General features: G+C 41.6%; 53 protein-coding genes (2 of these 53 only partly in view). 19 read left to right on the forward strand and 34 right to left on the reverse strand.

What is annotated here, in order from left to right; all coding sequences use genetic code 11:
* The 6 genes from P3L40_RS19870 to P3L40_RS19895 all read left to right on the forward strand — a co-directional run.
* On the forward strand, nt 1-743 hold the 3' portion of the coding sequence (locus P3L40_RS19870; protein ID WP_096864459.1) for a fimbrial protein. It extends 100 nt beyond the left edge of the window; 743 of the gene's 843 nt are visible here — the last part of the coding sequence; its start codon lies beyond the left edge, outside the window; the stop codon is at nt 741-743.
* A gap of 14 nt (nt 744-757) precedes the next feature.
* Nucleotides 758-1,030, forward strand: coding sequence for a helix-turn-helix domain-containing protein (locus P3L40_RS19875; RefSeq protein ID WP_004259284.1), 273 nt, complete (start codon nt 758-760; stop codon nt 1,028-1,030).
* A gap of 376 nt (nt 1,031-1,406) precedes the next feature.
* Nucleotides 1,407-2,375 carry a siderophore ABC transporter substrate-binding protein gene (locus P3L40_RS19880; RefSeq protein WP_094961600.1) on the forward strand — a complete coding sequence of 323 codons (969 nt, stop codon included), beginning with the start codon at nt 1,407-1,409 and terminating at the stop codon, nt 2,373-2,375.
* A 3-nt stretch (nt 2,376-2,378) separates the two neighbouring features.
* Complete coding sequence (locus P3L40_RS19885; RefSeq protein WP_004259272.1) at nt 2,379-3,341, forward strand: ABC transporter permease; 963 nt, start codon at nt 2,379-2,381, stop codon at nt 3,339-3,341.
* Nucleotides 3,328-4,311, forward strand: a complete 984-nt coding sequence (locus P3L40_RS19890) for an iron chelate uptake ABC transporter family permease subunit (protein ID WP_004259269.1) — start codon at nt 3,328-3,330, stop codon at nt 4,309-4,311. Before P3L40_RS19885 ends, P3L40_RS19890 begins: the two co-directional genes overlap by 14 nt.
* Before the next feature lies 1 nt (nt 4,312).
* Nucleotides 4,313-5,071: an ABC transporter ATP-binding protein gene (locus P3L40_RS19895; RefSeq protein ID WP_004259268.1), complete on the forward strand. Its 759-nt coding sequence runs from the start codon at nt 4,313-4,315 to the stop codon at nt 5,069-5,071.
* 350 nt (nt 5,072-5,421) lie between these two features.
* On the opposite strand, the gene P3L40_RS19900 is transcribed toward P3L40_RS19895, so the two are convergent.
* The 4 genes from P3L40_RS19900 to P3L40_RS19915 form a co-directional block, all read right to left on the reverse strand.
* A complete protein-coding gene (locus P3L40_RS19900; protein ID WP_172767447.1) occupies nt 5,422-6,888 on the reverse strand; it encodes a hypothetical protein in 1,467 nt (488 codons plus the stop codon).
* Between the two features lie 211 nt (nt 6,889-7,099).
* Nucleotides 7,100-7,600: a RidA family protein gene (locus P3L40_RS19905; RefSeq protein WP_004259262.1), complete on the reverse strand. Its 501-nt coding sequence runs from the start codon at nt 7,598-7,600 to the stop codon at nt 7,100-7,102.
* Between the two features lie 123 nt (nt 7,601-7,723).
* Entirely contained in the window at nt 7,724-9,142 is a 1,419-nt protein-coding gene (locus tag P3L40_RS19910) for an NAD(P)/FAD-dependent oxidoreductase (protein ID WP_004259261.1), read from the reverse strand.
* Between the two features lie 918 nt (nt 9,143-10,060).
* Entirely contained in the window at nt 10,061-10,723 is a 663-nt protein-coding gene (locus tag P3L40_RS19915; protein ID WP_094961597.1) for a DUF1028 domain-containing protein, read from the reverse strand.
* A 163-nt stretch (nt 10,724-10,886) separates the two neighbouring features.
* On the opposite strand from P3L40_RS19915, the gene P3L40_RS19920 reads away from it, so the two are divergent.
* Genes P3L40_RS19920 through P3L40_RS19945 form a run of 6 tightly spaced genes read left to right on the forward strand, consistent with a single transcriptional unit; the run spans nt 10,887 to nt 17,926 of the window.
* A complete protein-coding gene (locus P3L40_RS19920) occupies nt 10,887-12,446 on the forward strand; it encodes an ABC transporter substrate-binding protein (RefSeq protein ID WP_136134282.1) in 1,560 nt (519 codons plus the stop codon).
* A 51-nt stretch (nt 12,447-12,497) separates the two neighbouring features.
* Nucleotides 12,498-13,445 (forward strand): ABC transporter permease, encoded by a 948-nt coding sequence (locus P3L40_RS19925; protein WP_004259249.1) that lies wholly within the window; start codon nt 12,498-12,500, stop codon nt 13,443-13,445.
* A complete protein-coding gene (locus P3L40_RS19930) occupies nt 13,442-15,256 on the forward strand; it encodes a dipeptide/oligopeptide/nickel ABC transporter permease/ATP-binding protein (RefSeq protein WP_004259247.1) in 1,815 nt (604 codons plus the stop codon). Before P3L40_RS19925 ends, P3L40_RS19930 begins: the two co-directional genes overlap by 4 nt.
* Nucleotides 15,256-16,059 (forward strand): ABC transporter ATP-binding protein, encoded by an 804-nt coding sequence (locus tag P3L40_RS19935; RefSeq protein WP_004259244.1) that lies wholly within the window; start codon nt 15,256-15,258, stop codon nt 16,057-16,059. The genes P3L40_RS19930 and P3L40_RS19935 overlap by 1 nt, the downstream gene beginning before the upstream one ends.
* A gap of 30 nt (nt 16,060-16,089) precedes the next feature.
* Nucleotides 16,090-16,860: a FadR/GntR family transcriptional regulator gene (locus P3L40_RS19940; RefSeq protein ID WP_004259240.1), complete on the forward strand. Its 771-nt coding sequence runs from the start codon at nt 16,090-16,092 to the stop codon at nt 16,858-16,860.
* A gap of 4 nt (nt 16,861-16,864) precedes the next feature.
* The gene (locus P3L40_RS19945) at nt 16,865-17,926 is read left to right on the forward strand and encodes an osmoprotectant NAGGN system M42 family peptidase (protein WP_036958059.1); all 1,062 of its coding nucleotides are present in this window, start codon (nt 16,865-16,867) and stop codon (nt 17,924-17,926) included.
* 69 nt (nt 17,927-17,995) lie between these two features.
* Here the strand turns inward: P3L40_RS19945 and dsdA are convergent, their stop codons facing one another.
* Together dsdA and dsdX are read right to left on the reverse strand one after the other, a co-directional pair.
* Nucleotides 17,996-19,330, reverse strand: coding sequence for a D-serine ammonia-lyase (gene dsdA / locus P3L40_RS19950; protein WP_210853065.1), 1,335 nt, complete (start codon nt 19,328-19,330; stop codon nt 17,996-17,998).
* Nucleotides 19,331-19,342: 12 nt separating this feature from the next.
* Complete coding sequence (gene dsdX, locus P3L40_RS19955) at nt 19,343-20,680, reverse strand: D-serine transporter DsdX (RefSeq protein ID WP_272693280.1); 1,338 nt, start codon at nt 20,678-20,680, stop codon at nt 19,343-19,345.
* A gap of 217 nt (nt 20,681-20,897) precedes the next feature.
* On the opposite strand from dsdX, the gene dsdC reads away from it, so the two are divergent.
* From dsdC to P3L40_RS19970, 3 genes are all read left to right on the forward strand, one after another.
* The gene (gene dsdC / locus P3L40_RS19960; protein WP_004259232.1) at nt 20,898-21,869 is read left to right on the forward strand and encodes a DNA-binding transcriptional regulator DsdC; all 972 of its coding nucleotides are present in this window, start codon (nt 20,898-20,900) and stop codon (nt 21,867-21,869) included.
* A gap of 43 nt (nt 21,870-21,912) precedes the next feature.
* Entirely contained in the window at nt 21,913-22,953 is a 1,041-nt protein-coding gene (locus tag P3L40_RS19965) for a LacI family DNA-binding transcriptional regulator (RefSeq protein ID WP_136134287.1), read from the forward strand.
* 124 nt (nt 22,954-23,077) lie between these two features.
* Nucleotides 23,078-23,545, forward strand: coding sequence for a hypothetical protein (locus P3L40_RS19970; protein WP_096864471.1), 468 nt, complete (start codon nt 23,078-23,080; stop codon nt 23,543-23,545).
* A 43-nt stretch (nt 23,546-23,588) separates the two neighbouring features.
* On the opposite strand, the gene P3L40_RS19975 is transcribed toward P3L40_RS19970, so the two are convergent.
* The 4 genes from P3L40_RS19975 to P3L40_RS19990 are packed head-to-tail and all read right to left on the reverse strand — an operon-like array spanning nt 23,589 to nt 27,619.
* Complete coding sequence (locus tag P3L40_RS19975) at nt 23,589-24,563, reverse strand: NAD(P)-dependent oxidoreductase (protein WP_096864472.1); 975 nt, start codon at nt 24,561-24,563, stop codon at nt 23,589-23,591.
* 10 nt (nt 24,564-24,573) lie between these two features.
* Nucleotides 24,574-25,854 (reverse strand): MFS transporter, encoded by a 1,281-nt coding sequence (locus P3L40_RS19980; RefSeq protein ID WP_004259221.1) that lies wholly within the window; start codon nt 25,852-25,854, stop codon nt 24,574-24,576.
* Nucleotides 25,855-25,867: 13 nt separating this feature from the next.
* Nucleotides 25,868-26,848: a sugar kinase gene (locus tag P3L40_RS19985; protein WP_094961587.1), complete on the reverse strand. Its 981-nt coding sequence runs from the start codon at nt 26,846-26,848 to the stop codon at nt 25,868-25,870.
* Nucleotides 26,849-26,869: 21 nt separating this feature from the next.
* Nucleotides 26,870-27,619 carry a sugar phosphate isomerase/epimerase family protein gene (locus P3L40_RS19990; RefSeq protein WP_094961586.1) on the reverse strand — a complete coding sequence of 250 codons (750 nt, stop codon included), beginning with the start codon at nt 27,617-27,619 and terminating at the stop codon, nt 26,870-26,872.
* A 483-nt stretch (nt 27,620-28,102) separates the two neighbouring features.
* Between P3L40_RS19990 and P3L40_RS19995 the strand changes: the two genes are divergently transcribed.
* Nucleotides 28,103-29,449, forward strand: coding sequence for a phosphoethanolamine transferase (locus tag P3L40_RS19995; RefSeq protein ID WP_161595390.1), 1,347 nt, complete (start codon nt 28,103-28,105; stop codon nt 29,447-29,449).
* Between the two features lie 60 nt (nt 29,450-29,509).
* On the opposite strand, the gene P3L40_RS20000 is transcribed toward P3L40_RS19995, so the two are convergent.
* The 7 genes from P3L40_RS20000 to P3L40_RS20030 all read right to left on the reverse strand — a co-directional run bounded on the left by P3L40_RS20000 (nt 29,510) and on the right by P3L40_RS20030 (nt 37,598).
* Nucleotides 29,510-30,982, reverse strand: coding sequence for an FGGY-family carbohydrate kinase (locus P3L40_RS20000; RefSeq protein ID WP_210853067.1), 1,473 nt, complete (start codon nt 30,980-30,982; stop codon nt 29,510-29,512).
* Nucleotides 30,983-30,993: 11 nt separating this feature from the next.
* A complete protein-coding gene (locus tag P3L40_RS20005) occupies nt 30,994-31,857 on the reverse strand; it encodes an L-ribulose-5-phosphate 3-epimerase (protein WP_096864476.1) in 864 nt (287 codons plus the stop codon).
* Between the two features lie 18 nt (nt 31,858-31,875).
* Nucleotides 31,876-32,910, reverse strand: coding sequence for an ABC transporter permease (locus tag P3L40_RS20010; protein ID WP_210853070.1), 1,035 nt, complete (start codon nt 32,908-32,910; stop codon nt 31,876-31,878).
* Between the two features lie 13 nt (nt 32,911-32,923).
* Nucleotides 32,924-33,913: an ABC transporter permease gene (locus tag P3L40_RS20015; protein ID WP_004259203.1), complete on the reverse strand. Its 990-nt coding sequence runs from the start codon at nt 33,911-33,913 to the stop codon at nt 32,924-32,926.
* On the reverse strand, nt 33,906-35,423 hold the full coding sequence (locus P3L40_RS20020) for a sugar ABC transporter ATP-binding protein (RefSeq protein ID WP_210853072.1): 1,518 nt from the start codon (nt 35,421-35,423) through the stop codon (nt 33,906-33,908). The genes P3L40_RS20015 and P3L40_RS20020 overlap by 8 nt, the downstream gene beginning before the upstream one ends.
* A gap of 157 nt (nt 35,424-35,580) precedes the next feature.
* Nucleotides 35,581-36,573 carry a substrate-binding domain-containing protein gene (locus tag P3L40_RS20025; protein WP_036958239.1) on the reverse strand — a complete coding sequence of 331 codons (993 nt, stop codon included), beginning with the start codon at nt 36,571-36,573 and terminating at the stop codon, nt 35,581-35,583.
* Nucleotides 36,574-36,785: 212 nt separating this feature from the next.
* Nucleotides 36,786-37,598: a DeoR/GlpR family DNA-binding transcription regulator gene (locus P3L40_RS20030; RefSeq protein WP_096864479.1), complete on the reverse strand. Its 813-nt coding sequence runs from the start codon at nt 37,596-37,598 to the stop codon at nt 36,786-36,788.
* Between the two features lie 455 nt (nt 37,599-38,053).
* Between P3L40_RS20030 and araD the strand changes: the two genes are divergently transcribed.
* A complete protein-coding gene (gene araD, locus P3L40_RS20035) occupies nt 38,054-38,752 on the forward strand; it encodes an L-ribulose-5-phosphate 4-epimerase (RefSeq protein WP_004259191.1) in 699 nt (232 codons plus the stop codon).
* 198 nt (nt 38,753-38,950) lie between these two features.
* On the opposite strand, the gene P3L40_RS20040 is transcribed toward araD, so the two are convergent.
* The 7 genes from P3L40_RS20040 to P3L40_RS20070 form a co-directional block, all read right to left on the reverse strand.
* The gene (locus tag P3L40_RS20040; protein ID WP_136134293.1) at nt 38,951-39,994 is read right to left on the reverse strand and encodes a tyrosine-protein phosphatase; all 1,044 of its coding nucleotides are present in this window, start codon (nt 39,992-39,994) and stop codon (nt 38,951-38,953) included.
* A gap of 13 nt (nt 39,995-40,007) precedes the next feature.
* Entirely contained in the window at nt 40,008-40,838 is an 831-nt protein-coding gene (locus P3L40_RS20045; protein ID WP_004259186.1) for a PTS system mannose/fructose/sorbose family transporter subunit IID, read from the reverse strand.
* On the reverse strand, nt 40,835-41,626 hold the full coding sequence (locus P3L40_RS20050) for a PTS mannose/fructose/sorbose/N-acetylgalactosamine transporter subunit IIC (protein WP_047756133.1): 792 nt from the start codon (nt 41,624-41,626) through the stop codon (nt 40,835-40,837). The genes P3L40_RS20045 and P3L40_RS20050 overlap by 4 nt, the downstream gene beginning before the upstream one ends.
* Nucleotides 41,627-41,672: 46 nt before the next feature.
* Nucleotides 41,673-42,146 (reverse strand): PTS system mannose/fructose/N-acetylgalactosamine-transporter subunit IIB, encoded by a 474-nt coding sequence (locus P3L40_RS20055; RefSeq protein WP_004259181.1) that lies wholly within the window; start codon nt 42,144-42,146, stop codon nt 41,673-41,675.
* Between the two features lie 9 nt (nt 42,147-42,155).
* Nucleotides 42,156-42,587 carry a PTS sugar transporter subunit IIA gene (locus P3L40_RS20060; protein WP_096864482.1) on the reverse strand — a complete coding sequence of 144 codons (432 nt, stop codon included), beginning with the start codon at nt 42,585-42,587 and terminating at the stop codon, nt 42,156-42,158.
* 185 nt (nt 42,588-42,772) lie between these two features.
* Nucleotides 42,773-43,624 (reverse strand): MurR/RpiR family transcriptional regulator, encoded by an 852-nt coding sequence (locus tag P3L40_RS20065; RefSeq protein WP_136134294.1) that lies wholly within the window; start codon nt 43,622-43,624, stop codon nt 42,773-42,775.
* 224 nt (nt 43,625-43,848) lie between these two features.
* Nucleotides 43,849-45,342 carry a UxaA family hydrolase gene (locus P3L40_RS20070; protein WP_136134295.1) on the reverse strand — a complete coding sequence of 498 codons (1,494 nt, stop codon included), beginning with the start codon at nt 45,340-45,342 and terminating at the stop codon, nt 43,849-43,851.
* Between the two features lie 240 nt (nt 45,343-45,582).
* Here P3L40_RS20070 and exuR point away from each other — a divergent pair, with 240 nt between their 5' ends.
* Nucleotides 45,583-46,344 carry a transcriptional regulator ExuR gene (gene exuR / locus P3L40_RS20075; RefSeq protein WP_136134296.1) on the forward strand — a complete coding sequence of 254 codons (762 nt, stop codon included), beginning with the start codon at nt 45,583-45,585 and terminating at the stop codon, nt 46,342-46,344.
* Here the strand turns inward: exuR and P3L40_RS20080 are convergent, their stop codons facing one another.
* The 3 genes from P3L40_RS20080 to P3L40_RS20090 form a co-directional block, all read right to left on the reverse strand.
* Nucleotides 46,345-47,079: a Crp/Fnr family transcriptional regulator gene (locus tag P3L40_RS20080; protein WP_099975398.1), complete on the reverse strand. Its 735-nt coding sequence runs from the start codon at nt 47,077-47,079 to the stop codon at nt 46,345-46,347.
* 164 nt (nt 47,080-47,243) lie between these two features.
* Complete coding sequence (locus tag P3L40_RS20085) at nt 47,244-48,554, reverse strand: MFS transporter (protein WP_004259164.1); 1,311 nt, start codon at nt 48,552-48,554, stop codon at nt 47,244-47,246.
* Nucleotides 48,555-48,803: 249 nt separating this feature from the next.
* Nucleotides 48,804-49,916: a mandelate racemase/muconate lactonizing enzyme family protein gene (locus P3L40_RS20090; protein ID WP_004259162.1), complete on the reverse strand. Its 1,113-nt coding sequence runs from the start codon at nt 49,914-49,916 to the stop codon at nt 48,804-48,806.
* Between the two features lie 293 nt (nt 49,917-50,209).
* Here P3L40_RS20090 and P3L40_RS20095 point away from each other — a divergent pair, with 293 nt between their 5' ends.
* A complete protein-coding gene (locus tag P3L40_RS20095; protein ID WP_004259157.1) occupies nt 50,210-51,529 on the forward strand; it encodes a polysaccharide deacetylase family protein in 1,320 nt (439 codons plus the stop codon).
* A 34-nt stretch (nt 51,530-51,563) separates the two neighbouring features.
* On the opposite strand, the gene P3L40_RS20100 is transcribed toward P3L40_RS20095, so the two are convergent.
* The 7 genes in view from P3L40_RS20100 to P3L40_RS20130 are tightly spaced (each overlapping or abutting the next) and all read right to left on the reverse strand, a layout consistent with a single transcriptional unit that may run on beyond the window.
* On the reverse strand, nt 51,564-52,667 hold the full coding sequence (locus P3L40_RS20100) for a fatty acid desaturase family protein (RefSeq protein ID WP_110591162.1): 1,104 nt from the start codon (nt 52,665-52,667) through the stop codon (nt 51,564-51,566).
* Entirely contained in the window at nt 52,657-53,781 is a 1,125-nt protein-coding gene (locus P3L40_RS20105; protein WP_112307534.1) for a sterol desaturase family protein, read from the reverse strand. Before P3L40_RS20105 ends, P3L40_RS20100 begins: the two co-directional genes overlap by 11 nt.
* Nucleotides 53,774-54,388, reverse strand: coding sequence for a phosphatase PAP2 family protein (locus tag P3L40_RS20110; RefSeq protein WP_094961571.1), 615 nt, complete (start codon nt 54,386-54,388; stop codon nt 53,774-53,776). The genes P3L40_RS20105 and P3L40_RS20110 overlap by 8 nt, the downstream gene beginning before the upstream one ends.
* Nucleotides 54,385-55,665, reverse strand: coding sequence for a F390 synthetase-related protein (locus P3L40_RS20115; RefSeq protein ID WP_240704968.1), 1,281 nt, complete (start codon nt 55,663-55,665; stop codon nt 54,385-54,387). The genes P3L40_RS20110 and P3L40_RS20115 overlap by 4 nt, the downstream gene beginning before the upstream one ends.
* Nucleotides 55,659-56,462, reverse strand: coding sequence for an MBL fold metallo-hydrolase (locus tag P3L40_RS20120; RefSeq protein ID WP_094961569.1), 804 nt, complete (start codon nt 56,460-56,462; stop codon nt 55,659-55,661). Before P3L40_RS20120 ends, P3L40_RS20115 begins: the two co-directional genes overlap by 7 nt.
* Nucleotides 56,456-57,463, reverse strand: coding sequence for an NAD-dependent epimerase/dehydratase family protein (locus P3L40_RS20125; RefSeq protein WP_136134301.1), 1,008 nt, complete (start codon nt 57,461-57,463; stop codon nt 56,456-56,458). The genes P3L40_RS20120 and P3L40_RS20125 overlap by 7 nt, the downstream gene beginning before the upstream one ends.
* A protein-coding gene (locus P3L40_RS20130) for a 3-oxoacyl-[acyl-carrier-protein] synthase III C-terminal domain-containing protein (protein WP_112307530.1) crosses the window boundary here: on the reverse strand, nt 57,460-57,671 show its 3' portion. 787 nt of this gene lie beyond the right edge of the window; only the last 212 of its 999 coding nucleotides appear in the window; its start codon lies beyond the right edge, outside the window; its stop codon occupies nt 57,460-57,462. The genes P3L40_RS20125 and P3L40_RS20130 overlap by 4 nt, the downstream gene beginning before the upstream one ends.

Below are 57,671 nucleotides of genomic sequence, written 5' to 3' on the forward strand. Positions count from 1 at the left end.
ACCCAAATAATGGGGATGCAAACTATAAGTACGTCATTGCTCGCTGGGACCCTGAATTGCCAACTACGCGTAATCCTTGCTTTAGGTGGTCGAAATGCTATCTCACCATAAGCCATAAGCATACAGCTGCTGGAACACCAGGGGCGGCAACCGTCGAGTTGGCCGAAATTTCTAAGTATGAATACATGCGTGACGTTCAGAATATACCCGGTGTTTTGGCAAAGGCGACAGCTCCAGCAACACAGTGGGCTGTTCATACTGGGGTTAGGCTACAGAATAATCAGGAATGTGTGGGGCTGTTTTACCAAGATCGTACTGGGGTTACGAGTAACGGTGGGTTAATTCCCGGCTCATTATGTGGTATTGCGCCTCCACCGATTGGGGCTTGTAAGATTAACAATACGATCCCTGATATTAACTTTGGTTCGATTAGTGAAGCTGAACTTGCTGGTCAATCAAAACAAGTAAACATTAGTGTGACCTGTAACTTAGCGATGGATGTGCTAGTGATTGCCACAGGTGTTAACGTGACAAATGGCCGTGTTAATTTACGACCAGATAACAGTTTATACGCGAATTTGTATCTAGGTGGAAACGATACGCCAGGAGAAGCTGGTTACAGAATTCATGTGCCTGCTGGTGGAACAAATTCGGTAACCATGAAAGCTGTATTAGGTACTAATGGCCGAGTTCAAGCCGGTCAGTTTGAAGGTGCCGCAGCCCTTATTTTAACTGTGCCTTAATAAATGGTGAAAATATGTATTCAGAAAATGGCAGTGAAAAAATCCATTATATGGTAGGTCAGAGGATCTTAGAAAAGCGTAGAGAACTGGGGTATACAGGGTTTCAGTTAGCTCAGTTATTAGGTGTTAGTCAACAACAGATTTCACGCTATGAAAGAGGCAAAATCAAGATTGATTTGTTTCACTTGTTTAAACTTGCATTTTTGATGGGAACACCAATTGATTGGTTCCTTGAAGATATCAGCTCTCAGCTCAGTGAAAATGGGCGACTGGATGATACGCAATAATAAGTCTTTAAATGGTTGTTAATGATAAATAGGTTGAGATGACGATTTTATGTCGCCTAACTGTAATAAAAGTCGCTAAGCAAACACGTACAGTAGAAAACTCAACCTATTTATTTTTGAATTAAGTGTCGTAACAAACTGCCAACCCTTTCTTTTATAGAGTTCTCCTCGTTTTTTTATCTCGCTCTTGCCTTTTAACACTTTAAAATTCATAGATTCAACAAATTAAATTGATGTTTTTGTGCGTTGCAACAACTTTTTAGTGAATGCAAATGCAAACTAATATCATTTGCGCTTATTTGCGTGTAATATACGCTACATTGTGGATCACCAAATTTTATCATCAGTACTTTTATCGATGGACGGAGGAAATTAGATGTTTGCAAAATCATTAGTTTCGGGTATTGCGTTGTTATCTGCGTTAGTGTTAGCTGGTTGTGATAACGCAAAAGACACGACAGAAACAGCTCAAGTCGCAGAAAAACAAACTATCACAATAGAACATGCCCAAGGCAAAACTGAAATTCCTCGTCATCCGCAAAAAGTCATGGTGATGAACATGGAAACATTGGACATCATGGATGCACTCGGGGCTCCAGTTGCCGGTGTTCCACAAACCAACGTTCACTTCCCTGAATTCTTAACTAAATACAGTGGTTCTGAATACATCAATGGCGGGACATTATTTGAACCTGCTTATGAAGCCTTAAGTAATGCTAAGCCTGACCTGATTTTAGGTGGTAGCCGTGCTCGTGATGCCTATGACAAACTCAGCGGTGTTGCACCAACTATTTCATTAGATATTGATAACAAAAACTTTATTGGTAGCTTAACTGAACGTACTAATGAACTTGGCGCGCTATTCGGTAAAGAAGAACAAGCCAAAAAACTGATTTCTGACTTCAATACTAAAATTGAAGGTATCAAAGCTAAAGCGCCGACTGCGGGTAAAGCGATGGTAATCTTAGTTAGTGGCGGTAAAATTTCTGCGTATGGACCAGGTTCTCGTTTCGGTTTTATCTTTGATGTATTAGGTTTTGAACCTGCTTATGTATTTGAAGAAAACACGGGTCGCCACGGTAATATCGTTAATGCAGAATTACTGGTGAAATTAAACCCAGACTGGTTATTTGTTATCGACCGTGACAGCGCAATTGGCAAAACGGATGCACAGCCTGCTGCGGAAGTATTAGATAACGCATTAGTTAGAAAAACCGCTGCATGGGAAAAAGGCCAAATTACTTACCTTGACCCAACAGCAGTATATATTGCCGGTGGGATCCAAACTTATTCTCAGTTAATGGACGATATCAATACAGCATTAGAGAAGAGCCAAGCAAAATAACCGATGAAAACGCTTTATCTTTTTTGTGGAATTGTCGCGTTATTGGTTTTAGCGGTATTAAGCTTGTTTATTGGAGCGGGTGACGTGTCACCCGTTTCGCTTTTCACCGACCCAGAGATGCAAGACATCTTTTTTATTAGCCGAATTCCCCGAACCGTCTCCTTGATTTTAGCTGGTAGCGCCATGAGTGTTGCTGGGCTAATCATGCAATTATTAACACAAAACCGTTTTGTTGAACCTTCCCTCGCAGGAACAACCCAGTCAGCCAGTTTAGGCTTATTGGTCGTCATGGTGCTTTTCCCAGCAGCAAGTATTATGACTAAAATGGTGGTGGCCAGCGGTTTTGCACTTCTTGGCACCATGTTGTTTATGGTGCTATTACGTCGTGTGATTTTAAAATCTGCCCTGATAGTTCCACTGGTGGGGATTATGTTAGGGGCAGTTATTAGCGCATTGACCATTTTTACCGCTTATTACTTCGACTTACTACAATCTCTTGGTGCATGGATGAGCGGTGACTTTTCTAGCATCATTCAAGGCCGATATGAACTTTTGTGGTTAGTGGGAATATTAACATTAATTGCTTGCTGGATTGCCGATAGCTTTACGGTGGCTGGTATGGGACGTGAGTTTTCAATTAATGTTGGCCTAAATTATCGCAAAGTGATGACCATTGGTTTATCGATTATCGCTTTAATCAGTGGCGTCGTGGTCGTGGTGGTCGGGGCATTACCTTTCCTAGGCTTAATTATTCCAAATCTCGTGAGCTTAGTGATGGGCGATAACATACGTAAAACCATCCCATGGATTTGTATTGCTGGTGGTGGCTTAGTTTTACTGTGTGACATTATTGGGCGCTTAATTCGCTATCCATTTGAAATCCCAGCAAGTGTGATTTTAGGTGTCGTTGGCGCGGTGATTTTTTTATATTTATTGTTGAAGCAACAACGTTATGCAAAAAGTTAATTCATCAATAGCGTTACCTAAAAAAGGGGTAACGCCGTTGCAAAGAATATGGATACTACTGGCACTATCGCTGCTATCCATTGTGCTTTATATGACGGTCAATTTGGGTAGCAATCTTGCTTATATTTTGCCGCATCGAGGCTATATTGTTCTCACCATGATTGTGGTAGCTTTCTCGGCTGGGGTTTCAACAGTTCTCTTTCAAACGATTGCTAATAATAAGATATTAACCCCATCTATCATGGGATTAGAAGCATTGTTTGTATTATTACAAACCATTTTTATCTTCTATAGTGAGAGTTTTCCATCCTCTTGGTTATTGAATATTGGTAAGTTTCTATTAGAGTCCACACTACTTGTACTGTTCTCTGTTCTGCTCTACCGCTGGTTATTTGTGTCAGTTAAAATGAATATCAACCTAGTATTGATGGTGGGTATCATTCTTGGCACATTATTTCGCAGCGTAGCGACATTGCTGCAGCGTTTAATGGACCCTAATGAATTTTCCATTTTACAAAGCCGGATGTTTGCCACCTTCACAAAGGGAACACCTGAGCTAATTCTATTCACATTAATGATCACGGCAGTCGTCGGTGTCCTATTGTGGCGCATGCGTTATTGTTTTGATGTTATCGCGTTAGGGCAAGCCAATGCGGTGAATCTAGGGATTAATTATCGCCAGCAAGTCACTGTCATTTTGTTGCTTATTTCAATATTAGTTGCAGTTTCTACAGCATTAGTTGGGCCTTTAACATTCTTAGGTTTGATGGTCGCGAATTTAGCTTATTTAGTGGCTGGCAGTAGCCAGCACCGCTATTTGCTACCCGTTTCCTTTCTACTTGGTGTCATTGCGTTGATTGGTGGGCAGTTGATTCTAGAATATGGCTTAAATATGGCTGGGACATTATCAGTTGTTATCGAATTTGTCGGCGGTATTTTCTTTATTTATATGGTGTTAAGAAGGTTTTAGTATGATTGAAATTAGTCAGATATCGAAAAGTTATCAGGATACTAAAGTCTTAGATAACGTAACAACAACAATTAAAAATAGCGGTATTACCTCAATCATCGGGCCTAATGGTGCAGGTAAATCAACACTGTTGTCGATAATTGGGCGCTTGTTACAGCCTGATCACGGTGGTTACGTCAAAGTGAATGATTTAGACGTATCGACAACACCGAGTGATAAATTAGCGAAATGTTTGTCAGTTTTACGCCAAGAAAATCAATTTGCCAGCCGTTTAACAGTCGAGGAATTGGTTGGTTTTGGGCGTTACCCATACACTAAAGGCCGTTTAACCATTGACGATAAAAAGAAAATTGATGAGTCACTCTCTTTTCTAAATTTGTCAGATTTACGTCACCGTTATTTAGATGAATTATCGGGTGGCCAACGCCAACGGGCTTATGTCGCAATGGTTTTATGTCAAGATACAGAATATGTTTTACTTGATGAGCCATTGAATAACCTGGATATGAAACATGCGGTGATCATGATGAAACTGCTGCGTAAAGCGGCAGATGAGCTAGGCAAAACCATTATCTTAGTAATCCACGATATAAATTTCGCTTCCGTTTATTCGGACTATATTGTCGCTCTGAGAAACGGTCGCCTGTCTTATCACGGTAAGCCAGAAGAGATCATGAAATCTGACATTATTGAGGATATTTTTGATACTCCGGTTGATATTAAACGGGTGGATGATCAGTATATTGCTCTCTACTACTAAATTTTCGTCATCCTTCGAGCTGTAGCGGTGTTGGCTACGCTCAGCTACTCGGGTCACATACTTTTGTATGCTCCCCGAGATATCTTCTCTTGCCGCCTTGCTACAGTTCGAATGATTTAGAAAATTAAATGGTTATCATCCTTCGAGCTGTAGCGGTGTTGGCTACGTTCAGCTACTCCGGGTCACATACTTTTGTATGCTCCCCGAGATATCTTCTCTTGCCGCCTTGCTACAGTTCGAATGATTTAGAAAATTAAATGGTTATCATAGTTTGAGCTGTAGCGGTGTTGGCTACAACCTAAATGAATGGGAATATTACCGAATAGAAGACCGTTAGTGGCAGAATGAATTCATTGCGGTGAAATTTCAATGTCTTCATCGGTTGTCAGTAAATCTAGTGATTGCAACACTTCTAAGCGTTTTATCCCATCGGCATTAACCACTAAACGCGCCAGCTCATTGTAGGTTTTTTTGTTAATTGTGACACGGCGGCAAAGGTAAATGTGATACACCTTTTCACCAATGATTGCAGGTTCATCATCATTTACAGTGAGTTCTTCATAGCTAATATCGATATATTTTAGAAAATCTGAAATATTAAAGCGTGTGATATCAGCAATTGATGATTGGTTTTTTTCAAACACCGAATGGCGGTTATGTAGCAATACATCTTTGCGGTAATACAGGATATCTTCCATACGTTGGACATTAACTAAATTAACCCAATGGGATTTTTGTCGCATTTCACGGATATCAGGGGAGAGCATGTTTTCACTGATGAAGCGAAAAGACTCTTTGCATAGCCCGACAGGGGCCTTAACACCTTCACGATAAATACGTAGCTGTCTATCCGGGATCCACTTTTGGAAAACGCGATAGAGTTGCTCACGACCGATTTCTTTCAGCCTATCTTTGAAAATATAGCCAATAACCATAGCTAAAAATAAATTTGCACTCAACGCGCCATATTTTCCTTGCCAAAGAAAGGCGATTAACGTGGCAAAAATCATTGAGATTGCTGCAGCGATACCATAAATGGAGTGCAATAATAATGGCAACCCACGTTTATGGCGGATCTCTAAGTAAAGGTAGCGATTGATGTATTTTTTCAATAAATTGCGACGATATGTCACTAATTCGGCATCAGTTTCATCACTGGGAAAACAATCAGGGTATTGTTTCTTTAGGTAACGCATTTCTTGATACCAAAAATGACGGATTTCTTCACGTAACGGTATTTGCTTCTCAGCTAATAAATCACGCAAATAATTCATGGTGTAGTAGGTCATAAATTCGTCGCAATAAGAAAATGCATTTGAGCGAATGCTTTCTTCAATTTTTCCCGCCAGTGGCGCTAACGCCCGATAAACCCCGAGGCATTTCGCCATGTTCGCCATAAACTCGGTTAAGTATTCATCTGTTTGTCGTTGGGCGTTTTGGCTTATCATTTTGACATTAATTCGTACCGTGCGCTTAAAGGTTAAAGCATAGCGTTTTAACTTGTTCTCATACTCGTCCAATGAGGGTGGGTTTAATGGGTCACATTGTTCTAACCAGCGTTTTAAGTCATCTAATTCGCCATTTTCTTCTGGTAAAGCTGAAAGCTTAACCGTGGATGGGCTTAAGCGGATATAGTTTTTGAGGCTACGTTGAAGGCTTGATGGCGTGTATAGATCAGGGTTGACTTGCAATGATGATGGAAGAAAGAAAAAACTTTCGACCTGATAGCGGATCTCTTTTGATTTACGAGGCAATAGAACTTTTTGTTTGATTTCAAACTGTTTTTTACCGTGGATCTTGAGAGACTCTTTAATCATATATTGCCTTATTTGATGCGATGACTCATTTTTACCCTAATGATTGCAGCATAGCACGTTTATTTATTGAAGAACTTTAAGCAATAGCATACAGGAAGCAATAATGACAGTCTGTGAGGGAATGTTGAAAGATGTGGCAATCAAGAAGTGTTATTATAACGAGGCACATTACTATGCCTCATTATCGTTTAGCTATTCGTTATTGAATAACTTATTTTTTTGCAGCAGGGCGTACCGCTGTCACTTCTATTTCTACTCTCCAAGCTGGGTTAGCCAGTTTGGCGACTTGGAAGGTAGAACGAGCTGGCAGATTAGTAATTTTCTCAGACTCATAGAACTTATTGTAACCGGCCATGAAGCCAGCGAAGTCCATAGTACCTTGAGTTTCTTCACCACCAACTAAGAATACTTGCATTTTAACAACGTCATTCATTGTCAAACCCATACCTTCGAGGTTAGCTTGGATTTGTTTTAATACGTTGATTGTTTGTGCTTCGGTATTACCATAAGACTCTAAAACGCCTTCTTTAGCGTCTGCAGAGATTTTAGAAGGAACTTTTCCGCTTAGGAAAATGAGGTTGCCCGCATTGATTTCTACTGATTCAGAGATAGGGAATCCTTTCACTGGAACGCGTTTAACATCATCAGCTGCATTCGCACTTGCTACACCTAAAATCAAAGGCAGAGAAAGCAATAAAGTTTTATAGCGCATGTAAACTCCTTAACATTATCAAAGTAAATAGGATCTATTAATTTTATCAAAAATTAAACTTTCATTTAACTTTAAACTATTCGCTAATAGATCCACAGTAAAAATCGTTATTTTCCCCGTTTTTTAGTTAAAACGAGAAAGTTTATACGGCGTAGGGTCGATAAATGGTGTTTCACCCATTAACAATTCTGCCGTTAATCGACCAGATGCAGGGCTTTCTGTCATGCCCCAGCCTGTAGCGGTGTTGATGACCAGACCTGGATACTGCTCGATGGTTGAAATAATTGGAATTTCATCATCCGTTGGTGCAACAGTACCACCCCAACGCTCAACCACTTTAGACTCTTTAAATACTGGGAACTCTTTTCTCAGTCTTTCTAGAACGCCATCTAAGTGTTCATTGTTTGGTGTATTTGTTGCCGTACGGAACTCTTCGAATGGTGTCTTCTCGTCTAAATTCCAAGATGTTGCCATCATGAAGGAGTTGAATAAGTCTTTACCAAGAGAGAATTCTAATGGTAATTCACCGCCACCTAATACATGTAGGAATCTTGGGCCTAACAGGAAGCTGTCTTTAACGATAGAGCTGGTAAAGATACGTGGTGCAACAGCATAAGTCCCATCAGCTTGTTCACGGAAGTGAATACCGTTAGGTAAGTGTACGTTACCTTTTGGTGCACCTGGTACGCCAGTAATACGCTGTTGTGACAGATAAACGTTTAGTGTTGGAACGTCAATACCTAAGTTACCCATGAACAGACGCGACCAAATACCCCCCGTCAGAACAACACGAGACGTTTTGATTGCACCTTTTTCAGTGACAACATCAGAAATTTTGCCACCTGCAGTTTCAATACCACGTACTGCACAATTAGTGTAGATGCGAATACCGATTGATTTAGCGTAGTTTGCCATCGTTGGCGTAACAACTTCTGGGTCAAGGCTACCAGAGTCTTCTTCAAAACCACCAATTTTCCATGGGGTTTGCGCATCAACCAGACGATTAGCCAGTTCAGTACCTTCAATCATACGGGTACGTAAAGGCGTATCGAAACCTGGGTTTTCAGATGCAGACTTAATCCACGCTCTTGAAATTTCTAAATCTTCTTCGCTTGAAGGCACTTCAACGCGGCCTTGAACACGGTAGCTGGTATCAGCACCGATTTTTTCGTTCATACCGAGCCATTGAATTTTCCCATAGTGGTGTAAAGGGAAAATAGCTGGAGAGGTTTTGTAGCTGATGATTTGGCTATATGCACGGCCTGATTGCTCACCGCCCACAACACCTTTTTCACAGATAACAACATTAAGACCTTTCTCTGCAAGGTTAATTGCGGTCATGATCCCTTGAAGGCCAGCACCGATGATGACTGCATCCGCAGACTCTGGTAATTTGCCTTCTGTACCAGCAACAGCGGGTACGCGTGATTTAGTCGATTCAAAACGACCTTCACGATTGATCATAGGAACAACCGCAGCACCTCCTGCTAGAACACCAGCAGCACCAACCCCTAATAATAGCTTTCTTCTCGAGATTTTCATCTATAACCTCAATAACAATCTTGTTTTTTATATAGTAAATAATTTCAAATTGAGATAATGATCTTATCATATATTTTGTAATTGTTAAGTGGCGGTAGCATTTGTTAATAAAGGTCATTGAAATGAAATGCGACGTAAATTGATCTACTCGGTGCTGTAAAGGCTTTGTAGGTGATTACTTTATTTTAGAGATATAAGAATTAATATTTTTTTAATGTTAATGTCATTAAAAGTGTACAGGTGTAAATATGAAAATTTAGCTTAAAGGCAATAATTGATGAGGGGGTCAAAGAGGGAGATTAATATTTCACCATAGATGAAAATTCTGAATATCCCTTAAGTTCTAAAATTGGGAAATTAATATATAAATGAGTTTTAAATGTACTTTTTGAGCTATTTTTGTTCATTTGATTATTAATCATCCATTTGTTAAGGCTTGCAGTATTTAAACGTATTTAATATTGATTGGTTAGGTTGCATAAATATTGTCCACTAGGTTAGCTGGGGAGTTGGTATATAACAAGTTGATAATAAATGTTATTTTGTTTCTGTGGTGAAGTGTCTAAACAAAAATAAATAACCTAGTCTTTATTAAGGTTAATTATCGTAATCATTTATGAGATAGAATTAGATAAATTTAAAGCAATAGATGTTTTTCATTATTTTTAATGTTGTTAAAAATAACCACTTATTTTCTGATGGCAACGAATAGTAAAAAGTAATAGGACGTATGACAAGAGTGAATAATTAAGATTAAGTAATGAATGATAAATTGAATAATAAGCTAAACTGGCTTTAATGATAAAAAATACAGAGTTATTCATGCAGTTAATAATATTTTCATAAATAGTTACTTTTACTTCAGGTACACATCATTCAGTTATTTTACTTTATTAGTCGATATGCACCATGATAGCTTCACTTATTAGCGATATATTCATTTCCTGTGGGGATTTGCGCGAAAAAATTAGCATAATCCTCGGAGCGAACCTGTTGAAGGATGGTTTCAAGCGCTGATAGCGGTGCTTCTGACCAATCGCAGCGAATATCAATGTCTGCGTATTGCCGGTCATTCCATACTTTTAATGCAGCGGAGCGGATGCCTCGATAATCACCACCTTCATCGGCACCAGCTTGCATGGCAATGAGTAATCGATCAGCCAGATCTTGGTCAGCATTTTTATAATAGCTTTGATAAATAGCGCTTAGAACCTGTTCACCTACTAACATATTTCCAGCAATGGCTAAGTTGGGTTCCGATAGACTTCCACACCAAGGTAAGCAATATTGACCTGTCCAATCAGCTGTATCACCATAGTTATCCATAATAATTAATTGTCGCCGTTCACAGTCAATATCTTCCTTAACCAGATGATCTAAGCTTTTATTCGCATTATGGCCTTGCTGCAAATATTCAATACCTGTTAAGCCAGCAATGGGGTTGGTCATTGCTTGAGTTGCGATTGCCCCCGTTTGGCTTTTGCCATGTAAGACCAATGCACCAACCGCAGGGCCACCCGTTGCCGTCGCTGCACCTATTTTTCCTGTCAATGGGCAGCGCGCCACAATTGAAAATGTCATTTTACACCTCATAAATTAGACCTTGATCAAATTTATCATTATAAATTCTTGCTTGAAATATAATTCATCATCATAAATAAAGAAAAAGATAAAATTATTAACAAAATTGACACAAATCACACTTCACAATCATATAGCAATGTCAGCACTCAGGGGGAAGCAAATGAAAATGCGTTTATGTAGGTGGATAGCCAGTTTTTGGCTTTTATGCTTTATTTCGCTACCGACATTGGCGGTGAACCATCCTGATGTCTTATTATTAGGGCAAGTTGCTGAGCCGCAGTCATTAGACCCACAAGTGGCAACCGCTGCGAATGATTCCCGAATTTTGGTTAACTTGTACGAAGGGTTAGTTCGCAATGCGGACGGTACATTAACGCTTGAACCTGCTTTAGCCCAATCATGGTCTGTTAGTGATGATGGCCTGACATATACTTTCCATTTACGCGAGAATATAAAATTTCACGATGGTAGCCCATTCAATGCGGATGCAGTTAAATTCACATTTGAGCGAATGTTGGATAACCAGCACCCGTACTACCATACAGGGCCATTCCCATTATCATTTTTCTTTTCTGCAATAGACAAGATAGAAACTCCAGATGATAAAACGGTGGTGTTTGCCTTAAAAGAACCGTTTGCCCCGTTTTTATCGAACTTAGCGACACCTGCAGGGCTGATTGTTTCACCCACAGCAGTAAAGAAATATGACAAAGACTTTAGCCGGCACCCCAGCGGAACAGGTCCCTTCAAGTTTGATGAGTGGACCGCAAACCAAAGGGTGGTCGTATCCGCTAATGAAGACTATTGGGATGGTAAACCCAGTTTAAAACATGTTGTTTTTCGGCCTATCACTGACGCCAATACTCGGGTAGCCGAAATGTTATCGGGGGGAATTGATGCCATGGTGGAAGTCCCTGCTGATAACGTCCCATTATTTGTTAATGACAACCGCTTTTATGTTTATGAAGCCGTAGGGCCTCATGTTTGGTATGCCATGCTCAATGCGTCTCAGCCACCGTTTGATGATGTGCGTGTGAGGCAAGCCGTTAACTATGCGGTAAATAAAGACAATATTGTGAAATACATTCTTCAGGACTCTGCGGGAGTAGCACAAGGGCCCATCCCATCGGCATTTGATTGGGCATTTGATGCAGAAACCAAGGCTTATCCTTATGACCCTGAAAAAGCACGCCAATTAATAGCAGAAGCAGGGGCTCAAGGGCAAAAAGTTATTTTTTATGTCACGGAAGGGGGCTCAGGGATGCTAGACCCGATCCCCATGGCGACAGCCATTCAAGCAGACCTGAAAGCGGTTGGGCTATCTGTCGAAATTCAAACCTTTGAATGGAATACTTACTTATCAAAGGTCAATGCAGGTCTAAAACAAGCGCATATGGCCGAAATGGCGTGGATGACGAATGACCCAGATACTTTACCCTTTTTAACCTTACATAGCGCTTCTTGGCCGGATAAAGGCGGGTTCAATTCTGGTTATTACAGTAACAAGCAGCTCGATAGGTTATTAGACAAAGCTCGAGTCACCAATAATCTCGAGGAGCGCGCCCAGTTATATCGGCAAGTACAAAAAATTGTTCATCAAGATGCCCCTTGGTTATTTGTGGCGAATTGGAAGCAAAATGCGGTCGCTAATGAGCATGTTAAACATTTCAAATTGCAGCCTAACTTTAACTTATTACTTAAAGACGTTCGTAAAGATTGATTAATGTGAATTAAATATTCAATTAATCTTTTGATTTTATGGGGAAAAACTATGTGGTTATACTGTTTGAAACGCATTTTAGCGACCATACCCATACTGATTGGTTTGACGTTAATTGTCTTTTTTATCATGGCAATGATCCCTGGAGACCCTGCTCAAGCGCTGCTTGGCCCTTGGGCGACTCCTGAAAATGTGGCTAGAGTAAAAACAGAGCTTGGGTTGGATAAGCCGTTATATCAGCAATATTTTATTTGGATGCATAATTTAATTTCGGGTGACTTTGGCCGTTCATTTGTTCTTAACCGGCCTGTCGTTGATGAAGTTTTAGAGCGATTTTCTGCCACATTAATTTTGGGCGGAAGTGCGTTGTTACTGAGTTCAGTTTTAGGGTTACTGGCCGGAGTCCTTTCCGCCATTCGCCAATTCAGTTGGAGTGACCGATTTATTACACTTGCTGTTTTATTGGGTATCTCAATGCCATCTTTTTGGATCGGCTTATTGATGATTATGCTTTTTTCTGTTCAATTACAATGGTTTCCGGCATCAGGAATGTACGATATTTGGCAAGGCGGTGGCCTGAGCGATTTATTGCATCACCTTGTTTTACCCGCAGTGACGCTTTCATTAGTCGCGACAGGGGTGATAGCGCGTTTGACGCGCACAGCAATGTTAGAGGTACTGCGACTTGATTTTATTCGTACCGCAAGAGCAAAAGGCTTGAGTGAGCGCAAAGTGATTTTTCGCCATGCATTTCGCATGGCACTGGTTTCCGTTATCCCAGTCATTGGTATCCAAGCGGGCTTTGTTTTTGGTGGTGCGGTGTACATTGAAACCGTTTTTCAGTGGCCGGGGCTAGGCGCCATGTTAGTGAAGGCTGTGGCAACCCGTGACTTGTTTTTAGTTCAAGGGGGCGTATTGATTGCAGCAGCGTCCTATGTCTTTATCAATTTACTTGCGGATGTTGCGCAAGCCATGTTAGACCCGAGGTTGAAATCATGAGCCAGTCAGTGACCCCTGTTATTCAGCATCGTCATCGCCAATCGATTGGCTCATTATTACTGGCGAACCGTTTAGCAACTTTGGGCTTATTTACGTTATCTATCATTATGCTCTTGGCATTTTTAGCGCCTTGGCTACCTCTTGCTAATCCTGATGAAACAGATTTAGTTAATCGGCTACTTCCCGCTTTTTCATCTGGCCATTTATTAGGTACTGACCATTTAGGGCGAGATATTTTGTCTCGATTGCTGTGGGGAACGCGAGTATCCCTATTGGTCGGTATTTCCGCAACACTAATTGCGGCAATATTCGGCACCCTGATTGGCTTGGTAGCTGGGTATGTTGGCCATCGTACCGATACATTATTGATGCGTTGTATTGATATGCTAATGGCATTTCCATACATTTTATTGGCATTAGCGATTGTAGCGGTACTGGGGCCTGGGTTACTCAATGCGTTGTATGCTATCGCATTAGTGAATATTCCCTTTTTTGCTAGGAATATTCGTGGGTTAACGGTGGGGTTACGTGATAGAGACTTTATTCAAGCTGCAAGGTTGTCAGGTAAAAACCACCTACAAGTCCTATTAACGGAAGTGTTACCGAATGTCTTGCCAATCATTGTGGTTACCATGTCAACGACCATTGGCTGGATGATCTTAGAGACGGCAGGCTTGTCATTTTTAGGGCTAGGTACTCAACCACCGAATGCAGATTTAGGTTCAATGCTAGGGCAAGGGCGCGCACAAATGTTTGTTGCTCCTCATGTGGCATTGGTACCTGGTATTATGATCTTTCTTATTGTGATTAGTTTTAACCTGTTAGGGGATGGCGTGCGTGACATTCTTGATCCCCGGTTAAAATCAGGAGCTTTACAGCGCTCACAACCGATGACACAGACTGACAGAGTTAATATTCCTGCGAAAACGGGAGGTGAACAAGCGGTATTAGAAGTCAAAGACTTGTCGGTCGCTTTTCGCCAAGGAAATCAATTACGCCCAACGGTAAAAGGGATCAGTTTTACCGTTGGTGCGGGGGAATGTTTAGGGCTAATTGGAGAAAGCGGTTCGGGTAAGAGTGTTACGGCTTTATCTGTAATGGGGTTGCTTGCATCGCCTCCTGCGTTGGTTACCGCTGGTGGTATTTATGTAGAACATGAAGAAATGTTGTCATTACCGTTATCTGTTATGCAGCGCCGTCGCGGTGCGAAGGTATCCTATATTTTCCAAGACCCGCTGACGACACTCCATCCGCAATTTACCATAGGTGTGCAATTGCGTGAGGCCATTACTGCTCACCAATCGTTGTCATTCTATGAGGCGAAAAATAAAGCCATTGAATTATTGGATAGCGTTGGGATCCCAGATGCGCAGGAGCGTTTTGATGCCTACCCCCATGAGCTTTCGGGCGGGCAGCGCCAGCGGGTAGGGATAGCGATGGCATTGGCTAATGATCCTGTGTTGATTATTGCCGACGAGCCGACCACCGCATTAGATGTTACGGTGCAGGCGCGTATTTTAGAGTTACTCAACCAACTACGCCGTGAACGCGGTGTTGCACTCTTATTTATTACCCATGATTTCGCGGTTATTAACCAAATTTGCGACCGTGTTGCCGTCATGCAGCAAGGTGAGATAGTTGAAACAGGGGAGACACAAACGGTATTACGCCAGCCTCAGCATCCTTACACACAACGCCTGATCGCCAGTGTCCCTAAATTAGGGGAAGGGCGTGGATTTTTAAAACAAGTCCAACAACTTTATGGTCATCAGCCCAATGGTGATGATTTAACATCGGCTCAGGAGGTTTAATGAAAAAAGTGATTGAGGTTAATCAGTTGGTGAAAACCTTCGGGCAGCCAAGAGGCCTATTTCACCCTCAAGGGCGCCAAGTTCACGCACTAAAAAATATTTCATTATCGCTCTATGAAGGTGAAACCCTTGCTGTTGTAGGGGAGAGTGGCTCAGGAAAAAGTACCTTAGCGCGTATTTTAGTTGGGTTGGAGCGTGAAACCTCGGGGGAAATTACGGTATTAGGGCAAACTCGTGCCGAATGGCTGCAACAAGGTTCACGTGCATTTGGGCAAGCCATTCAGTACGTTTTTCAAGACCCGGTTGCTTCTTTAAACCCCCGTAAAACGATAGGCGAGACATTAACGGTTCCATTGAAATACTTAAAGCACATGAACACATCACAAAGAGCGAAGCGTTTGGCGGAATTACTCGAAGCTGTCAATATGCCAATCGACGCTTTAGCTTGCTATCCTCATGAGTTTTCAGGAGGGCAGGCACAGCGGTTAGCGATTGCGAGAGCATTAGCTGCTGATGCACGAATATTGGTACTTGATGAACCCGTTAGTGCGCTGGATGTTTCGGTACAAGCGCAAGTTTTATTGTTATTAGAACAACTTAAACAACAGTTTTCATTATCGTATTTATTTATTAGCCATGATTTGGCGGTAGTGGAGTCGATTGCAGATAGAGTTGCCGTACTCTATTTAGGGGATTTGCTAGAATGTCGAGATACCCGCAGCTTATTTGCCGCACCGGAGCATGAATATACGCGAAATTTATTGGCAAGTGCCCCACGAATTCGTGTTGATTCAGTCGATTAGAAACTTATTTAAACCAGTTGAGAAGCTAATATGAGCACCAATAAGCCAATGACGATAGAATCAGTGCGTATTAAACGTACTGATGAAATCGTCAATGCGATAAAAGAAACCATTATGGCCAATAACCTCATACCCGGTGACCGTTTGCCACAAGAAAAAGAGTTAATTGAACATTATAACGCTAGCAAAAGCACTGTGAGAGAAGCATTAAAGTCATTGGAAGTTCAAGGGTTAATTAAAACAAAAACTGGGCCTGGTGGTGGCGCGTTTATTGATTCAATGACTGAAGCGCGAGCGATGAGTTTGTTATCGAACTATTTATTTACGCGGGATATATCAATCAAGGATATTTATACGTTACGTAAATTATTAGAACCGGTGGTAGCAGTCAGTGCCATTGATAATATCGATAACGCAGGAATTCAAAAGCTGTACGATACCATCGCCATTTATGACCATGAGCCCGTAGATGAAAATGAACGCTGGCAGCAACGAATGGCAGAACTGGATTTTCATGCGGTGGTCGCTAGCTATTCCGATAACGTTTTATTAGTGTTTATCTGCCATTTTTTACAACGCTTACTCAAAGACTTAGCCGTTTGTCAGGACATTTATTTAAAACCTGAGCCTGTCGACAGGCGTCAAGGCATCGAATACCAATATCAATTAATCGAGGCTTTACGCCGTAAAGATGCCGCTAAAGTTCAATCGGTAATGGAAGCACATATGGCTTATGCAGAACAAGCCATGTTAGCGCTACAAGCCACATTACAAGAACGTTTCTTAAGTGAAGATAGATAATATAATGATAGATAAAGTATATCTGACCTCTGTATTAAAAACATTATTATGCACACCTAGCCCTGTTGGGATGACTGAACAAGCCGTTGCGCAAACTCACCAATGGTTGTCGGAGTTGGGGTTTACACCAAAATACACACGCCGCGGGGTGCTCTATATCACACTCGGTTCTGAAGAACCTAAACGTGCATTGGCCGCACACCTTGATACATTAGGGGCGATGGTGACACAACTCAAACCGAATGGGCGTTTGGCACTGCGTAATACAGGCACATGGGCAGCCCGTTTTGCGGAAGGTGCAAGGGTGACAGTATTTAGTGATGATCACCAATATCGTGGGACAATTTTGCCATTAAAAGCCTCAGGGCACCGTTTTAATACTGAGGTAGATACCCAAGTAGCCGATTGGGATAATTTAGAAATTCGCCTTGATGCCCCCTGTTATAACTTTGCTGATTTGCAATCCCATGGCTTAAACGTCGGTGATATTGTTGCAGTGGATGCTCAACCCGAATTCATTGATAACGGTTTTATTGTATCGCGTCATTTGGATGATAAAGCCGGATGTGCAGTGATGTTAGCCGCATTAAAATCACTGGTGGATGACGGTATTGTGCCAGCGGTATCTTGCCAAATGATGTTCACGATTTCAGAAGAGGTCGGTATCGGAGGCACCCACGGTTTTGGTCCGCAAGTTCAAGAGTTATTGGCGATTGATAACTCCGTTTCTGCGCCAGACCAAACCACAAGGGATGACGCCCTCACCTTAGCTTTTCGCGACAGAACCGGCCCGTTTGATTTAGCAATTACGCGGCATTTATTACAATTATGCCAGCAGTATGACATTCCTCACGTCCGCGATACGTTTAAACATTATCGTTCGGATAGTGCTGCAGCAATTGATGCAGGATGGGATATTCGTGCGGCTTTAGCATGTTTCGCACTAGATAGCTCCCACGGTTGGGAAAGGACTCATTTGGACTCATTAGTCGCGCTCGCGACTTTAGTGAGACGCTATATTGAAAGTGATTTAGTCCCATTACCGGGGCAATCATTGCAAAACTAATAATTTGCGGCTGATGGTAAAAAGCCCTCATATCATTTAACGTGAGGAGGGCTTTGAACATGTTAATTGTTAACTTAGATTGGCTTGTGATAAATATTTTTGCATCTCATCTGCGGGTACCATACCGCCACCTGTTGCCCATACCAGATGTGTTGCGTTGGCCAGTTGCTTAGGCGTGAGTGATTTGGATTGCAAATAATCTGTGTTTTGCGTTACATGCACACAGCCAGTCATACCCGCCAAGGCCGAAGGCTCTAATTTAATAGATTCGGTCTGGTTGAGTAAGCCTAACAGGTTATACATTTCGCTATCATCGATAGTGTAATAACCATCAATCAACCGCTCCATCGCGCGCCCCACAAAACCGGATGCGCGGCCAACGGCAAGGCCATCAGCGGCAGTGATATTATCGATACCAATCTCTTGAACTGACACGCCATCATGTAACCCGGTATGTACTCCTAACAACATACAAGGTGAATGGGTTGGTTCTGTAAATAAGCAATGGGCGGCATCCCCAAAGGCGAGTTTTAACCCGAAAGCAACGCCACCGGGGCCACCACCAACACCACAAGGTAAATAGACAAATAGCGGGTGGTCGTTATCCACTGTAATCCCTTGCTCTACAAATTGTTTTTTTAGGCGAAGGCCTGCGACGGCATAGCCAAGAAATAGGGTTGTGGAGTTTTCATCATCAATAAAAAAGCAGTTTGGGTCTTTTTCTGCTTCTTTACGGCCTTGTTCAACGGCGATGCTGTAATCTTGCTCATATTCCACAACATTCACACCATGTGAACACAATTTGTCTTTTTTCCATTGTCTGGCATCTGCGGACATATGCACGCTGACGCTAAAGCCAAGTTTAGCGCTCATAATACCGATGGACATGCCAAGGTTACCGGTTGAGCCCACCGCGATGCGGTATTGGCTAAAGAATTGACGAAATTGTTCTGAGAATAAAATTTCGTAATTATCATCTGTTGATAATAAACCAGCTTCTAAAGCCAATTTTTCTGCATGGGTTAAAACCTCATAGATGCCACCGCGGGCTTTGATTGACCCTGAAATTGGCAGGTGGCTATCTTTTTTCAGTAACATTTTCCCTGTTATTGGCGTTTGATACCGTTTTTCCAGCGCGGCCTGCATGTTGGGAATATCGATAACTTCAGATTCAATAATCCCTTGTGTCGCTTGAGTTTCTGGAAACGCTTTCATCAAATAAGGCGCAAAGCGGTTTAAGCGCGCTTCTGCATCTTGAACATCTTCAATGGTTAGCCCGACATAAGGCAAACCCGCTTGCGTCGTCGTGACCTTTGGGTTGAACCACGCAATTTGCTTTAAATCGATTAAGTCCTGAACTAAAGGGTAGTCAGCAATTAACTTATCAACATTTATCTGAGTCATAATTACTCTCTTTTAAATCACAAATGAAAGTGCAAAAGTCCCGGCCAGCGCGACGAAAGACGCAATCAACGTGGCGACACTATAAAAACGGAATGTTTCGGCTAAAGTCGCATTACAGTACTGTTTGACTAACCAGAACAATGAATCAGTGACGATAGTGCAGCCAATTGCGCCTGAGCCAATGGCTAATGTCATAATTTCTGGGCTAATGTGTGGGTACATTGGCATTAGCGGAGCAACAATCGCCGTTGCGCCCATCATCGCAACGGTGGCAGAACCGACAGCGGCATGAAGAATAATGGCGACTAGCCAAGCCAGTAAAATTGGGTGCATATCAATACCAGATAACACCATCGCTAAGGAATCGCTCAGTCCACTGCCTTTTAAGATACCGTTAAATGCCCCGCCTGCGCCGATAATCAATAAAATATTAGCGATTGAGCTAAAACTCTCTTCGGTTTTGCTGAGTAATACGCTCATACCCATGTTACGTCTTATCCCTAACATGTAATAAGCGACAAAAGCAGCAATAAACATAGCGGTTATTGGGTTACCAATAAACTGTAAGAGGGTAAATAACTGGCTATCTTTGCTCATGTTCAAGTCAGCGGCAGTCTTGATTAACATGAGGGCAATTGGCAATAACACCGTGAACAGTGTCGCACCTAAAGAAGGTAAGTCTTTTTCTTCACGTACCTCAAGATCTGAGAACGCTTCTGGCACAGTTTTAAACGGTAAGCGGTCACCTAAGAATTTGAGGAACAGTGGCCCGCCGACTAATGATGCGACTAGGCCTACGGCTAACCCTGCAACAATCACCGTACCAATATCAGCACCTAATTCATTTGTGACAAATAGAGCAGCAGGGTGTGGCGGTACGATGCAATGGACGGCCATCAGCGCAGTACACAATGGGATCGCTAACTTTAATAATGAAGTATTGGTTCTTTTGGCAATGGAAAATGCGAGTGGGATCAGTAACACCACACCGACCTCAACAAACAGGGTGATACCGCAGATTAACCCAATGAGTACCATGGTGACATCGGGAGTCAACCAACGGCTTTTTTGTAATGTCACCCCAATTAGCTCTGCTGCCCCGGAGATTTCCATCATTTTTCCAAGAATAGTTCCTAGCCCGATAATGGCAGCTAAGAAACCAAGTGTACCCCCAATGCCATTTTCGATAGCGTTGACCATCTCCAATGGATTCATTTGCATGGAGATACCGACAAAGAAGCTGGCGAGTAAAAGTGCTAAAAAGGGATGAAACTTAAATTTAATAATTGAAACGATGATTAGTAAAATACTGATAACTAAAGTACCAATCATCCACATTGTAGAGTCCATATCCTACCTCTGATCATCTTGTTATTGTTTTTCTATTGGATAATAAATATTCAGTGGTGACAAACGATGAAACACGAGCTTTAGATGAATCAAATTAACTCAAAGGTGTGATATTAGTCATATAAAACGGAGAATAGCGTCTTTGGGTCATCTAAATTCATCTTAAAAAGGGTATTGTAGAAATCATTGAGTATCGTTGTTTTTATTGGAGGCGTTGATGTCAGAAAATTTCAATCAATTTGAGCAATCTGGATTTATTCAATGGAATAAACGGCTATCAAGTTATCAGCTATCGCGCCTACATACCTTTGAAGCAGCAGCACGGCATAGCTCTTTTGCATTAGCGGCACAGGAGCTGGCATTAACACCCAGTGCAGTTAGCCACCGAATTAATACGTTAGAAGGGGAGTTAGGTTTTAAATTATTTGAGCGTTTTCATCGGCGTATTGAGCTGACGATTGATGGTGAGCGAATTTATTGGGCACTACGCAAAAATTTGGATGATATTAACCAAGAAATTATTGATATCAAGAACCAAGAAATCTCGGGTGAACTTACGGTGTATTCACGGCCATCCATCGCCCAGTGCTGGTTAATTCCCAAAATTGCGGATTTTGCTAACCAATATCCCTCAATTCAGTTAAATCTATTAACGGGCAACGATGACGTTAACTTCCGTGGCTATGGCATTGATATTGCTATTTATTATGATGATATTACTCGGCCCAATTTATATTGTGAAGATTTAATGTCAGAGTCAATTGTTCCGGTCTGTAGTCCGCAATATGCTAAACAACATGATTTGCTTAATAATATTCATCAATTGAAAAATTGTACTTTGCTACATGATAGACAAGCTTGGAGCAGTAACTCTGATTATGATGAATGGAAGGCGTGGAGTGAACATTACCAATTAACCTTGTTTCCTCATCGCCGAAACCTATGCTTTGATCGCTCTGATTTAGCGATTGTTGCCGCAATGAACCATGCTGGTGTGGCGATGGGACGTAAACAATTGGTTGAAAAACGCTTAAAGCGCCAAGAACTGGTAATGCCATTTGGTGATATTTCGCTGAAGTGTCAACAGCGCCACTATTTTGCGATGCTAAATGATAAACGAAACCCAAAGGCGGATATTTTTATTCAATGGTTAAAACAGCAAGTTAACGCAATACCACAAGTAAAATGATGCTTATTCGAGTAAGATAACCTCTTGGTGATATTTCTAGAGAATGGAAAAACCTGAAGCTATGGCCCCGAAAACGCAAAAAGTTGCCACGATCAAAGATGTCGCTGCCAAAGCTCAGGCAGGGAAAACCAGTATCTCACGTTATTTGAATGGTGAATTTCATTTGCTTTCTGATAATTTACGTCAACGCATTGAAAGCGCCATTCGTGAATTAAACTATCGCCCAAACCAAATGGCGCGCAGCTTGAAACATGGGCGGACAGGCTTGATTGGTTTGATTATTGCCGATATCGGTAACCCATTCTCTGTTGAAGTATTAAAAGGGGTAGAAGCCGAGTCAATCAAACAAGGTTTCATGACCGTGGTTTGCAATGCAGATAACAGCATTGAGCGTGAATGCCAATTTATTCAATTGCTAAAAGGTTACCGCGTTGATGGACTTATCATAAATTCAGCGGGTGTTAACGAACAATTCATTGAAGTGCTGAAAGAAACCACCCTACCTTTCGTCTTGTTAGATAGAAAAATCGACAATTTTCCCAGTGACATGGTGGGGTTAGATAACCCCGCTTCTGCACAAATGGCCTTTAATCATCTGATTGAACAAGGGTTTGAAGCGATTTGCTTCGTGACTGAGCCCATTGTGTATAACAGCGCACGCCAAGAGCGCTTACAGACCTTTCAAGCGTTATCGCGGAGCCATCAACATATCCAAAGCGAATTTCATCAAGTGACCTTGCCTGACCCTGCAAAATTAGAGGCCATTGTTGCCGATTTTTGTACTGCACATCGTGGTATGCGCAAAGTGATTGTTGCCGCTAATGGCGTACTGACTTTGCAGCTGGCGTATGTCATGAATAAACAAGGGCTACGTTGGGGAACGGATATTGGCTTTTTGAGTTTCGATAACCTCGAATGGGCGGCATTGGCTGGGCAAGGGGTAACCTCAGTGTCTCAACCGACAGCGGAAATGGGGCACAAGGCGGTGGAGTGTTTGCTCGAAAAACTGGAAAATCCAGATAAACCCCCGATGCAATACTTATTTAATGGGGAATTGCTGATCCGAAAATCGACGACATTGTAGTCTTTGGGGCTAAGTTATTCGGTTCTTAAAATTTCGTTACTATTTCTCAATTTGGCTTAAGGTTTGTTGCATGTATACTGATATGCAGATTATGTTATAACCATTTTGAGGGCATAGGGAACATATGAGAAAGATAGGGATATTATTGCTAGCTAGCATTGTTCTAGCGGGGTGTAGCACCAGAAGCGGTATCAAAGAATATACCTGCCAAGTTGACCAAAGCTATAATCACATCACATTAGAGCGAAATGGCAAATTTATCTTTCCAACGGGTGCAAGTAAGGTACAAGTCTTTTTCAATAATAATCAGGTTAATATCGTTGATTTTGTTGGCTATGAGTATATGAGTTATCCGTTAGTGAAAAGTACGGAACAGCGACGCGTTGAGAAAATAAAAGATTTTAACATCGTGATAAATAAAGGTGATTATTATTCTGATGTCAATGGCATGTTGGAGATTTACTCACCCAGTCAAAAAACCGTCGGATTATATTATTTAGCACCATCAACCAGTAAACTGAATTCTATCCAATTTTTGACCGAGTGTGAGCGAAGCAATGTTGCTCGCCCGGGACACGCTCATGCGCATTGATGGTTAAAGAGCCAAAGAGCCCTAATAAATTAGGGCATTCCAGCTATTTTGCTATTTCAGGGTTAACACAATTTTGGCTTAGGTCACCCTTTAAGGCGGCTATTAGGTTATCAACAGCGCACTCGACCATGGCGTAACGGGTTTCATGGGTGGCAGAACCGATGTGCGGCAGAGCAACCACATTTGGCAGCGTGAGTAGCTTAGAGTTGCTTGGAAGGGGTTCAACTTCAAACACATCTAAACCCGCCCCGCGAATTGTGCCACTTTCTAATGCATCGATCAGGGCGGCTTCATCGACGATACGGCCTCTTGAACCGTTGATCAAAAATGCACTGGGTTTCATTTTTGCCAACTCATTTTTACCGATCAACTTTTCGGTTGACGCTGATAATGGCAGCACGACACAGACAAAATCCGATTCTGCCAGCAACGTATCGAGGTCACAACGACGTGCCTTAAGTTGGGTTTCTGCATCGGGGTGGATATGGTTATTGTAATAGAGAACTGGCATCCCGAAGCCTAAATAAGCGCGTTTGGCAACGGCATAGCCAATGCGGCCCATGCCTAAAATACCGATAGTTTTCCCATTCACATTACTGCCATATGCATCTTCACCAATACTTTGAGTCCATTGGCCATTTTTGACCATCTCAGCCATTTCGATAATGCGGCGTGCACTGCAAAGCACTAACGTAAAAATGGTATCGGCGGTGGTTTCGGTTAATACATTAGGTGTATGCATTAATGCAATCTTTCTAGCATTCATTGCATCAATATCAAATTGATCGACACCAACGGAAATGGTCGATGCCGCTTTCAAATTCGGAGCGTTGGCAATGTCATCTGCCGTGATAGGATAGCTGGCCCCGATAATGCCGTCAGCGCGGGATAACGCTTGTTTAAAGCTAGCGAGATTTTCAGGTGTAACGCTATCAAATACAGTAACATTAAAGTGTTGCTGTAGCCGTTCAAGTTGATCCGTAGGAATGGATTTATATAAAATAATATTCTGTTTCATAGTATCCCTTTTAAGCATGCTTCGTGATGACAACATCATTGTTTTGTTCTTGGTTTGGTTTGACTATCAAGGTAAAGAAAACCGAGGCTAATAATGCGAGTCCCATAAACATATACGAAGCACTTGGGCTACCTGTTGCTCCATTTAAATAGCCAACAAACCATGAACCAAAGAATGAACCTAATGCGCCCATACTATTGATTAATGCCATTGCACCACCTGCAACGTTCTTTGGCAACATTTCAGGAATGATAGCGAAGAAGGGCCCATATGGGGCGTACATTGCTGCACCCGCAATCACTAATAAGGTATAAGAGAACCAAAAATTCGTGCTACCGAGTAAGTACGAACCGAGGAAGCAAATCGCACCGAGTAAAAGCATTGGCCAAACGAATAGTTTGCGGTTATGCATACGGTCAGATGCCCATGATACGAGGATCATCGCTAAGGTTGCCGCAAGGTAAGGAACGGCAGAAAGCCAGCCTGTTTCTACCATCCCAAGGTTAGATGCTCCACGAATAATAGATGGCAGCCACAGTACGAAGCCATACACACCGATGCTCCAGCAAAAATACTGGGCGCACAGTAAAATCACGTTACGAGACTTAAAGGCTTCACGGTAATTACGAACGGGTTTGATGTTTTTCTGTTCGTCACTGAGAATTTTATCTAATGTCTCTTTTTCAGTCTGGCTTAGCCAATTCACTTGGCTTGGTTTATCACGTGCTGTTCTCCACCAGAAAAAAGCCCACAAAATCGCTGGAACCCCTTCAATGATAAACATTTCACGCCAACCGAACGCTTGAATGAGATAACCGGATAGCACGGACATCCACAACACCGTGACTGGGTTACCTAAAATTAAAAAGGTATTGGCGCGTGAGCGTTCTGATTGAGTGAACCAGTTACTGATATAGATGAGCATCGCTGGCATCACGGCGGCTTCAACGACACCCAAACTAAAGCGAATAATCACTAGCATTGGGATATTACTGACCATTCCCGTTAAGCTGGCAAACATTCCCCAGAGAAAAATACAGGCAAAAATCAGTTTGCGGACACTGCGCTTTTCCGCGTAGATAGCGCCTGGTATTTGGAAAAAGAAATAGCCAAGGAAAAATAATGAGCCGAGTAGTGACGACATCCCTTTGGTAATGCCTAAGTCAGCGTTGATACCTGCAGCGGCGGCAAAGCTGTAGTTTGCTCTATCCAAATAAGCAAGGCTATAGGTGATAAACACGATTGGCATGATGCGCCACCAACGTGACGCTGCTGGAGTATTCATTGTCATAATCGATTTCCTTTTAACATGCAGCTTTAGTGGTGGTGGCGGAGAGTAATGCCATTTCATGCTGCAATTGCGCTTGAGTTGGTAAGCCTTCACTATCACCTATAACTTGAATGGCTCTAGCTCCAACAAAATTACCTCTTGCAACAGCTTGCGGTAGTGTTAAGCCTTCAAGTAAGGCGCTAATGACGCCAACGGCAAAACCATCGCCGGCACCGACGGTATCAATGACTTGTTTAATATGCACGGCAGGAACCATACCTTGTTGGTTACCCGCAGTTTTATAATATGCGCCGTGTTCTCCGGTTTTAATCACAACGGCTTCAACACCTTGAGCGAGGTAAAAGTCAGCAATAGACTCGGGTTGGTCGAAGCCCGTCAGAATTTTGCCTTCTTTTAAGCCTGGTAAGACCCAATTAGCTTGGAACGCGAGTTGGTTGAGCTGTTCTACCATCGCTGTTTCACTCTTCCATAGAGAAGGGCGCAAGTTGGGGTCAAATGACAGTGTTTTACCTGCATTTCGCATCCATTTCGCGGCATGCAGTGACAGTTGGTAGCTGGTGGGTGAAAGTGCTGCTGCCACGCCACTTAAATGTAAATGGCGTGCGGATAGAAAATAATCTTCATTAAAGTCTGTTAAATCTAAGTGACTTGCCGCAGAACCTTGACGAAAATACTCTACGATGGGATCGGTTCCATTTTCGGCTTTAGATTTGAGTTGAAAGCCAGTTGGGTAACGAGAATCTACCGTAACACATTGAGTATCTATATATTCATTATCCAATGTGGCTTGGATAAAACGCCCAAAAGAGTCATTACCTAAGCGGCTAATCCATCCCGTTTTTAACCCAAGGCGTGAAAGGCCAACAGCAACGTTGAGTTCAGCCCCTGCGGCACGGCGAACAAAGTTTTCGACCTCATGTAATTTCCCTGTTTGTGTGGCGACGAACATCATCATGGCCTCACCAAGAGTTACGACATCTAATTGGTTTTTCATAAAATTAATTCTCCCTCTAACCTAGAAAGTCTTTAACAGAGAAACATAGTATTCAGTGACTGCACGTAAATCATCGCCTTCGAGTGGAAACTCGATACCACAAGGAACGTCATTCGGTAGGGCGGTTAGCACTTCTTTCCAAGTGCCATCGCTGTCATCAAGTGCTACAGCAACACGTTTGTTGTCACGCAATTGGCAGGCTTTAACGTGAATGTAAGCGACTTGGGGAGCAAAAATATGTGCGGCTTTTAACGGATCTTCCCGATGCCAATGCCAGTTCGCCATATCAAACGCCATTTTTATGGGCATATTCTGGGTTTTGACATCAGCAAAAAAGCGTTCAAGAGGCGCAATATGACCACCGGCTTCTGTTTGGTCGTTCTCAATCACTAATTGGGTGGTGTATTGATTGATGACACCAATAACTTCGGATAAGTCATAGCACTCAGGTAGCTCACCAAGTGATAGTTTTAAAAAGCGTGCATTGAGTTGTTTGGCATCTTCGAAATAGCCTTGTAATTTGGTGATTGCGATAGGAGCTCGTTGTTGAAATAGGGTATCAGGAATAGAATAGACAGCTTTTAGTTGCCTTGCTTGTAGCTTATCAGCAATATCCGTCAGGCTATCATTCGGCAGCAAAAGCTCTTGGCGGATCTCCACTCCATCTGCATGGCTGTTTTGAATCACTTCGAATAAGGCTTGTTGGCCGCCTAATTGTTTTACGGTTTGCGCCCCATAGGCCGCAGTGACAACAATAATGTGTTTGCTCATGACTTTCCTCTGTCTGATTAAAGGGCATTTTGCCCATTTGTCATTGCGAATAATGTATTATGGAACCGGTTCCATAATGCTTTCTAGTGAGGAAAGAGCAAAATTAGAGCTGTATCACTAATCAAATGGCGATTAATGTTTAATTGCAGATCTTTATCACAACTCTAGATGTAATGGGTGTAACGCTTATTATTCATTCTGATAAATGAATTTATGGTATATAACTAGTTGATTACTAATTTTTTATCTTTCTTGATATACAGCTAACATGAAAATATGCCTAGTAAATGCGTGATTCTTCATAATTAATTATTGTTAGCTGTATCTCAATTTCGTCTTCTTCGTCTTTTAATGAAATAATATTTCAATATATTAATTAAGGTGTGAAATTTTAGTGCAATGCTACATTATTTCACAAACTCTACCCTGGCTACACCACAGCAACTCATAAATATAATAAGTTACGAAGATGAGGTTCTGAGTATGAAAGTAATGAAATTAACCGCACTTTATAGTGCGCTTCTGTTAGCTAGCGTTTCATGGGCTCAAGCAAATACCAATGAAAGTGCCGGCGTCTATAAAAAAGCCTGTACACCTGAGTTAATTCAAGCAGCAAAAAGCAATGCAGATATTTGCTATGGCGTGAATACGGCTAGTGATATTCAAATTACTAAAAAAAACGATGATAAATATAAGATAAAAGTTGTCATTATTGGTGAAAGTACCAATAAGAATTATATGAATACTTATGGCTACCCATTAGAAAATACACCGTTTCTTTCATCGGTAAATGGGCGTTTTTTCAATAATTTTATTAGTGCGGCATCCAATACGGTACCGACCTTAACGCGAGCTTTAGCGAAAAATGATTTAAAGACGATCACACAGCACCATGAAAAGCCGTATTACAATAATAATTCAGTTGTTGATTTAGCCAACAAAGCGGGTTATGAAACCTATTATATCGGTAATAATGGCAGTTTTGGTGATGATGAAATTGGCTTTACAAATTATTTTCTAAAGGCAAATTATTTTTTACCGGTTAGAGACAGCAAGCCTGGTTTTGAAAACCTTTTCGTGCAAGAAAAGTTTGTCGTTGATGACAGTGTGAATAAACTCACCAATGATTTTAAAATGTTACCTGCCTTTAAAGCTGCGTTAAATAACCCGTCAGAGAAAGAAAAAGTCATTTTTGTTCATATGTGGGGGCCTCACCATGATGGTTGGCCGAAAGGAGCTTGCGAACTCGTTAAAAATAATTACAACATTAACCCTGAGCAATTTGATACTGGCTGGGGAAGTATAGCGAACTGTTATGTTTCAGCGATTAAACTGAGTGATGATTTTATTGGCGATATTTATAGTATCTTGCAAGAAAATAATAAAAATGGGGATTACCCGTTCTCCATTTTATATTTTTCTGACCATGGGCAAGGGCTAGTCAAAGCCAATAAGCAGCACGTAAAAGCTCTGGAAGCAGAGTATAAAGGGTATATCAAAGACGGAAATCTATACTTACGCCATGGTCAACTCGTGAAAGGGGCATATCAAGTCCCATTAGTGGTCATCAATTCGGATGATACTAAACGTGAATTTCGCGATGAAATGTTAAGTGAGTGGAATTTATTTGATTATTTCGCGTCGTGGTTAGGAGTAGAAACTAACCTAACATCCCCAGCGAAAAGTATCGTGGCGGAGACTATCACACCTGAAAAAGATATCGATGTCTTTGTTTTCCCACGGGACGAGTTTGTGAAGTACGATAGCTTGCCGCAGGATACCGTATTATCACCAGCCACAGTTAATACCAAAGTTGTCGCTGACAATTAATATGTCAAAAAATAAGGCAGAACCGAGCTATCAGTTCTGCCTTTATTTTTATTCAACAAGTTATTGACTCAATGCATCTGCAACAGCTTTAAAGCGGGCAAATTTATCACGTAACTGTTGATACCCAACGGTGTTTGGTTGGTAAGTCGTGATTTTGGGTGTGCTTGCCGCAATAGCGACATCAAAACCTGAATAGTAACCTGTTCCGACTGCGGCACAAAGTGCAGCGGCTTGGCAACCTGATTGCTGTACATTGACGACATCTAACGGCAAGTTACTGGCATCACAGAACATTTGCATCCACAGTGGTGACTGTGTTGGGCCACCCGTGAAACGAATAGATTCTGTTGTATTATCAAGGCCAACAATACGGTCTTGATGTAGCAAATGTGAAAACACAATTCCTTGATAGATAGCATAAACAATATCAGCATCCGTATGGTGTGAGCTCAAACCGAGTAGACCACCATGCAAATTACTGTGGTAGTTAGAACCGTACAGCCAAGGAAAAAACAGAATATCATTTGGCCGTGTTGCCCCTTCAGCCACACAGTGATTCAGTACGTTATAATCTTGCAAACGTTGATTGAAGAAGTGACGAGTGAACCACGCGAGGTTACTGGCGGAAGTCGGGCTGCCTTCGTGGACAAAATAGGTACCTGGAATACAGTATTTACTCCATACGTATGGGTAATCTGAAGGCACGATTTCATCGAAGACGCGTGTTGAAATGGTCCAAGTTCCGGCTACGGCGCTGAGTTTATCTTTTTGACTCACCCCTGACGCCAACGCTGCACCCACGACATCAAAGAAGCCACCAAATACAGGGGTTCCTTCTACAAGTCCAGACTCAGCAGCGGCTTTGTGGGTTACGGTACCCGCTAATTGGGCCGAGTTAATCACGGGAGCTAGTTTGTCATTTGCTTCATCAATACCAAACAGTTGGCATAGTTTAGGATCATAACTCGACTGGATTTGGTTAAATAATTGGCTACCCGAAATATTGGTTTCTTCGCAGGCAATTTGGTCGGTTAAGCGATAGCGAATATAGTCATGAACCATCAAAACATGCTGAGTATCGCGATAATTATCAGGCTCGTGTTGTTTTAGCCAACGCAGTAGTGCCACGGGATGAGAAGCCCATAATTGCTGCAAACTCAATGGGTAAGCTTTATCCGCAGTACCGTTTTGGTGCCATTCATCAACAATAGATTGAGCTCGTGAATCAGATGACACAATCCCATTCCTAACCGGTTTTCCTTGGCTATTGAGTAAATACAGCCCTTTGCCGTGAGAAGAAAAGCTGACACCGGAAATTTGGGCGGCGTTGAGCTGGCTATTTTGAATCGCTTGGCGAATCACGCTGCAAGCCGCTTCCCACAGCATCTCCATATTACGTTCACTAAAACCTGCTTGTGGACTCTCAGTGGGAAAAGAATGTTCAGCAACGGTAATTTCTTGGCCTTCTGCGGTGTAGATACCCGCTTTAATGACGGTACCACCAAGGTCAACACCCATAAAAAATGCATTCATTATCGGCTCCTTTAGGCGTTGTGCCAGCCTGCTTGTTGCATTTTGTCTTCCATCCAATGACGAGCTTTGATAATTTCAATCAGTGGCTCATCGGCTTTTTCTGTCCACATTTCAATCAGGAAGGAGCCACGGTAATTTAAACGTTTTAATAATTTGAATAAATTAACAAAATCCACGCAGCCTTCACCGAAAGGCACATCACGGAATTGGCCTTTACAGGTTTCAGTCACCGCATACGTATCTTTTAAGTGAATTGCTGCGACGTGTTCAATTCCTTGGGTGAATTCTTTTTCGACATCATTGCCCCATGCCGTTAAGTTGCCGACATCAGGATACACCTTGAACCAAGGCGAGCGAATTTTATCGGAAAGCGTTTGCCATTTGCTAATGGAATTCATAAATGGCGTATCCATGATTTCTACCGCACACATCACTTGAGAAGCGGCCGCAATTTCACTGACCCATTGCATGCCTTTTTCGAAATTGGCAATCGTTTCGGCATCTTGCTCTTCATAGTAAACGTCATAACCCGCGAGCTGAATAGTGCGAATGCCTAAGTCTTGAGCGAGCTTAATGGCTTTTTCCATTAAGGTATAGGCCATCATGCGAGTGCCTTCATCATGGCTACCGAAAGGAAAACGGCGATGGCCCGATAAACACATACTTGGAATGCGAATACCTGTTTCTTGAATGGCTCTAACCACTTCCAGACGTTCAGCGGTGCTCCAGTCTAACCGAGCTAGACGTTCGTCAGTTTCATCTACTGACATCTCCACAAAATCATAACCTGCAGATTTTGCGATAACTAATTTTTCTAACCAACTGCTGTTTTTCGGTAATGCTTTTTCATAAATACCAATTGGATGCTTGCGCATGGTTTTCCCCTTGAAAAATTAACTTTGTGTCGATGCTTTATTAAGGCGTTGGTTGCGGTTCATCGCACGTTTAGCACTCCATTTTTCTTTGAAGAACTTGAATGCTAGTGCCAAGATGAGCGTGATCCCCCAAACTGCGAGGTTAAAGTGCAGGCTTACACCAAGCAGGCTTAAACCTGTCGCAATGACCTGTAAAACCAATAAGGCACAGAACACTCGGCTAACCTTACCAACCCCCCCAAATGGGTTAGTTCCACCTAATACGATGGCAAGAATGGTGAGCAGTAAATAGGAGTCCCCGTAGCCCATACGTGCAGAGTTAAAGCGAGCCATCATGATGAGCCCAGCTAATACACATAACAGGCTAGAAATGGTGTATATCGCAATCATGACACGGTCGGTACGAATACCGCTGAACCACGTTGCATTGATGTTACTGCCACTCATATAGATATTTTTACCTAAACGCGTACAGCCTAGAAACAGTGCTAAGAGAATTGCGGTAACAATGAAAATAATCATCGCAATTGGTACCCCAAGCACCGTATCGGAACCAATGGCACGAACAATGGGCGGCATGCCACTCAGCGCTGCTCCTTTGGTTAGGTAAACGCCAATACCACTAATAATCGTCATAGTACCGAGAGTGACTAGAATAGGGTGTGCCCCGATATGGGAAATCATCAGCCCTGTTAAGCTACCGATAATGACCGCAATTACAGTTGCGCCGATCAATGTGAAGACCAGCCACATCAGCTGTGTGCCCGTCCCTGCATCCACTGGCAGGTAATTGATAAACACCCAAGCCATAAACAGGCCAGTTAAGTTAGCGGTACTAATAATGGCGAGGTTTAAGCCGCCACTTAACATAGGTACAAACATGGCAAAGGTGAGTAAGCCCAATTCAGGTAACTGAAAAGTGATACTCAAAAAGGTATTTTGAGTAAAAAAGTGCCCTGGCATGGCAATACTAAACGCGGCGATAGCCAGAACAAAGATTGAAAGCAGTCCGATAACAGAGCCATCAATTTTAAAAAAAGCATTTTTTTTCATGGTGATATTCCTGTTAAACAAAACCTACGTCCGTCTCTTTACGTTTTTTATAGTGGGTAATACAAATCGCAATGAGAATAACCAGCCCGATGACGATATTGACGAAGTAGTTTGAAACACCAATCAGGTTAAGGCCGTTTTTCAAGATACCAATCAGGAAAACCCCCATTAATGTACCTATCACCGAGCCTCTGCCACCGGATAAACTGGCTCCACCCAATACAGCCGCGGCAAGCACATCTAGCTCTCCGCCCACAAGGGCACTCGGTACCACTTCACTCATTCGGTAGGTTTGCAACATACCGCCAATCGCTGCCATCGCGCCAAGGTAGCCGTAAGCAAACAGGTAAATCACTGAAACACGGATACCAATACGAGACGCAGATTCTTGGCTGCCACCGACGGCATATAGCTGACGGCCGATGTGCGTTTTATTCATTAAAATCCACGTTAAGAAGGCAATGCCAAGCATCACAATTAACGGCAAGCCAACTTGGTAATATTCACCATCCACTTCAAAAGGCAGGATAGTCACAGGGTCAACCCACCAATCTGGCAAGTCATAAATACTGTGACCGTTGGTTAACCACATCAGCATTCCAAACAGCAGTGATTGCATACTGATGGTGATGATAATTGACACAACATTCAGCGAGTAAATTAAAATGGCATTGATTAAGCCAAAAGCGATACCGATGATAATCGCCAATGTGATACTAACGGCAGGGCTTGCAATAAAACCTTGCAATAACCAAGTCGCAATCACGTATTGCACTACGGAAGCCACAGCGGCAAACGAAATATCAATACCCCCAGTGACGAGAACCACAAATAATCCTAAGGCGAAAATACCCGTAACGGCGTAGCTTTCACTGAGGTCGAGTAAATTTTGAATAGTCAGAAATTGTGGGCTCATCAATGTGAAGAACACCACCATGATAAGAATGACCCAAGTCAGCCAGCCTTCGACAGATTGTGGTCGTAACTTTTGCCAATTAGCCATTGATGATTTCCTCCAATTGTTGCTCATTGATGGAATCTGTCACAATTTCTTTGACGATAGCGCCTTGTTTCATATGTAAAATTCTGTCGCAATTGTAATAAGCTTCGGAGGCTTCATCGGTAATTAATAAAATGGAGATACCAACACCTGATAAACGGTGAATCAGCTTGTAAATACTGTCTTTTGCACCGATATCAACACCAACGGTTGGCGAATCTAAAATCAGTACTTTAGGGCGAGTTAAAATCCATTTGGCAAGTACCACTTTTTGCTGGTTACCGCCTGAAAGTGTTGAAAGGGCGTTATTTGGGTCGGTGACTTTAATATCTAAGTCGGCTATCCACTCTTGTACGATTTCTTGGCACTGTTTTTCATCGATTAAATGCCAAGGTGTTTTGAGTCGATCAAGAATCGAAATCACCATATTGTCTGCGATGGATTGTTGTAAAATGGCACCTAAAGTCAGGCGGTCTTCAGAGACATAACCAATGCCACGCTTAATGGCGTCGGTGTTGTTTTTTAACTTAACAGGCTTGTCTTCGATAAATAATTCGCCGCTATCTGGATGGGTAATACCAAATAACGATAATGCTAATTCGGTACGGCCTGAACCTAACAAACCACATAAACCTAACACTTCACCGCGTTTTAAATTTAAGTTGATATCATGATATTGCCCAGCTCGACTGAGGTTTTTTAGCTCAAGTACTGTGCGTCGGTCTTCCGCATTATTGGGTGGCTTGCGTTCATGGACAATGTCTAAGCCAGTCATTAACTCAGTAATTTTGCGGGTAGTTAAGCCTTCAGCAGGCCAAGTCCCAATTTTTTGGCCATCGCGGATCACCGTGATGCGGTCAGAAATCTCTTTCACTTCTTCTAGTCGGTGACTTACGAAAACAACAGTAATACCCTTATCTTTTAGGTAATTAACTGTTGATAGTAGTTGGTTGACTTCTGTTCGGGTCAATGAAGCTGTTGGTTCATCCATAATGACCAGGCGTGCGTCGGCGACTAGGGCGCGGCAGATAGCAACTTGTTGGCGTTGAGCAATGGGTAAAAATTGCACAGGCGTGTCGGGGTCAATGGTGAAAGCCAGTTCATTGAGGATTTCTAGCGCTTTTTCGCGCAGTTGTTTTTTGCGAAACCAGCCAAAATAGCCTTTGAGGTTTAGCTCAAAGGCGATATTTTCGGCAACGGTTAAATTTGGAAATAATGACAAATCTTGGTAGATAACTTGCACGCCTAATTCACGCGCTTTATCTGGCGTCAACCGGTGATAACTTTTTCCATCAATTTCAATTTTGCTACCGTCATCAGGGGCATAGACACCACTGATGGTTTTAATTAATGTGCTTTTCCCACACCCATTGGTGCCCGCTAAACAGTGCACTTCACCTTTGTTGAGCGTCAAATCGATATTGCGTAATGCACGGTGACCACCGAAGCTTTTGGAAAGGTCGCGCAAGGTAATGAGTGGATCGGATTTGTCAGCTTTTGAGGTGCTTGTCATAAGTACAATTCCTACTGCAAATAAATTGGTGTTGGCTTGTTCGTGATGAGTTCGAGCCGCTGCGTTAGTGCAGGCGACTCGAACTCAAAGAACATTAAAATTAATATCTTGATAAATATTGTATTTTTGTTTTGAACATTATTTTGACAAGGTGAAATTACAGACCGACTTCGACCAATTTTTTCGTATTTTCAATATTCAAATTAACGGGGTTGTCACTCAAAATCGTGTTGCCACTGACTTTGATTTCACCCATATCACCAATAGACACGCCATCTTTAATTTCTTCACCATTCATCATGGCAGTCGCAACCTGTACAAATACTTGTCCTGCGACTTTTGGATTAGAAATATAGCCGCCATCAATTGCGCCTTTTTCCAGTAATTTGATGCCTTGGCCAGGTGTGAATGTCCCGAATACACAGGTTTCATCATTTTTACGGCGTTTATCAATGGCTCGGCCTGCACCGATAGGGCCTTGTGAACCAAATGACATGATGCCTTTTAAGTCTTTGTGCTTAGATAACAAATCATTAGCTGTACGCATTGAGTCATCAACGGATTCGGCAACACCAAAGCGGTCATCGACCATTTGCATTTTCGGGTAGTTCGCTTTCTGGTAAGCAATTGCAGCGTCGGCCCATTCGTTCACTAATGGTACTGTCAGGCTTCCCACAAACATGGCATATTTGCCTTCTTCGCCCATGCATGCCGCCATATCTCTCATATGGTTAGCGCCCATACTTTGGGTATCAAGTAATTCAAAGTCCCAATCTGCATTTTTTTGGTTTGGTGATTCGTGGGTAATGACTTTAATTCCAGCGTCTTGAGCACGTTTTAATACAGGCTCAAGCACTTTAGCGTCGTTAGGGACAACGCCAATGACATCCACTTTCTTCGCGATTAAATCTTCGATAGCACGAACTTGTTCCGCTGGGTCAGCCGTTGTTGGACCGACTTGGAAGGCATTTACACCGAGTTTTTTGCCTTCTTCAGTAATACCTTGTTCCATCACATTAAACCAAGGAATACCACCGACTTTAACGACGACACCCATGGTAAAGGGCTTTTGTGCTTTTTGTGATTCAGCCATCGCGACATTTGAAAATAGTGCAACGCTCATTAAACAAGGTAAAACTAGCTTCTTCATGTTCATAGTTGTATTCCTTAGTGTAGATGGATACTAAATCAAGAAATTCCATTATTTAGAAATAATGAACTTCTTATATTTAGATATGCCTATAATTAAGTGCCAAGGAATTATGGGTAAATAATATCCCTGCGCTTATTTAATACAGAAAATAAAATAGAACTTATTGTTTTTTACTTACATCACAGTTACATGATTTTTATTTTTATAACTTATTTATCGCACTCGATAATTCTAAGGTTAGAGAACTTTTCTTGAAAACTATTATCATTTAGTTTGTTTGTAATTAATACGTCAATATCATCAAATGTACAAACCTGGCTAAATGCATATTTTCCTAATTTACTATTATCCGCGAGCAAAACTTTATTTTCGGAAACCTGTAACATAATATTTTTTAATTTTGAGTTTATTTCACTGCCATCGCGAATACCATTTTCGATATTGAACCCTTGGCATGAAAGAAATAAGGTTTTTATCTGAAAGCTACGGATAATACTTTCTGCAATTGGGCCATGAAAATCATCATGGCGTTCTGAATATTCCCCACCAATACCAATAACGCGCACTCGGTCACGGCAGGCCAAGGCTTGGATAATCTTGACCGAGTTTGTCACTACCGTAATGTCGATATCAGGTATTTGCCGTGCTAGAAACCAGCAAGTACTACTGTTATCTAACATAATACAGTCACCAGGCTGAATTAATTTTAGTGCGGCCTTTGAAATCTTCATCTTGGCATCAGGGTGCTCTTCGGTTCTTTTGCGAAAAGACTCTGCGCCATCAACCATTTGACTGAGTTTGACCGAAGAAGGCATAACATTCACCATCGACATCTCTTCTTGGTCGATGGCTACCGCGCCCCCAAAGCTACGGATGATCTTATTTTCCCGCTCAAGGGCAGTTAAATCACGACGGATAGTTTCTTGAGAAACGAGACACAATTGAGCTAAATCACGTACTAACGCCGAACCATTCTGCGAAACATGAGAACAAATTAATTTATGGCGTTCGGCTTGTAACATATTTAACTCCTATTCTTTCCACGATATTTATTCTGCCCGTGTTGCTTTTTTTTTGTCGTGATTGGATTCAAGTAATCTGTTTTTGAAAAAAACAAAGCCTGCTAAAGTGATTTTGATCTTAATTTTAAGAGTGCTAATGTGGCTTGTTACATAATAATTAGATTTGAATCACTATATTTGCGGTGTTTTTTTGCTTTTCTCTTAATAAACAAAAAATATTGGGCTAACTCGGTCATTTAACCACATCTGTATTATGACTTTATTTGACTGAATATGCCCGAATAAGACCGACTTAGGCGATTTTGTTACGAATTTGTAAAGTGAGGTGCTTTTTAAATGGCCTAAATCTGTTTACCTTAATAGCCAGATAAAGGTTATCAACACACAAAAAACATCACCATAATAAATTTTTGTTGTTGATATTAAAGCATATTTAAGCAAGCTAGGGAGTTGTTATGTTAGAACAATTGAAACAACAGGTTTTTGAAGCGAACCTTGCCTTACCCAAACATAACCTAGTGACATTTACTTGGGGAAATGTGAGTGGTATTGACCGCGAAGCTGGGCTAATGGTGATAAAACCTTCTGGCGTTGACTATGAAACCATGAAAGCAGAAGACATGGTGGTGGTATCGTTAGAAAGTGGAGAAGTAGTCGAAGGGAAATATCGACCGTCTTCAGATACCGACACGCATTTGGCATTGTACAAAGCATTCCCTGAAATTGGCGGTATTGTTCATACTCACTCCCGTCACGCCACGATATGGGCTCAAGCAGGGCAGCCATTGAGCGCCTTAGGGACAACCCATGCCGATTACTTCTACGGTGAAATTCCTTGTACCCGTAAAATGACAGAAAGTGAAATTGAAGGGGATTATGAAAGAGAAACGGGCCATGTGATCATTGAAACCTTTAAGGAAAAAGGCCTGTCAGCAAAAGATATTCCTGCCGTATTAGTGAATAGCCATGGCCCATTTGCTTGGGGGACAAGCCCCGATAACGCAGTGCATAACGCCGTAGTGTTAGAAGAAATTGCCTATATGAATTTATTTACCCGTCAATTAAGTTCACAAGTAGGTTCAATGCAACAAGTATTATTAGATAAACACTATTTACGTAAGCACGGTAAAAATGCATATTACGGGCAAAAATAAAGTAGCTAAAAAATTAATTAAATAGAATTGGCGAACGAGAGTAATTATTGATTCTATGATCAATAACGGATTTTTTTTCGTCAATAAAATAGCCACAATGAATATTCTATGTGGCTATTTTACTGTTATTTTAAATAAAGCAATTTCTCAGGTTTATTTTATTAAGCCTGTGGTTGTTTATAAGATAATTAAATTTATTTAAACTAAGTATATCTCTCTAAGCTGCTTAATATCATTATCTGTGAATTTAAGTTCATCTTTAATATACCTTTCAACAGAGCCAGATGTTTCCTCCATTGTATTAAAGACTTCTAAAATAAATGATTCTTGAGTATCAATTAGTGAGAGTAAATAATCCAGTACATTTTGGTCTTGGGTTATTTTTCGATATCCCGCCATTTTAATTTCGTTACGTTCAAGCCGGTTAAAATGGGTGATCATATAATCCTGTACAATGGTTTCTTTTGGCACACCTAACATGGAAAGTACCAGCAATGCACCATAACCAGTTCGGTCTTTTCCTCCACGGCAATGCTGAATACTTGGGGCATTTTGTTTATTTAATAAAACCTCTATCATTTGCTTAAAGGCAGCTTTTGACTTATCACTCACCACAAATTGGCGATATTGTTCCAATATTTGTAACCCATCGCCGTTAATCATTTCTTTCGGAATGTGTTGGATAACACTTTCGATTAGTGCTTTGTCTTCATTATCTGGTGATGCAGCAAATTGTGCTGCTAATTCAGCTGTTTGAGCCGTAGCATCGAGATGATACGTTTTCTTTTCACCAACATGGCAATTAGGAGATTTGTTAATTTCATTTTGAGTACGGTAATCGATAATACTGTTAATCCCTAGGTGGGAAATATAGTTGACCGCTTGTTGATTCAAATTAAACAGATGGTTAGAGCGATATAGCATTCCCCATTTCACCTGTTTTCCGTCTGTTGTGGTATAACCTCCAAAGTCACGGAAGTTATTTAACCCCTCAATAGGCAATGTTCTTTCAGCGAATAATCTACGTCCGTTGGCATTTTGTAAAATAAAATAGATACGTTGTTTAGCATTTAATGGGTCTTGAACTGTAATGGTATTCTCTAATTTATCTGTAATGAAATTCTCAGGATAAACTTGAGTATCAGGTCTATCCGTCCAATATAATGCTAGAGGAGAGGATGGAATTTCACTAAACTTTATTTCGAGTGTTGATTCACTCACTCTGTTGACTTCGATTTCCATATATTTCCCTTTATCATCCTAAAATTCCGAACACAGAACAAATAACACCTAAAACCATAATGGCGACAATGAGTGCAACGGTATGTTTCCCTTGAAATTTACGAACAAGGAAGAAAATACCGAGGGCAAAGAGAAGAGTGAGTAAGTTAGGTATTACCTTGTCAAACATCTCTTGTACTTTGATAGATTGCTCACCGACGGCAATGGTTAGCGGAGTGGAAAGCTTGACGGTCGTCGCTATCAAGGAACCTAGGACCATGACCCCGACAACGTTCGCTATATTAGTAATTCGCTGAATAATATTTGATTTTTTCGATTGCTCGATTAAATCAACGCCTTTGTTATAGCCATAATGAATAAAGAAATATTTGGTGCCGATATTGACGATATTAAACAGAATAAACATTAAGATAGGGCCAATAATATTACCTTGCAGTGCAAATGCGGCTCCGATGCTGCCGCAAATAGGTAACCACGTAAATTTTAATAAGCTATCACCTAGGCCTGCAAATGGCCCCATTAAACCGGCTTTTACAGAAACGACAGCTTCTTTTTCTTCTTCTGTTGTTTTTTCTTCTAATGCAGCGGTGACACCGAGAATTAATGCGCCAGCGTTAATTTGCGTGTTAAAAAACTCGAAATGGCGTTGCATGGCTTTAATACGTGTTTCTTGATCCGCTTTTTCATACAGTTTATCGAGAACGGGCACCATACAATGCGCAAAACCAATAGTTTGCAGTTTTTCGTAGTTGTATGAGAATGACATGGTTTGAATTCGCCAAAACATACCATTAAGCTCTTTTTTCGTGAGTTTTTTATTTTCAGAGGTGGTTACTTCACTCATAGGTCATACTCCTCTTCTTCATTTTTATGGGAGGTTGGTGCTGTTTTTTCTTCTGGTGTTTGGCGCAAACTGCTGGCAAATGCCATGTCATAAAGCACTGCAAATGCCAGAGCGATAAAAGTAATTGGGATAATTGGCAGTTTTAAATAGGTTGTGAGCATAAAACCGAGCAGAAAGAAAAACCACATTCTGCCTTTAAGCAACATGAGTAGCAGAATACAGATACCGACAGCAGGGATCAGTTTAGATGCGACCCCCATACCGGTAAGAATACTTTCAGGTACGGCATTTAATATGCTATTGACTAAGTCACTACCAAAATAAACGGCAATAAAGCAGGGAATGGCGCGAATAAAAAACCACAGTGGCGTCGAAAAATAATGGACTTTTGTTAGGCCACTGTAGTTTCCATCAAGAATGGATTTACTGGCCCAGACATTTAAGAAACTGGCAAAAGAACGCCAGATAATCAGTAATTGTTGGCATAGAATAGAGACTGGCACGGCAAGGGCGATACCCGCTGCAATTCCGCCATTGGAAGCAATACCGAGTGCAACTCCAATAATTGAACCAGCGATAATATCGGGTGCAGAATAAGCGCCGACGTTACCAATTCCCATCCACATCAATTCTAATGTGGCGCTAATGGCTAACCCTTGAACCATATCGCCCATGATAATACCGGCCACAGTACCGGTGAGCAGTGGGCGTCTTAGCATTTGCGGACCGACATCATCCAATGAGCAAATGCCTGCCCAAATTGCAATTAAAATGGCCTCTACTAACATAATAGGCTCCTTACTTATTGAGTGAAAATAAGTATGATTAAATGAATTAATTGAGTAATGTTTTCAATTCAACAATGGGATCTTTAGGAACCATTTGAATTTCAACGGCAACGTTATTGTTGATAAGTGACCTAAAGGCTTGTTCTTCATCCGGTGTTACAGCAACCGCACGGGATAAATTACGACGGCCTTCTTGCATACGCATCCCGCCGACATTCAGTTTTTCCAGTTTTAAGCCACTTTCGACAAGCCTGTTCACATCAATACTGTTAGTAAACAGCAGCATAGTGCGGCGTTTAATTTCCGCTTTTTTTAAGACTTCAATGAATTTATCGACGCCAAAAACGACTACTTTTAGATCTGGTGGAGCAGCCATAGTAAGAACTGATTGTTGAACGGTGTCATTGGCAACTTTGTCATTGACGATAATCACCTGTTCAATATCAAAATTTTTAACCCAAGTGGTTATAACTTGGCCATGGATAAGTCTGTCATCAATTCGAGCAACATTAATTGGCATGGGATTCTCCTAAAGTTCGCTATCATTTTGTGCTAATGGTTTAAGTTGTTCACCGACATTAAGGCAACTGTCAGGGAATACATCATTAATGACTTGATGAAGTTCATGTAAAGGGAGGTCTCGGTTGCTGAGTATTTCGAGAAAAGTAGGAACATTGATTCCGCAGTACAGCACAACATCATTTTGGGTAATAACGAGCTCGCTGGCTAAATTGCAAGGAGAACCGCCTAATAAATCCACTAAAATTAAAACGCCATCGCCTTTATTAACATTTTGATATGTTTCAAATAAATGTTTTTTTACCTCATTAATATTGCTTTCTCTTTGAATGGAAATCACGCTGATATCTTCTTGAGAGCCGATTAGCATTTCAGCACATTCCAATAACCCTTGTGCAAAAGGCCCATGGCTAGCCAGTATGATAGGTATTTGAGAGCTCATTTTTTCCCCTTATATTTATTTTTTTATTTTAGTAATAAAATTACTTTTATATATTTATTTTAAAGTAACAATATCACAAAAAAGGGGAATGAAAAGGGGGAGTTCCTAGAAAGGGTCATTTTTGTGAGCAAGATCGAAGTGGCTACTTAGAGCCACATAGAAGATATTAAGGAGGAGAAAGCCGATTAGTTATTGCTATTTAAGCGAGAAAAGCGCTCCGCACGAGTACTAATTTGTTTTTGAATTCGTTCATCGTACTGTTTAATAAATAAGTTAGTAATCAACATATTAATTACAGTCAGTTGCGAAATTTTTGAGCGAATAGGGATAAGCCTTGAAACGTGCTCCGTGGAGATCGTGTGCAAGACTGTTTCTGCTAGCGATGACACCGAGCTTTGCCCCATTTTCGTGATAGCAATGGTTGGAACATGTAATTCACGCGCAAGGGTAAGTAGCTTGATGCATTCGTGGTTTTCACCGGAATGAGAAATGACAATGACAAGATCGTTTTGATCTAACGTATTCACAATACTGAATTGGATGCTGTAATCAAGGTGACAATTAACATCTTTTTTTATTTTAATTAGTTGATATTCAAATTCTTTTGCAACTAATCCACTACTGCCTGCACCATAAATGACAATTTTTTTACTCTTACTAATTAATTCATTTGCTAGCTTAAAGGCATTTAAATTGACCAAAGCGCAAGTTTCTTCTATGGATGATTTTTCAATCAATCCTACTTTGTGATTAACGGTTTCCATTGAATCACTAATATCAATATCTTCTTGTAGTAGAGTGCCGTAAGACTTGTGATTAATCGATGAAATTAAATCAATTTTTAGATCGCTAAAGCCTTGGTAGCCTAACTTATGGCACAGGCGCAAGATAGTGGTGGTACTGACCTTATTTTCTTGGGCTAGGGATTGAATGCTCATACTTTGCATGTTTTTCTTATTAGCAATAATGTACTCAGCAACTTGTTTTTCTTTGGTGGAAAGGCTGTCTCTGGCCTCTCTAAGTTTTAGGTCTATCATTATTTACCCTGCTAATAAATTAAAATTCGCCGTTACGAAACGGATCCTACCATATCTTAAAAATAGGGAAATGGTGACTTTTCTTTATTGTCTTCGTGTCACGATAAATGGGCTTATGGCTTAGGATAGAAAGTAAGGTCGGTAGGAAAAAGTTAATAAATATAAATAGTTAGTTATATCCCTATTGCTTAATAATAACCAAAGCAATAGGGATCAGTTTGTTTTTAAAGTGTGACGCCCATTTTAAAAATTGCTAATTCACGGAAATCATTGATTTCATTTTTTGTAGGTTCACCATTAACGGTTTTGACAACCAACTGAATGAAGTCATCTAATAACTGATCCATGGATTTTCCTGTTAATAAGGCACCTGCATTAAAATCAATCCAATGGGGTTTTTTGGCGGCTAATTCATTATTGGTCGCAATTTTCATGGTGGGGACAAAGCCACCATATGGCGTGCCACGACCTGTTGTAAATAACACCATATGGCAGCCAGCTGCTCCTAAGGCACTGGTGGCAATGGCATCATTACCCGGCGCGCTTAACAAGTTGAATCCTGGGGTTGTCAGGCGCTCCCCGTATTTTAAAACATCCATTACTTGGCTAGTGCCAGCTTTCTGTGTGCAGCCGAGGGATTTTTCTTCGAGTGTCGAAATGCCTCCGGCTTTATTACCTGGAGATGGGTTTTCATAAATTGGCTGGTCATGGGCAATAAAATACTGTTTGAAGTCATTGATCATATTGACCGTTTTCTCAAACGTCAGTTCATCATGGCAGTGGTTCATTAGAATTTGCTCAGCACCAAACATTTCAGGCACTTCGGTTAACACCGTGGTGCCGTTATGGCTGACTAAAAAATCAGAAAAGCAGCCTAACAATGGGTTAGCCGTGATCCCTGAAAGGCCATCAGAACCACCACATTCAAGACCAAATTTCACTTCGCTCAGTTTGCCTGACTCACGTTTATCTTGCTGTACTAATTGATAAAGTGCATTAAGGTGCTCTACACCGGCTTCAATTTCATCATCTAATTGTTGGCATACCATAAATTTCACGCGTTCATCATCATAGTCACCTAATGTTTCTTTAAAGGCGGCGACTTGATTATTTTCACAGCCTAAACCGATGACTAAAACGCCACCTGCATTAGGGTGCTTAACCATATCTTGTAAAATAGTACGGGTTGTTAAATGGTCATCACCGAGCTGGGAACACCCTAAAGTATGGTTATAAAGATAAACACCATCAATATCAGAAGCGCCATTATGTTGTTTATTAAAGCGTTCGATCATTTTTCTTGCCAGCGCATTAACACAGCCAACCGTTGGGATCACCCAAATTTCATTACGGATAGCGACATCACCATTTGCTCGGCGATAGATTTGCACTTCTGGATCCGGCCGTGTAACGGCAATTGTGTTGTGTTCAGGGTGGTATTCATAATCATTTAAGGCACTTAAATTGGTGGCGGTATTATGAGTATGAACATGCTCTCCAGCCGTTATGGTCGTCGTTGCATGGCCGATAGGAGCGCCATATTTAACAATATTATTGCCAGCCTCAATCAAGGTGAGGGCAATTTTATGCCCTCGATCAACATCTTGTTTTAATGTTACTGATTGCTCTGCAACACTAATGGTTTCCCCTGCTTGTCGGTTAACTAAAGTAATGGCGACATTGTCATTGGGATGTATTTTAATTATATCTTTTATCATATTGCGTTCCCTGAACTGGAAATCGGATTAAGCATGATCAGCCATAAAAAGTATGAATGATCTTTTGTTGTCTAAATTTCATTCATTATACGATCCGGTTTACAACTTTAAAAGATGTTATACCAATTTATTATGATTTATTTATTAGTGAAGTTCTATTTCACCCATCGTCGAAAAATTTCGTTATACTGTGGACATTGATGGCCAGCGAGTCGGGTGGTTATGTGAAAGGAGAAAATAATGAGCTCACAAGAGAGTGAACCGCGCCTATACCAACAAGTTGCGGCTCTGGTCAAAGAACGTATCGAAAATAACGAATACCCAGTTGGCACTAAATTACCTGCGGAACGGTTACTTGCTGACGAAATGAAGGTGAGCCGTACTGTGATCCGTGAAGCCATCATTATGTTAGAAGTAGAAGGCTATGTGGATGTACGCAAAGGATCTGGCATACATGTTATTAGTAACCGGTCTAATAACTCAGTCAATACAGAAACGGGATTAGAGTTTAGCCGCTGTGGACCGTTTGAGCTCTTGCAAGCAAGGCAACTGATTGAAAGCCATATCGCCGAGTTTGCCGCGACCCAAGCCACCAAAGAAGATATTTTAAAACTAGTTGATATTCAAAAGCATGCTCGCAAAGAGGATCGTTTTCGTGATTCAACATGGGATCTTGCTTTTCACATGCAAATTGCCGCGTCGACCCATAACAGTGCGATGGTGGTGATCGTTGAGCAAATGTGGAGCCAACGCTTACGTAACCCTTACTGGCTCAAGCTTCATGAGCACATTGATAACCGTTCGATTGAGAGCTGGTGCGATGAACATGACCAAATTTTGCAGGCGTTAGCGCGTCGAGACCCTAAAGGGGCGCGGCAAGCTATGTGGCAACATTTGGAAAATACCAAAAAAATGTTATTCAATGCGACCAGTGATGACTTCGAATTCACCATGGATCGCTATTTCTTCGCAGATAGCCCAACCATGGATGATAACAGCTAGTTATTCCTCATCATCTTCCGATATTTGCTTCAGCGCGGGGAGGTTAACTAAAATAATTTTCCCGTATTTTGCATCAATCCAGCCTAGTTTTTCCCATGCGACTAAACGCTTATTGATGGTTTGCCGTGTGGTATTAATGATGGTCGCTAAGTCATCTTGTGTGAGATATAAGCTTAGTTGAATTCCTTTTTCATGAGGTTCGCCATAGCCTTCTGCTAAGCTCAATAAGCGTTTGGCGAGTCGGGCTGAAACAGATAATAAGGCACTGTCATTGATAATGGTAAAGGCATTACGAATCACTTTGCAGAGTAAAATATTCAGAAATTGGTAAAAAACGGGGTGTTTTTCCAAGATCATGGTTAAGTCTTTCGGTGATATCGTCAGTAAAATGGTTGGGCTAATCGCTTTGGCATCATGGGTGCGCGCTGATTTATCTAGCATGGCAATTTCGCCAAACCAATTGCCTGGTGAAAGATAGCGAAATACACATTCACGGCCATCTGAGGAAATTGAACTTACTTTTACTGAACCTTGAATCACCGCATATAGACCACGAGCAGGGTCACCCTGATAGTGAACCATTTCACCATCTGGATAGAAACGTAATGTGGCGCATGTCATTAAGATGGAAATCAAATAATCAGGTAAGTTACTAAACCAACTATTTGTTTTTAATATTTCAAGAATATTTTCATGCGTTAGAACTAATTGGCTGTTTTGTACCGCAATGTTCATCTGAATGCTCCCTGCATGATTGGCTAACTTTATCATGACATTTGGTAGGGTTATGTTCAATCATGAACCGCTGTAATATTCGAGTAAACCTCATAAATAAGAAATAAGGTAATAGAAAACCCGAGCCATTAATGTGGCTCGGGAGGGATTTAAAAGATAATTAATTAATCTTCAAATCGTTTTTCAATACCTAATCTTTTTAATGTCAGAATCAACAGACCACCGATAAAGGCGACCAATGCGATAAAATAGAGTCCTGCACGGGCAGATTCAAAGGTAGTTTCAGCCCAAACTCGTAAGTTTGGTGCCACAAAACCACCTAAGTTACCCACTGAGTTAATCAAAGCAATACCCGATGCAGCTGCGGTGCCGCCTAAGTATGCAGATGGGAAGCTCCAATACAGAGGCTGCATCGCCAAGTGACCAGCCGCTGCCACACACAGGGCAATAATCGCAATGACGGGAATGCTATCGAATAAACCAGAAACCGCAATTCCCGCCGCACCTAACATAAAGGTGATGGCAGCGACCTTACGACGTTCTTTTAGACGTTCTGAAATACGAGGTACATAATAAACCGCAATCGCCGCACACAGTGGTGGAATGGCGGTAACAAAGCCTACAAGTATGCCGACTTTACTGCCCAACAACGTACCGATTTGGGTTGGTAAGAAGAAATAAATCCCATAGCCACATACTTGAACGGTAAACCAAATCAGACACAGGTAGAGAACGCGCATATCTAATAATGCTCTCAAGGCGCCTTTCGGGCTATGGCCTGCTTTGGCATCTTCTTCCAAGGCTAATTTAGCGGAAAGTGCACTTTTTTCCTCAGCTGTCAGCCATTTGGCTTTTTCAGGGCGGTCATCAAGGTAAAAGAACACCCAAATCCCGACAATAGACGCTAATAAACCTTCTACGACAAACATTAACTGCCAGCCGTATAAACCGAAGGCAAATGAAGTTCCTTCTAACGACAATAATGAGCCAGATAATGGGCCGCCAATGATAAACGCTAGTGGTGCCCCAAATAAGAAGTAGCCTGTCACCCGTGCCCGGATATTTTGTGGGAACCAGAAGGTTAAATACAGAATAACCCCCGGAAAGAAGCCAGCTTCACTGACACCAAGTAAGAAACGCAGCACAATAAAGGTGGTTTCATCATGAGCAAACATCATGGCGGCAGAGACTAGCCCCCATGTGACCATAATGCGCGATAACCATACCCGAGCGCCAATTCGGTACAACAGAATATTACTTGGCACTTCAAATAGTGCGTAGCCGATAAAAAAGATCCCTGCGCCAAATGCGTATGCAGCGTCACTTAACCCAGTTGTTAATTGAAACTCTTGTTTTGCAAAACCAATATTTGAACGGTCTAAATAAGCCAATATGAACATTAATACCACCATAGGTATTATTTTTCGTATTGCTTTGCTGGTAGCCGATGATAAATGATCCGTATTGGTGGACATGGTTCACCCCAGTTTTTTGTAAGATAGTAATGTTATCTATTCATTTTTATTATGTGTTTAGCCCGCCGCTGAATAACCAGCAGAGTAGAGTATAGAGCTAATGTACTCGTCATACTTCAAGTTGCAGTGTTGTTGATTGCACCATGAATTATTCAGAGTATAAATAAGTAATTTAAAATGAATAATTCTTGTTATTAATTTCCCTTTTTCATGTTGTTAGAAATAAAATATTGAAAAAGGGAATGATCATTATTTCACGTTAAATTTGGCTAATGCTTCAGGTTTTAACGTCGTACCTGCCCCAGGCGCGGTTGGTGTGGTATAAACACCATCAATGACTTCGACCGGGTCAACAAAGCAATCCAGTGTCCAGGGAATAAATTCCAGTAAAGAACAAGCGGGATGTGCCATTACCAGATGCAATTGTGCCTGCATCATATCGCCATGGTGTGGTGTCACGGGTAAATTAAAGGCCATACCTAAGTCAGCAATTTCCCATACCGCTGTTAAACCGCCACAGCGTGTTGCATCAGGTTGTAAGTAATCAACGGCACCCGCCAAGACAAATTCTTTAAATGAATCATTGTGATAAAGTAATTCACCTAATGCGATAGGTGTATCCATATAAGCAGCAAGCTGTTTATGGCTGGCGACATCATCATGCCATAATGGTTCTTCAAACCACTTAATATTGAAATCATTTAAACGGTGGCCATATTGCTTGGCAATACTGATATCCCATTTACCGTTTGCATCGACCATTAGGTCGATATCGTCGCCAATTGCGTTACGAACAGCTTCAATACGTTGTAGATCTTCGCGTGGATCTGGTTTACCAATTTTCATTTTTATTGCTTTGAAGCCTTCTTCGAAGATCATTTTTTTACAATCATCGACTAAGTCTTCTTGGCTACGCACTAACCAACCGCAGTCGGTGTTATAGGCGTTAACTTTATTGTGTTTTGAACCGCCAAACAGTTGCCATAGCGGCTGATCTGCGGCTTTAGCTTTAAGGTCCCAAAGGGCGATATCGATGGCAGAAATCGCCATTTGCATCAAACCACCACGACCTACCCAGATATTGGTTGAGCTGCGAGTGAGTTTTCGATGTAAATAGCGCACTTCTGTTGGGTCTTCGCCGAGTAACATTGGGCCGAAAACATCTTCAATAATAGTGGTGATTAAACGGTCAGTGGTGATGTCGGCATGTGTCCCTGTGTGGCCATAACCGACTAATCCACATTCTGTTTTGATCATGACACCCGGCATCCCCCAATGGGTAATGCTGTGAGTTGAGTCACCAATTAGGTCATTAGTGACAGGTACGTGCATGATAAAAGTACTAATTTCTTTTATTTTCATTGTTGTTCCCAGGTGTTGTAAGGTGGTTGAATGCCAATCTAACAGTGGGAAGTGGATTAAACTGTCAAATGATTTACAGATTGTGCCTGTATGGCGCTTTTTACTGATAAATATGAGCTAGATCTCTTTATTTTGTATGATAGATTATGGCGTATCTTTAAAATTGGTATAACAGCTTAATAGGTGAAAATAGTGGGAAGCAGGGAACAATAAAAATTTTTATCAGGGTATGGGGTTCAATCTAGAGTAGGTTTAGAATAATGGCGGAAACCCAGCTTTATAGTGGATAAAACATGTCTAAACGATTTCTTTTATTGCTTTGTATTTTATTTACGAATTATCTTCCCCAATCTTTGGCTTCTGAGACCGTCAACAACACTGACGATTGGCAGTTGGCAGACATCCCACCAAAGCTAGTGCAAACAAAACAGCCTGAAATTATTTTTGCGATGATTGCTGGAGAAATGCGAGCCGTCGCAGAACTCAATGCAGAACACGGTTTTTATGCTTATTCTCCTTCGGGGGATTATTGTGCAATGCAGTTTGGCAATGGGTATGCCTTTGTAAAAACAGTATCGTTTTCTAACCAAAAACCGCGTTATGTACCTGAAGTGGATAGGCTAAATGATTTACAAAATCCCATTTATGATTATTTGGTCACGCACCAAAAAACAGCGGTATATAACTCAACTCAGAGTAATAGTAAGCAAATTGCCTCTTTATGGGAAAACCTGCGCTACCCTGTGTTAGCGCGGATGATTAAAACGGATAAAGCAGGAGAAAAGACTGCTTGGCTAACGATTCGCCTAGGGGATAGGCTGGGCTATGTGCGTTTAGATGATGTAGCATTAGATAAAGGCATTCCAATTTTAACTTATCACCATATTCTCAAAGACAGTGAAAATAAGCATTTTCGTGACACGTCAACGACGACATCTGTGGAAGCATTTCGTGAACAAATGAATTATTTAAAACAGGCGGGTTACCAAACGCTTTCGCTTGCCGATGTGGAAGATTATCTGAATAAATCTGCTAACTTACCAGGTAAAGCAGTCGTGCTGACATTTGATGATGGTTTAAAATCAGTTTATCGCTATGCATTACCGATTTTAAGGCATAACCGCCAGCAGGCGACGCTATTTATTATTTCTTCGCGGATTAAAACACAGCCACAAAAATGGTCAGCGCATGACTTACAATTTATGAATAAACAAGAGATAAAAGATAGCCGAGACGTTTTTAATATCCAATCTCATACTCACTTTTTACATCGTTTAGATAATCATAATTCACCCATTTTATTTAGCCGGAAAGAACATACGATCATGTTGGATTTCAAACGGTCGATGAGAATTCTAAGCCGTTTCGAACCTGAGCAGCGTTACCTTGCATATCCATTTGGTGGTTATAACCAATCAGCGATGGATGCGGCTAAAGATGCGGGGCTACATCTTGCCGTCACGACCATTCAAGGAAAAGTTAAATTGGGGGATAACCCTTTTGCGCTCAAACGTTTGTATGCTTTTCGGACTGACCCATTAGAGAAATTTGCTCAGATGGTAGGTAATAGTGAAAAAAGCGTCATAAATCAAAATATTATTATCGACAGATAATCAATATAGCGAAGTAAGCACTGGGTTGTTTGGCTCAGTGCTCATCCGCTTGCTTGCCCGTTCCCATCTCTTTTAAAAATTGTTGTTGGTAAACAAACAATTCTTTCGCGCTAATACAATGATAATCCATCGAAAACTGTTCGGCGGTTTGTTCAATTATCTTAGCAAGTGCAGGGTAATGGCGGTGGTTCCAATTCGGAAATAAATGATGTGTAAGATGTAAGTTTAACCCGCCTAACCAATAGGTTAGCCAACGAGGTGTGGTTTGCCAATCATAAGTGGTTGAAAAAGTATGAGTATAAAAACCATGTGGCATATTGCCTTCTTTGGGGGGCGTATAAAAAGTTGCTTTCGCCCAATGGGTGCCAAGTATTAATACAACAAATACGAGGGAGGCAAGCATTTGGCTAAATAAGTAAGTGAGTAGCAAGGTACCTAAACTGATATCAGTGATAACAAACGCAGGTATGACTATTGCAACAATCAAATGTAGTAACTTAGCCAATAAAAATGCCCCAATACCACGACGGCCTTGATGGCGCATATGCGGGGCGACGCGCGTCAAATGAAATCTATCCATCCAATCAAAGAACCAAATCAATGCAGGGAAAGTCATTGCGGCAATTAATGGCCAATACAGATGCTGAGCTCGCATAAACGGGTACCAGCGCTGATAAGGGGTTTGGCGCAAGACAAAATTTTCTTCGATATCTAAATCATAATGACGAATGTTGGTGTGAGCATGGTGAAAAATAATATGCCTGACTCGCCAACATTCAGGGTCTAAACCCAACGGAATAGTGACCCAAAAATTGAGCCAATAATTGGCTTTGGCCTGCTTGAAAATCGCATTATGGGAAGCATCATGAACTAAGTTAATCGCCAATAACAATGCGAAGCAGATAAATAGGGGGTAAAAAATAAAAAAAGCCCAAGACGCGTTAACACACAGCGCTATGCCGTAACTGCCTAGGCAGCACAAGATTAAAACCAAGCTTTTTAAATAAAAGCGTAAGTCAGCAAACCGGTGATCTGCACGCTGTTGTAAATAGTGTTTAGCGGCCTTGTTCAACGCTTTTTGGAACGCTTGATCATGGCGGTGTTGGTAGCCTAACGGCCTTAGCTGCTCAGGCGACATCACGCACCTGTATGGGTTTTCGGCCGATACCAAGTAACATTAATAAACTATGCAGCCACAGAGCCGTGGTAAAAATTACCCAAAATGGCGTTGTCCATTGCCAAATAAATAAAATGCAAATTAATAGTAAGCAAGCGATAAAAAACCAGCTCATCAGGCCAATTTTGCGGCCATCTGAAATACCTGATAGTGCCACGGTACCTAAGGCTAATAAGATAAATAAAATCACTTGCTGTTGAGTCGTTCCCTGATAACCATAGCCATAAATATAGACATAACCAATAACTAGGCTAAATAGGAGAAGTGTTCCCATTACTAATGCGATTTGGTTCACGCGAAATAATGGTGCGGGTTTTTCCTTGGGTTGACTGCGACGTTTAATGATACGCCAAAAAGGTAAATTACTATCAATAAATGGGTTTTCAGAAGCGGGAGCCCCTTTGATGCCAAAATGGTGTTCCGTTTCAGGTAATTTGGAAAACGTACCAAACAGTTTGTCCCAAAAAATAAAACTGCCACCAAAATTACGGTTGGAATAGTGCCCTTCTTTCACATGGTGAACTCGGTGGTGTTGTGGCGTTACCATAAATTTCTCCAACCAACCCAAACGCGGGATCAGCGCACTGTGGTTAAAAAATTGAATGGTATAGTGCAATATTGAAACGGTGATAAACACTTCTAAAGGGATCCCCATTAGCGCCAGCAACATAAAGAATGGGATTGATGTGAGTGATGAATACCACGAATTACGCACGCCTAATGATAGGTTATAGTGCTCCCCTTGGTGATGTACCACATGAACGGCCCATAAAACACGGTAAGTATGGTGTAAACGGTGTAGCCAGTAAAAGCCAAAGTCCCAAGCAAAAATCGTAAACACCCACACCAGTGCGGTTGGCCAGTTTTCAACGAGATTGAATGAGTAGTGGGTCACGACAAAGCCGTAACAAAAAATCTCTAACCCTCTAAACAGCCACAGCATAATATGGCCAGAGTTCAGGTTGAACACCAATTCTTGCCAGCTAACGGTTCCTTTTTGTGTTTTGGCTATCACCAAACCTTCTGCGACCACAACCGCTAACATGAAAACAATCGGAAAGGTTAATTCATTCATTAGTGTTTCTCTTTAAGACAAACTTCGCAGTGTGAACAATCACTAATGCTCCACAAGCGGTGAGTGCGCCAGTGACCACATCAATAAATAAATGGCGTTTTAACACCAATACAGAAGCACAAATAGCAAGGGCCCAAATTACGGCTAGAACCGTGCGAAATTTTTGTTGTGTTGACCATAATGCATTCAGTACGACGAGAGTCAATGAGACATGTAGAGAAGGTAGTAAATTTTGTGGGCTATCAATATTCATTAAAGCAGATAAAGCCAGTCCGGATAAGGTTGATAAGTCGTAATCGTGGTATAGCATAGTCGTGGGGTAGCACAAATAAACAGCCCCAGAAACCAGCGCACAGAGTTGCATGGCATACATAAGTGGGCGCGCTTTTCTTAGGGGACAGAGAAAATACCCAAGTGGGATAAACAGAAAAAAGGAGAGGTAAAGCCAGATGGCATCGGGGGAAAATGGGACGGCATTATCTAGTTTACTAGGGAGTAAAATATGAGCTTGCCCAGTCACTTGCCCGGTATATTGGTAAACAATACCTACGGTTCCCCAGCCGAGTAGGCAATAAATAAAGCGAGTGAATAATTCCCTGTTGTTCATTTTACTTCCTTACGGGTTATACGTCGCTTTTTAACCGAGAGTGCTTGCGTAATAGCGGCTGATGATAATTGCCAATCTAATTGCGTAATATCAACGTGTTGGCTTGCAAAGTAACTTGCTAGCTGTTGCTGGCAATGGGATAACTCCATGGGAGAGCATTCAGCCTGTAAATATAATGAGTTGCCTTGCTGTGTTAAGCGAAAATCAGCAGTAACAGGTAAGTGATTCACAATAACCCGCGCACAGGGATCTGCAAAAATAGTCACCATTTTGCCGTTATAACCCGGAAGTTGAAGCAAATCATCACAGCGACCCTCAATCCGTTCTATCGCCATTTCAGGGGAGCCACATGGGCAGGTGTTTTTTTTCACCACTAACACATCATCCAGTTGATAACGAACGATAGGCTGTGTTTTACGGGTAAAATCCGTAATAATCGGCGAAAAACGGTTATTATCAAGCCAATTAGGCTCAATATGCACAAACGCTTCATTTAAGTGTAAAGTACCATGAGAACAAGTACAGCCTAAAAAACCTTCCGTTGCTTGGTAGACCTCTCCAACATTGGGGAAGCAATCCTGTAATTTTTGTTTATCATGGGGTTCTAATACTTCAGCCACGGAAATGACTTTCTGCACATTTAGTTGAAGTTTCTGTTGGTTAATGGCGTCAGCTATTGCGCATAGCACTTGGGCTGGCGCAACAATAATTGATGGTTGATATTGTTCAAGTGCAGTAAGTTGCAGGTCAAAATCTGCAAAAAGGTCATAAAAACGCAGTGAAATCCAACGGTTATTGACACTTTCATACAGGTTATTATTAGCACGTAAAAATAGAGCAACACGTTCACCACTAAACAGACTTTTAGGCAGCATTTTAGCTAACATGCTGCCAGACCAAACATTTTGTTCTTCTGGGCTAACAACGAAAAGGCCTCGACGGCCTGAGGTTCCAGAGGACAACCCGACACTGTAGCGCCCTACTTTAGGGGCAAAATCCCGAGATTGCTCACTTTTTTGTGCACATTCTAGAAGTTTTTGGCTAGAAAGCCTGGCGGTATTCATCTCATCAAAATTATCCATCATGACTTGTTTATTCATAATGGGAAAATTAGATAATGGCTGATTGATATATCGCTGAAAGTAAGGGCTTTTCGATAACACTTTGCGCTTAAAATGTGCCAAACGTTTTTGTTGATAAGCTTCTAGCTCGTCACGGTTGCGAAACGTCAAATGACGAGCGCGCCAGTAATGCCAAAGCATCGAGAGGATCACAATAAATCCCCTTCGTGGCACAGTTGGATAACCACATTGCGTTTATCAATTTCATGTAATTTATTGAGTGTTTCGTAATAAGCCTGCTTATCATCCATGATGATATTGGCAATGGCCATAGGGCCGCGCAATTCACGGTAATTAGTGGGAGACCATGCTGCGTCACCTGCGAGCAATATCCAGCCTGAGTCAGTTAGTACACACAAACCAATATGCCCTGCAGCATGCCCAGGGAGCGGCACAATGAATAACGTCTTCTGTTGATTTACCGCATAGCCTTCGCCCAAAACTTGTAATTCATTAGGTAACGCCACCTTTGGGAAACCTTCATAAAATACAGTACGTTGTTCAAAGTCTTCTGGTAGAAGACCACTGACAAAGGCATTTTTCAATGCAGCAAACCCTGTTAAAGGGCGTGTTTTAGCCCAGCCATCTCCTGAGCAAATAATGGGGATGTCAGGGAAGTCACGTAGCCCCGCGATATGGTCACCATGAAAATGGGACAAAATCACCCCATTGATATCATTAGGTTTTAAGCCATCATTAGCCAATTGATTGACAAGGGCGTCTTTGCTTTCGAAATACACTGGGGTAACGGTTCGATATAACCGCATAATGCCATGGCGCGTATGATCATAAAAATGGGTGGCATAACCCGTATCAAATAGCCAACGCTGGTGTTCATCTTCAATCAGCCATGCTCTTGCTGGGAATTTACAGGATTTAAAACTAGCACCTTTTAAAGCCACACAGCCTGGATGTGTGCAGTAACCCACCTCATATTGATGAATTTTTAGCATGGGTTCTCCTGTTGTTTCAGCCATTTAGCCGTCAAATGAATACCTTGTTGCATACTATATAAAGGATAGTAACCCAGTTCTTGCTGTGCTTTTTGGTTATCTAATGTCATGGTGAAATAGGCTGCGCCAAGGCTATAGCGAGTGAGTAATGGTTCTTTTCCCGTTAAATAGCCAATGGCTTCTAATAGGCTGGCAATAACATACAGTAAAGGGTAAGGGGCTGAACGAATTTCGCAATCTAAGTTTAGCTCACTAAATAACTGATTTAATGTCTGTTTTAGTGCTTGGGGCTGTTGGTTGGTAATATTATAAATGGCGCCATTAGGGAGCACTTCTTTGAAAGTCGCCAACTGCATGCTGTGAACCACATTTCCCACATAGGTGAGGTCAAAATGGTTATTTCCCCCATTAGGTAACACCAGTTTTCCCTTGCGTGATTTTATTTGGGCGAGCAAACGCGGTAGCAAAACGCGGTCATGGGGGCCAAATAAACCTCGAGGGCGCAAAATAGTGTAACGAGTTGTCGGAAACTGCTTAACGCACTGCTCAATCCTAGTTTCGGCTAAATATTTTGTTCTGGCATATTGGTTAGCGAAATGTTTATTAACCGTGGACTCATGAATATTTTGCTGGTGGGTGAAATTAAAATAAATGGCTGGGGTGGAAATATGGATAAAGCGTGAGACTTTGGCTTCCCCCGCGGCGGTAGCTAAAATTTGAGTTGCATGAACATTTGTTGTCTCAAAATCTTGACGTTTGCCCCAAGGTGAAGAAAGAGCAGCGCAGTGCCAAATGGCATCACAGCCAGTCATCATCTCTTTGGCCTGTTGCAAAGAAAGCTGAGCCAGTTCACAAGGGATAAATTCAGCTCCCATTTTTACTAGCTGTTCTCCTGCTTGCGGGTTTCGCCCACAAGCGACGACTTCAAAACCTCGCCCCAGTAAGTACTCACTTGCATTTCTACCAAGGCCACTCGTGGCACCTGTGACGAGGATCTTCATGGCACTAATACCATGGCGCACAGCGCTAACCCAGCGGCAGTGCCAATTAGCATGGCACTGGGCTTTTCATAGAAACGGCCTGTGATAATTGCTTCGTGTAATGCTGAAGGGATAGAGGCCGCAACTTGGTTCCCACGATGGGAGTAGATATCGACTAATTGCTCTGTTGTTACGCCCACACGTTGGCGCATATGTTCTAAAGAAAGAT

This window comes from Providencia sp. PROV040 (genome assembly GCF_032706145.1).
Taxonomy (GTDB): domain Bacteria; phylum Pseudomonadota; class Gammaproteobacteria; order Enterobacterales; family Enterobacteriaceae; genus Providencia; species Providencia hangzhouensis.

Coding starts and splice junctions, on each gene's coding strand:
- P3L40_RS20085 (WP_004259164.1), bottom strand. CDS start 48,554: ATGTCCACCAATACGGATCATTTATCATCGGCTACCAGCAAAGCAATA.
- P3L40_RS19895 (WP_004259268.1), top strand. CDS start 4,313: ATGATTGAAATTAGTCAGATATCGAAAAGTTATCAGGATACTAAAGTC.
- P3L40_RS20030 (WP_096864479.1), bottom strand. CDS start 37,598: ATGTTACAAGCCGAACGCCATAAATTAATTTGTTCTCATGTTTCGCAG.
- P3L40_RS20070 (WP_136134295.1), bottom strand. CDS start 45,342: ATGATAAAAGATATAATTAAAATACATCCCAATGACAATGTCGCCATT.
- exuR (WP_136134296.1), top strand. CDS start 45,583: ATGAGCTCACAAGAGAGTGAACCGCGCCTATACCAACAAGTTGCGGCT.
- P3L40_RS19930 (WP_004259247.1), top strand. CDS start 13,442: ATGAGCCAGTCAGTGACCCCTGTTATTCAGCATCGTCATCGCCAATCG.
- P3L40_RS19875 (WP_004259284.1), top strand. CDS start 758: ATGTATTCAGAAAATGGCAGTGAAAAAATCCATTATATGGTAGGTCAG.
- P3L40_RS19890 (WP_004259269.1), top strand. CDS start 3,328: ATGCAAAAAGTTAATTCATCAATAGCGTTACCTAAAAAAGGGGTAACG.
- P3L40_RS19975 (WP_096864472.1), bottom strand. CDS start 24,563: ATGAAACAGAATATTATTTTATATAAATCCATTCCTACGGATCAACTT.
- P3L40_RS20065 (WP_136134294.1), bottom strand. CDS start 43,624: ATGATAGACCTAAAACTTAGAGAGGCCAGAGACAGCCTTTCCACCAAA.
- P3L40_RS20025 (WP_036958239.1), bottom strand. CDS start 36,573: ATGAAGAAGCTAGTTTTACCTTGTTTAATGAGCGTTGCACTATTTTCA.
- dsdC (WP_004259232.1), top strand. CDS start 20,898: ATGTCAGAAAATTTCAATCAATTTGAGCAATCTGGATTTATTCAATGG.
- P3L40_RS20005 (WP_096864476.1), bottom strand. CDS start 31,857: ATGCGCAAGCATCCAATTGGTATTTATGAAAAAGCATTACCGAAAAAC.
- P3L40_RS20100 (WP_110591162.1), bottom strand. CDS start 52,667: ATGTCGCCTGAGCAGCTAAGGCCGTTAGGCTACCAACACCGCCATGAT.
- P3L40_RS19965 (WP_136134287.1), top strand. CDS start 21,913: ATGGAAAAACCTGAAGCTATGGCCCCGAAAACGCAAAAAGTTGCCACG.
- P3L40_RS20040 (WP_136134293.1), bottom strand. CDS start 39,994: ATGGAAATCGAAGTCAACAGAGTGAGTGAATCAACACTCGAAATAAAG.
- P3L40_RS19990 (WP_094961586.1), bottom strand. CDS start 27,619: ATGAGCAAACACATTATTGTTGTCACTGCGGCCTATGGGGCGCAAACC.
- P3L40_RS19910 (WP_004259261.1), bottom strand. CDS start 9,142: ATGAAAATCTCGAGAAGAAAGCTATTATTAGGGGTTGGTGCTGCTGGT.
- dsdX (WP_272693280.1), bottom strand. CDS start 20,680: ATGGACTCTACAATGTGGATGATTGGTACTTTAGTTATCAGTATTTTA.
- P3L40_RS20015 (WP_004259203.1), bottom strand. CDS start 33,913: ATGGCTAATTGGCAAAAGTTACGACCACAATCTGTCGAAGGCTGGCTG.
- P3L40_RS19920 (WP_136134282.1), top strand. CDS start 10,887: ATGAAAATGCGTTTATGTAGGTGGATAGCCAGTTTTTGGCTTTTATGC.
- P3L40_RS19940 (WP_004259240.1), top strand. CDS start 16,090: ATGAGCACCAATAAGCCAATGACGATAGAATCAGTGCGTATTAAACGT.
- P3L40_RS19985 (WP_094961587.1), bottom strand. CDS start 26,848: ATGAAAAACCAATTAGATGTCGTAACTCTTGGTGAGGCCATGATGATG.
- P3L40_RS20060 (WP_096864482.1), bottom strand. CDS start 42,587: ATGAGCTCTCAAATACCTATCATACTGGCTAGCCATGGGCCTTTTGCA.
- araD (WP_004259191.1), top strand. CDS start 38,054: ATGTTAGAACAATTGAAACAACAGGTTTTTGAAGCGAACCTTGCCTTA.
- P3L40_RS20050 (WP_047756133.1), bottom strand. CDS start 41,626: ATGTTAGTAGAGGCCATTTTAATTGCAATTTGGGCAGGCATTTGCTCA.
- P3L40_RS20000 (WP_210853067.1), bottom strand. CDS start 30,982: ATGAATGCATTTTTTATGGGTGTTGACCTTGGTGGTACCGTCATTAAA.
- P3L40_RS20095 (WP_004259157.1), top strand. CDS start 50,210: ATGTCTAAACGATTTCTTTTATTGCTTTGTATTTTATTTACGAATTAT.
- P3L40_RS19905 (WP_004259262.1), bottom strand. CDS start 7,600: ATGCGCTATAAAACTTTATTGCTTTCTCTGCCTTTGATTTTAGGTGTA.
- P3L40_RS19925 (WP_004259249.1), top strand. CDS start 12,498: ATGTGGTTATACTGTTTGAAACGCATTTTAGCGACCATACCCATACTG.
- P3L40_RS19970 (WP_096864471.1), top strand. CDS start 23,078: ATGAGAAAGATAGGGATATTATTGCTAGCTAGCATTGTTCTAGCGGGG.
- P3L40_RS20110 (WP_094961571.1), bottom strand. CDS start 54,388: ATGAACAACAGGGAATTATTCACTCGCTTTATTTATTGCCTACTCGGC.
- P3L40_RS19885 (WP_004259272.1), top strand. CDS start 2,379: ATGAAAACGCTTTATCTTTTTTGTGGAATTGTCGCGTTATTGGTTTTA.
- P3L40_RS19980 (WP_004259221.1), bottom strand. CDS start 25,854: ATGACAATGAATACTCCAGCAGCGTCACGTTGGTGGCGCATCATGCCA.
- P3L40_RS20120 (WP_094961569.1), bottom strand. CDS start 56,462: ATGCTAAAAATTCATCAATATGAGGTGGGTTACTGCACACATCCAGGC.
- P3L40_RS20020 (WP_210853072.1), bottom strand. CDS start 35,423: ATGACAAGCACCTCAAAAGCTGACAAATCCGATCCACTCATTACCTTG.
- P3L40_RS19900 (WP_172767447.1), bottom strand. CDS start 6,888: ATGATTAAAGAGTCTCTCAAGATCCACGGTAAAAAACAGTTTGAAATC.
- P3L40_RS20045 (WP_004259186.1), bottom strand. CDS start 40,838: ATGAGTGAAGTAACCACCTCTGAAAATAAAAAACTCACGAAAAAAGAG.
- P3L40_RS20055 (WP_004259181.1), bottom strand. CDS start 42,146: ATGCCAATTAATGTTGCTCGAATTGATGACAGACTTATCCATGGCCAA.
- P3L40_RS20080 (WP_099975398.1), bottom strand. CDS start 47,079: ATGAACATTGCGGTACAAAACAGCCAATTAGTTCTAACGCATGAAAAT.
- P3L40_RS20010 (WP_210853070.1), bottom strand. CDS start 32,910: ATGAAAAAAAATGCTTTTTTTAAAATTGATGGCTCTGTTATCGGACTG.
- dsdA (WP_210853065.1), bottom strand. CDS start 19,330: ATGACTCAGATAAATGTTGATAAGTTAATTGCTGACTACCCTTTAGTT.
- P3L40_RS20125 (WP_136134301.1), bottom strand. CDS start 57,463: ATGAAGATCCTCGTCACAGGTGCCACGAGTGGCCTTGGTAGAAATGCA.
- P3L40_RS19880 (WP_094961600.1), top strand. CDS start 1,407: ATGTTTGCAAAATCATTAGTTTCGGGTATTGCGTTGTTATCTGCGTTA.
- P3L40_RS20090 (WP_004259162.1), bottom strand. CDS start 49,916: ATGAAAATAAAAGAAATTAGTACTTTTATCATGCACGTACCTGTCACT.
- P3L40_RS20105 (WP_112307534.1), bottom strand. CDS start 53,781: ATGAATGAATTAACCTTTCCGATTGTTTTCATGTTAGCGGTTGTGGTC.
- P3L40_RS19995 (WP_161595390.1), top strand. CDS start 28,103: ATGAAAGTAATGAAATTAACCGCACTTTATAGTGCGCTTCTGTTAGCT.
- P3L40_RS19945 (WP_036958059.1), top strand. CDS start 16,865: ATGATAGATAAAGTATATCTGACCTCTGTATTAAAAACATTATTATGC.
- P3L40_RS19915 (WP_094961597.1), bottom strand. CDS start 10,723: ATGACATTTTCAATTGTGGCGCGCTGCCCATTGACAGGAAAAATAGGT.
- P3L40_RS19935 (WP_004259244.1), top strand. CDS start 15,256: ATGAAAAAAGTGATTGAGGTTAATCAGTTGGTGAAAACCTTCGGGCAG.